This window comes from Pseudomonas sp. 1L-E-NC-VB-C3 (genome assembly GCF_057291535.1).
The window spans coordinates 1-56,126 of the sequence record NZ_JBXAWD010000004.1 but is presented as its reverse complement, the minus strand read 5'-3'; the positions used below and the strand labels follow the sequence as shown (position 1 = coordinate 56,126).

General features: G+C 60.0%; 51 protein-coding genes, 1 tRNA gene, 1 pseudogene and 1 riboswitch (1 of these 54 running past the window's edge). Of the genes and pseudogenes, 35 read left to right on the top strand and 18 right to left on the bottom strand.

The window, feature by feature from the left end; genetic code table 11:
* The 3 genes in view from AC0Z5Z_RS08040 to AC0Z5Z_RS08030 are tightly spaced (at most 18 nt apart) and all read right to left on the bottom strand, a layout consistent with a single transcriptional unit that may run on beyond the window.
* A protein-coding gene (locus AC0Z5Z_RS08040) for an ABC transporter ATP-binding protein (protein ID WP_252877638.1) crosses the window boundary here: on the bottom strand, window positions 1-285 show its start. Its footprint begins 504 nt before the window's first position; only the first 285 of its 789 coding nucleotides appear in the window; it begins with the start codon at window positions 283-285; its stop codon lies off the left edge, out of view.
* Window positions 282-1,097 (bottom strand): ABC transporter permease, encoded by an 816-nt coding sequence (locus AC0Z5Z_RS08035; RefSeq protein ID WP_024011982.1) that lies wholly within the window; start codon window positions 1,095-1,097, stop codon window positions 282-284. Before AC0Z5Z_RS08035 ends, AC0Z5Z_RS08040 begins: the two co-directional genes overlap by 4 nt.
* 18 nt (window positions 1,098-1,115) lie before the next feature.
* Window positions 1,116-2,183, bottom strand: coding sequence for a putative urea ABC transporter substrate-binding protein (locus AC0Z5Z_RS08030; protein WP_095180593.1), 1,068 nt, complete (start codon window positions 2,181-2,183; stop codon window positions 1,116-1,118).
* A gap of 63 nt (window positions 2,184-2,246) precedes the next feature.
* Window positions 2,247-2,347: riboswitch (guanidine-I (ykkC/yxkD leader) on the bottom strand.
* A 349-nt stretch (window positions 2,348-2,696) separates the two neighbouring features.
* On the opposite strand from AC0Z5Z_RS08030, the gene AC0Z5Z_RS08025 reads away from it, so the two are divergent.
* The 4 genes from AC0Z5Z_RS08025 to AC0Z5Z_RS08010 all read left to right on the top strand — a co-directional run bounded on the left by AC0Z5Z_RS08025 (window position 2,697) and on the right by AC0Z5Z_RS08010 (window position 10,932).
* Window positions 2,697-3,101, top strand: coding sequence for a hypothetical protein (locus AC0Z5Z_RS08025; protein ID WP_039760873.1), 405 nt, complete (start codon window positions 2,697-2,699; stop codon window positions 3,099-3,101).
* A gap of 196 nt (window positions 3,102-3,297) precedes the next feature.
* Window positions 3,298-4,542 (top strand): glycosyltransferase family 4 protein, encoded by a 1,245-nt coding sequence (locus AC0Z5Z_RS08020; protein WP_150636496.1) that lies wholly within the window; start codon window positions 3,298-3,300, stop codon window positions 4,540-4,542.
* Between the two features lies 1 nt (window position 4,543).
* Window positions 4,544-5,398: a hypothetical protein gene (locus tag AC0Z5Z_RS08015; protein WP_056783506.1), complete on the top strand. Its 855-nt coding sequence runs from the start codon at window positions 4,544-4,546 to the stop codon at window positions 5,396-5,398.
* 2 nt (window positions 5,399-5,400) lie between these two features.
* Window positions 5,401-10,932 (top strand): calcium-binding protein, encoded by a 5,532-nt coding sequence (locus AC0Z5Z_RS08010; protein ID WP_290127525.1) that lies wholly within the window; start codon window positions 5,401-5,403, stop codon window positions 10,930-10,932.
* Between the two features lie 64 nt (window positions 10,933-10,996).
* Here AC0Z5Z_RS08010 and AC0Z5Z_RS08005 read toward each other — a convergent pair whose 3' ends face one another.
* Window positions 10,997-12,109, bottom strand: coding sequence for an enoyl-CoA hydratase/isomerase family protein (locus AC0Z5Z_RS08005; protein WP_252877640.1), 1,113 nt, complete (start codon window positions 12,107-12,109; stop codon window positions 10,997-10,999).
* Between the two features lie 132 nt (window positions 12,110-12,241).
* Between AC0Z5Z_RS08005 and ung the strand changes: the two genes are divergently transcribed.
* Window positions 12,242-12,934 carry a uracil-DNA glycosylase gene (gene ung, locus AC0Z5Z_RS08000; RefSeq protein WP_252877641.1) on the top strand — a complete coding sequence of 231 codons (693 nt, stop codon included), beginning with the start codon at window positions 12,242-12,244 and terminating at the stop codon, window positions 12,932-12,934.
* 119 nt (window positions 12,935-13,053) lie between these two features.
* On the opposite strand, the gene AC0Z5Z_RS07995 is transcribed toward ung, so the two are convergent.
* Genes AC0Z5Z_RS07995 through AC0Z5Z_RS07980 form a run of 4 tightly spaced genes read right to left on the bottom strand, consistent with a single transcriptional unit; the run spans window position 13,054 to window position 17,088 of the window.
* Window positions 13,054-14,088, bottom strand: coding sequence for an AbrB family transcriptional regulator (locus AC0Z5Z_RS07995; protein WP_056783516.1), 1,035 nt, complete (start codon window positions 14,086-14,088; stop codon window positions 13,054-13,056).
* Window positions 14,081-15,595: a tripartite tricarboxylate transporter permease gene (locus AC0Z5Z_RS07990; RefSeq protein WP_016771277.1), complete on the bottom strand. Its 1,515-nt coding sequence runs from the start codon at window positions 15,593-15,595 to the stop codon at window positions 14,081-14,083. The genes AC0Z5Z_RS07995 and AC0Z5Z_RS07990 overlap by 8 nt, the downstream gene beginning before the upstream one ends.
* Before the next feature lies 1 nt (window position 15,596).
* A complete protein-coding gene (locus AC0Z5Z_RS07985) occupies window positions 15,597-16,055 on the bottom strand; it encodes a tripartite tricarboxylate transporter TctB family protein (protein ID WP_095180598.1) in 459 nt (152 codons plus the stop codon).
* A gap of 55 nt (window positions 16,056-16,110) precedes the next feature.
* Window positions 16,111-17,088 carry a Bug family tripartite tricarboxylate transporter substrate binding protein gene (locus tag AC0Z5Z_RS07980; RefSeq protein WP_024011991.1) on the bottom strand — a complete coding sequence of 326 codons (978 nt, stop codon included), beginning with the start codon at window positions 17,086-17,088 and terminating at the stop codon, window positions 16,111-16,113.
* A 444-nt stretch (window positions 17,089-17,532) separates the two neighbouring features.
* Between AC0Z5Z_RS07980 and AC0Z5Z_RS07975 the strand changes: the two genes are divergently transcribed.
* Together AC0Z5Z_RS07975 and AC0Z5Z_RS07970 are read left to right on the top strand one after the other, a co-directional pair.
* Window positions 17,533-18,204, top strand: a complete 672-nt coding sequence (locus AC0Z5Z_RS07975; protein WP_024011992.1) for a response regulator — start codon at window positions 17,533-17,535, stop codon at window positions 18,202-18,204.
* A complete protein-coding gene (locus tag AC0Z5Z_RS07970; RefSeq protein ID WP_039760888.1) occupies window positions 18,197-19,582 on the top strand; it encodes a sensor histidine kinase in 1,386 nt (461 codons plus the stop codon). Before AC0Z5Z_RS07975 ends, AC0Z5Z_RS07970 begins: the two co-directional genes overlap by 8 nt.
* Before the next feature lie 129 nt (window positions 19,583-19,711).
* Here the strand turns inward: AC0Z5Z_RS07970 and AC0Z5Z_RS07965 are convergent, their stop codons facing one another.
* On the bottom strand, window positions 19,712-20,533 hold the full coding sequence (locus AC0Z5Z_RS07965; protein ID WP_016770675.1) for an HDOD domain-containing protein: 822 nt from the start codon (window positions 20,531-20,533) through the stop codon (window positions 19,712-19,714).
* Window positions 20,534-20,567: 34 nt separating this feature from the next.
* Window positions 20,568-21,509, bottom strand: a complete 942-nt coding sequence (gene ygfZ / locus AC0Z5Z_RS07960) for a CAF17-like 4Fe-4S cluster assembly/insertion protein YgfZ (protein ID WP_485610941.1) — start codon at window positions 21,507-21,509, stop codon at window positions 20,568-20,570.
* Window positions 21,510-21,659: 150 nt separating this feature from the next.
* On the opposite strand from ygfZ, the gene AC0Z5Z_RS07955 reads away from it, so the two are divergent.
* Both AC0Z5Z_RS07955 and AC0Z5Z_RS07950 read left to right on the top strand, forming a co-directional pair.
* Window positions 21,660-21,914 (top strand): FAD assembly factor SdhE, encoded by a 255-nt coding sequence (locus tag AC0Z5Z_RS07955; RefSeq protein ID WP_007911418.1) that lies wholly within the window; start codon window positions 21,660-21,662, stop codon window positions 21,912-21,914.
* Window positions 21,898-22,350 (top strand): protein YgfX, encoded by a 453-nt coding sequence (locus tag AC0Z5Z_RS07950; protein WP_095180600.1) that lies wholly within the window; start codon window positions 21,898-21,900, stop codon window positions 22,348-22,350. Before AC0Z5Z_RS07955 ends, AC0Z5Z_RS07950 begins: the two co-directional genes overlap by 17 nt.
* Here AC0Z5Z_RS07950 and nadB read toward each other — a convergent pair.
* A complete protein-coding gene (nadB, locus tag AC0Z5Z_RS07945; protein WP_150742396.1) occupies window positions 22,319-23,935 on the bottom strand; it encodes an L-aspartate oxidase in 1,617 nt (538 codons plus the stop codon). The genes AC0Z5Z_RS07950 and nadB overlap by 32 nt on opposite strands.
* Before the next feature lie 557 nt (window positions 23,936-24,492).
* On the opposite strand from nadB, the gene rpoE reads away from it, so the two are divergent.
* From rpoE to AC0Z5Z_RS07925, 4 genes are all read left to right on the top strand, one after another.
* Window positions 24,493-25,074, top strand: coding sequence for an RNA polymerase sigma factor RpoE/AlgU (gene rpoE, locus AC0Z5Z_RS07940; RefSeq protein WP_003172477.1), 582 nt, complete (start codon window positions 24,493-24,495; stop codon window positions 25,072-25,074).
* A 30-nt stretch (window positions 25,075-25,104) separates the two neighbouring features.
* Window positions 25,105-25,692: a sigma-E factor negative regulatory protein gene (locus tag AC0Z5Z_RS07935; protein WP_008077804.1), complete on the top strand. Its 588-nt coding sequence runs from the start codon at window positions 25,105-25,107 to the stop codon at window positions 25,690-25,692.
* 8 nt (window positions 25,693-25,700) lie between these two features.
* A complete protein-coding gene (locus AC0Z5Z_RS07930; protein ID WP_122691665.1) occupies window positions 25,701-26,666 on the top strand; it encodes a MucB/RseB C-terminal domain-containing protein in 966 nt (321 codons plus the stop codon).
* Window positions 26,667-26,874: 208 nt separating this feature from the next.
* Entirely contained in the window at window positions 26,875-28,308 is a 1,434-nt protein-coding gene (locus tag AC0Z5Z_RS07925) for a DegQ family serine endoprotease (RefSeq protein WP_150742398.1), read from the top strand.
* Between the two features lie 81 nt (window positions 28,309-28,389).
* Here the strand turns inward: AC0Z5Z_RS07925 and AC0Z5Z_RS07920 are convergent, their stop codons facing one another.
* Entirely contained in the window at window positions 28,390-29,823 is a 1,434-nt protein-coding gene (locus AC0Z5Z_RS07920) for a M48 family metalloprotease (RefSeq protein ID WP_024011999.1), read from the bottom strand.
* A gap of 98 nt (window positions 29,824-29,921) precedes the next feature.
* On the opposite strand from AC0Z5Z_RS07920, the gene AC0Z5Z_RS07915 reads away from it, so the two are divergent.
* Window positions 29,922-30,161, top strand: coding sequence for a sulfurtransferase TusA family protein (locus AC0Z5Z_RS07915; protein ID WP_016771269.1), 240 nt, complete (start codon window positions 29,922-29,924; stop codon window positions 30,159-30,161).
* A 32-nt stretch (window positions 30,162-30,193) separates the two neighbouring features.
* Window positions 30,194-31,264, top strand: a complete 1,071-nt coding sequence (locus AC0Z5Z_RS07910; protein ID WP_016771268.1) for an AI-2E family transporter — start codon at window positions 30,194-30,196, stop codon at window positions 31,262-31,264.
* A gap of 119 nt (window positions 31,265-31,383) precedes the next feature.
* Here the strand turns inward: AC0Z5Z_RS07910 and AC0Z5Z_RS07905 are convergent, their stop codons facing one another.
* Together AC0Z5Z_RS07905 and AC0Z5Z_RS07900 are read right to left on the bottom strand one after the other, a co-directional pair.
* Window positions 31,384-31,857: a peroxiredoxin gene (locus AC0Z5Z_RS07905; RefSeq protein ID WP_041478861.1), complete on the bottom strand. Its 474-nt coding sequence runs from the start codon at window positions 31,855-31,857 to the stop codon at window positions 31,384-31,386.
* 10 nt (window positions 31,858-31,867) lie between these two features.
* Window positions 31,868-32,428: a glycine cleavage system transcriptional repressor gene (locus AC0Z5Z_RS07900; RefSeq protein WP_024012001.1), complete on the bottom strand. Its 561-nt coding sequence runs from the start codon at window positions 32,426-32,428 to the stop codon at window positions 31,868-31,870.
* 328 nt (window positions 32,429-32,756) lie between these two features.
* On the opposite strand from AC0Z5Z_RS07900, the gene dapA reads away from it, so the two are divergent.
* The 7 genes and pseudogenes from dapA to AC0Z5Z_RS07865 all read left to right on the top strand — a co-directional run.
* Window positions 32,757-33,635, top strand: a complete 879-nt coding sequence (dapA, locus tag AC0Z5Z_RS07895) for a 4-hydroxy-tetrahydrodipicolinate synthase (protein WP_016771265.1) — start codon at window positions 32,757-32,759, stop codon at window positions 33,633-33,635.
* Window positions 33,636-33,652: 17 nt separating this feature from the next.
* Window positions 33,653-34,768 (top strand): outer membrane protein assembly factor BamC, encoded by a 1,116-nt coding sequence (bamC, locus tag AC0Z5Z_RS07890; RefSeq protein ID WP_016771264.1) that lies wholly within the window; start codon window positions 33,653-33,655, stop codon window positions 34,766-34,768.
* A 6-nt stretch (window positions 34,769-34,774) separates the two neighbouring features.
* A complete protein-coding gene (locus AC0Z5Z_RS07885) occupies window positions 34,775-35,536 on the top strand; it encodes an MBL fold metallo-hydrolase (protein WP_024012002.1) in 762 nt (253 codons plus the stop codon).
* A 28-nt stretch (window positions 35,537-35,564) separates the two neighbouring features.
* Complete coding sequence (purC, locus tag AC0Z5Z_RS07880) at window positions 35,565-36,278, top strand: phosphoribosylaminoimidazolesuccinocarboxamide synthase (RefSeq protein ID WP_150636519.1); 714 nt, start codon at window positions 35,565-35,567, stop codon at window positions 36,276-36,278.
* 84 nt (window positions 36,279-36,362) lie between these two features.
* A tRNA-Ser gene (locus AC0Z5Z_RS07875) sits at window positions 36,363-36,452 on the top strand.
* Between the two features lie 120 nt (window positions 36,453-36,572).
* Window positions 36,573-37,928 (top strand): chromate efflux transporter, encoded by a 1,356-nt coding sequence (gene chrA / locus AC0Z5Z_RS07870; protein ID WP_485610940.1) that lies wholly within the window; start codon window positions 36,573-36,575, stop codon window positions 37,926-37,928.
* Window positions 37,929-37,968: 40 nt separating this feature from the next.
* Window positions 37,969-38,103 (top strand): annotated as a pseudogene (locus tag AC0Z5Z_RS07865) (manganese catalase family protein); the annotation flags it as partial.
* Window positions 38,104-38,126: 23 nt separating this feature from the next.
* Here AC0Z5Z_RS07865 and AC0Z5Z_RS07860 read toward each other — a convergent pair.
* Complete coding sequence (locus AC0Z5Z_RS07860; RefSeq protein WP_252887452.1) at window positions 38,127-39,125, bottom strand: ribonuclease Z; 999 nt, start codon at window positions 39,123-39,125, stop codon at window positions 38,127-38,129.
* Window positions 39,126-39,321: 196 nt separating this feature from the next.
* On the opposite strand from AC0Z5Z_RS07860, the gene AC0Z5Z_RS07855 reads away from it, so the two are divergent.
* Both AC0Z5Z_RS07855 and AC0Z5Z_RS07850 read left to right on the top strand, forming a co-directional pair.
* The gene (locus AC0Z5Z_RS07855; RefSeq protein ID WP_485610939.1) at window positions 39,322-40,899 is read left to right on the top strand and encodes a histidine kinase famiy protein; all 1,578 of its coding nucleotides are present in this window, start codon (window positions 39,322-39,324) and stop codon (window positions 40,897-40,899) included.
* Window positions 40,900-41,051: 152 nt separating this feature from the next.
* On the top strand, window positions 41,052-42,029 hold the full coding sequence (locus AC0Z5Z_RS07850; RefSeq protein WP_252877646.1) for an SDR family oxidoreductase: 978 nt from the start codon (window positions 41,052-41,054) through the stop codon (window positions 42,027-42,029).
* A gap of 113 nt (window positions 42,030-42,142) precedes the next feature.
* Here the strand turns inward: AC0Z5Z_RS07850 and AC0Z5Z_RS07845 are convergent, their stop codons facing one another.
* Window positions 42,143-42,334, bottom strand: a complete 192-nt coding sequence (locus AC0Z5Z_RS07845) for a YegP family protein (RefSeq protein ID WP_016771242.1) — start codon at window positions 42,332-42,334, stop codon at window positions 42,143-42,145.
* Window positions 42,335-42,609: 275 nt separating this feature from the next.
* Here AC0Z5Z_RS07845 and AC0Z5Z_RS07840 point away from each other — a divergent pair, with 275 nt between their 5' ends.
* From AC0Z5Z_RS07840 to AC0Z5Z_RS07815, 6 genes are all read left to right on the top strand, one after another.
* A complete protein-coding gene (locus AC0Z5Z_RS07840) occupies window positions 42,610-43,575 on the top strand; it encodes a glycosyltransferase family 2 protein (RefSeq protein WP_150636528.1) in 966 nt (321 codons plus the stop codon).
* 3 nt (window positions 43,576-43,578) lie between these two features.
* Entirely contained in the window at window positions 43,579-44,289 is a 711-nt protein-coding gene (locus tag AC0Z5Z_RS07835; RefSeq protein ID WP_150742402.1) for a class I SAM-dependent methyltransferase, read from the top strand.
* Window positions 44,286-44,672: a GtrA family protein gene (locus AC0Z5Z_RS07830; RefSeq protein WP_150742403.1), complete on the top strand. Its 387-nt coding sequence runs from the start codon at window positions 44,286-44,288 to the stop codon at window positions 44,670-44,672. The genes AC0Z5Z_RS07835 and AC0Z5Z_RS07830 overlap by 4 nt, the downstream gene beginning before the upstream one ends.
* On the top strand, window positions 44,669-46,774 hold the full coding sequence (locus AC0Z5Z_RS07825) for a DUF6311 domain-containing protein (RefSeq protein ID WP_485610938.1): 2,106 nt from the start codon (window positions 44,669-44,671) through the stop codon (window positions 46,772-46,774). Before AC0Z5Z_RS07830 ends, AC0Z5Z_RS07825 begins: the two co-directional genes overlap by 4 nt.
* Before the next feature lie 89 nt (window positions 46,775-46,863).
* Entirely contained in the window at window positions 46,864-47,784 is a 921-nt protein-coding gene (locus AC0Z5Z_RS07820; RefSeq protein ID WP_056783563.1) for a LysR substrate-binding domain-containing protein, read from the top strand.
* A gap of 165 nt (window positions 47,785-47,949) precedes the next feature.
* Entirely contained in the window at window positions 47,950-48,315 is a 366-nt protein-coding gene (locus AC0Z5Z_RS07815; protein ID WP_041478855.1) for a 5-carboxymethyl-2-hydroxymuconate Delta-isomerase, read from the top strand.
* Window positions 48,316-48,318: 3 nt separating this feature from the next.
* On the opposite strand, the gene AC0Z5Z_RS07810 is transcribed toward AC0Z5Z_RS07815, so the two are convergent.
* Both AC0Z5Z_RS07810 and AC0Z5Z_RS07805 read right to left on the bottom strand, forming a co-directional pair.
* Window positions 48,319-49,254 carry a LysR family transcriptional regulator gene (locus tag AC0Z5Z_RS07810; protein ID WP_252887457.1) on the bottom strand — a complete coding sequence of 312 codons (936 nt, stop codon included), beginning with the start codon at window positions 49,252-49,254 and terminating at the stop codon, window positions 48,319-48,321.
* A gap of 176 nt (window positions 49,255-49,430) precedes the next feature.
* Window positions 49,431-50,603, bottom strand: coding sequence for a cyanate transporter (locus tag AC0Z5Z_RS07805; protein WP_485610937.1), 1,173 nt, complete (start codon window positions 50,601-50,603; stop codon window positions 49,431-49,433).
* A 403-nt stretch (window positions 50,604-51,006) separates the two neighbouring features.
* Between AC0Z5Z_RS07805 and AC0Z5Z_RS07800 the strand changes: the two genes are divergently transcribed.
* The 5 genes from AC0Z5Z_RS07800 to AC0Z5Z_RS07780 all read left to right on the top strand — a co-directional run bounded on the left by AC0Z5Z_RS07800 (window position 51,007) and on the right by AC0Z5Z_RS07780 (window position 55,983).
* Complete coding sequence (locus tag AC0Z5Z_RS07800; RefSeq protein WP_476248947.1) at window positions 51,007-52,656, top strand: phosphoethanolamine--lipid A transferase; 1,650 nt, start codon at window positions 51,007-51,009, stop codon at window positions 52,654-52,656.
* 163 nt (window positions 52,657-52,819) lie between these two features.
* The gene (gene rnd / locus AC0Z5Z_RS07795) at window positions 52,820-53,953 is read left to right on the top strand and encodes a ribonuclease D (RefSeq protein WP_485610936.1); all 1,134 of its coding nucleotides are present in this window, start codon (window positions 52,820-52,822) and stop codon (window positions 53,951-53,953) included.
* A complete protein-coding gene (locus tag AC0Z5Z_RS07790; protein ID WP_041478850.1) occupies window positions 53,950-54,243 on the top strand; it encodes a YcgL domain-containing protein in 294 nt (97 codons plus the stop codon). Before rnd ends, AC0Z5Z_RS07790 begins: the two co-directional genes overlap by 4 nt.
* A 105-nt stretch (window positions 54,244-54,348) precedes the next feature.
* Window positions 54,349-55,281 (top strand): D-2-hydroxyacid dehydrogenase, encoded by a 933-nt coding sequence (locus AC0Z5Z_RS07785; RefSeq protein ID WP_305382399.1) that lies wholly within the window; start codon window positions 54,349-54,351, stop codon window positions 55,279-55,281.
* Between the two features lie 252 nt (window positions 55,282-55,533).
* A complete protein-coding gene (locus tag AC0Z5Z_RS07780; RefSeq protein ID WP_016771232.1) occupies window positions 55,534-55,983 on the top strand; it encodes a YcgN family cysteine cluster protein in 450 nt (149 codons plus the stop codon).
* Window positions 55,984-56,126 lie beyond the last annotated feature (143 nt).

Genomic DNA, 56,126 nt, shown 5'->3' with positions numbered 1-56,126 from the left:
GGCGACGTTGTCGAGCACGCTCAGGTGCGGGAACACCGAGTAGCGCTGAAAGACCACGCCACGGCTGGCATCCGGCTCGCTGGCCAAGGGCTGGCCGTCGAGCAGAATCTCCCCGCGACTGGCGCTTTCCTGGCCGAGCAGCAGGCGCAGGAAGGTCGATTTGCCGCAACCGGAGGCGCCGACCAAGGTGCAGAACTCGCCCTCGTTGACGCTCAGGTTCAAGCCTTCCAGCACCACTTGATCGGCGTACTGCTGCCAGACGTTTTTTACTGTGATGAAGCTCATTTCGCCGCTCCCTCATACCAAGGGAAAGCGCGCTGGGTCAGCTGTTTCAGGCCCCAGTCCATCAGCCAGGCGAGCAGGGTGATCCACACCACATAGGGCAGGATCACATCCATGGCGAGGTAGCGCCGCACCAGAAAGATCCGGTAGCCGAGGCCGTCGGTGGAGGCGATCGCTTCGGCGGCAATCAGGAACAGCCACGCCGAACCGAGCATCAAGCGCAGCGAGATCAGCAAGCGCGGCAACAGCTGCGGCAAGACCACGCGCAGCATCAGCGTCCAGGTCGAGGCGCCGAGGGTCTGCGCCTTGATCAGCAGTTCGACCGGAATGTCGCGGGCACGCTGTTCCAGATCCCGGGCCAACGCCGGGGTGATGCCGATGACGATCAACATGACTTTCGACAACTCGCCCAGCCCGAAGACGATGAACAGAATCGGCAGGATCGCCAGCGGCGGCACCATCGACAGCACCGTCAGCAGCGGCGACAACGGCGCGCCGAACAGCGGCAGGGTGCCCGCCGCAATACCCAGGCAAAGACCCGCCAGCGCTGCGATGCCGAGGCCGATAGCCAAGCGCCGCAGACTCGACGCGGTGTCTTGCCACAACAGATATTCGCCGGTGCGGCTGTCGGCGTTGAAGGCCAGGCGTTTTACCGCGTCGCTCATCTGCACGGCGCTGGGCAGCAGTTTGTCGTTGGGGTTGTCCGCCAGGCGCTCGGCCGAGCCTGTGAAGTAGGCGAACAGCACGAGCGCGAACGGCAGGATCACCAATAACAGGCGACTCGGGCGATCGGGGTGGCGATTGATCAGGCGCATGGCCAAATCCTCCGTGGCTTACAGCTTGGCGTCGGCGGCCATCTGCACGTAGGTCGGATCGAAGCGCAGCTTGAGATTGGCGGTGTCGCCGCTGGTCACGCCGTTGGCGAAGGACATGCCGACCGCGCTCGGGTCCTTCGCGCCTTCGCCGAGCAGACCATGCTCGAAGGAGAATTCGGCGACCTTGCGCATGGTGTCCGGCAGTTGTTTGCTGGTGGCGAAATTCAGCGCTTCGCTCGGCGTGGCGAACAGTTTTGTGGTGTCCAGTTGCGCCTGGAAGCCGGCGAGATCAGTTCCCGAGGCCTTGGCCATGTGCTCCAGCGCAGCTTTGCTCGCGGCACTTTTCGCGTTCATCAAAGCGACCACTTCGAACCACGCCCCGGTCAGCGCTTTGCCCAGCGCCGGGTTGTCTTTGAGGGTGGCGCTGTTGACCACCATCATGTCCATGATCTCGCCGGGGATCTGGCTGGAATTGAACACTTCGGTGACGCCGGGTTTGGCTTTGATATCCGAGAGCATCGGGTTCCAGGTGGTCACGGCGTTGACGTCGTCGGTGTTGAACGCGGCGGCAATGTCGGCGTCGGAGGTGTTGACCACCTTCAGGTCTTTCTCGGTCAGGTCCACCGAGTCCAGCGCCCGGGCCAGCAGGTAATGGGAGACCGACAGCTCGACCAGATTGACGTCCATGCCCTTGAGGTCGGCGACTTTCTTGCCTTCACCCTTGAGCACGATACCGTCGTTGCCGTTGGAGAAATCGCTGACGATCAGCGCGGTGCTGTCGACACCACCGGCAGCCGGAATGGTCAGCGCATCCATGTTGGTCATGGTGCAGCCGTCGAACTGGCCGGCGGTGTACTGGTTGATCGATTCGACGTAGTCGTTGAGCTGCACGACGTCGATCTTGATCCCGTATTTCTTCGCCCATTTGTCGACGATGCCCTGGCTGCCGGCGTATTCCCATGGCATCCAGCCGGCGTAGATCGTCCAGCACACGCTGAAGTGGTCTTTCTGGGCGGCGGAAGATTGCGTGCTGATGAGCGCGGCGAAGGCGGCGGCGAGCAGGGCGGGGAAACGTAGTCGGATCATTGCGGATTCTCCAGTTGATCGAGGGCGGACAGGAAGGCAATGCGGCACCGCGAACGGTGGCTTGTCTCCCGGGCTTTTGTCCCGCCGTGTAACCTCAACTGGAGGTCGCCAACTCTCGGACCAGCCACTCGCGCTTGCGAGCCGGAACCCTAGTCAGCCATTGCAAATTGTGGTGCCGCGAACCTGTGATGACTCCTGCACGGGTTTGCTAAAGCGAGAGGCGTGCCAAGTCGGGCCGAGGCCTCTGCGGCGGGGATCTGCTGGATTGTCGAAGTGAGCGGGGCGAGCGACAGCGCATCGTGGTGGTGCGTGGTTGCACCGTCATGCAGCGTGTTCAGGGTTCACGGGGCGTTGATTTGCGGATTAACAAGATTTCATGATCACTTGTTTCAACTTGTTGCAGGAACGCACCAGATTCCGAAACCGCTGTCTGATTCTTCGACAGTCATGCAATTGCTGACGGTCGCCTGCCAGCGTCGCTGGTGTGGCCAACCCGCGGTCCAGGAGGCCGCCATGTATCGCCGAATCGTACTGCTTGCCGTGATGCTTTTTTCCCTTGGCGGATGCGTTCCTTATTCCTATGGAGACAGCTACTACAGGTCAGAGGTCTACACATCACCCGCACCGGCCTATTACAGCGGTGGCGGCTCCTATTACCGCAGCGGCGGCACCTATTACACCCAGCCGCGCTACTACCAGCCAGCGCCGCGGTACTACCAGCAACCACGTTATTACCAGGCGCCGCGGCACTACCAACCGGCCCCGCGTTACTACGAAAGCCGTCGCTGGCACGGCAATGATCGCGGACGCTGGGACGGCCACCGTCGCGGCGGTTGGGACAATGACCACCGCGGTCGCGGCAACTATGATCGCCACAGCGGTCGGCGTGACTACAACGGCCGTGGCAACCGCTGGTAAATCTCTGCAATGAACAAGCGGCGCATCAAGCGCCGCTTTTTTTTGCCCGGCGAAAAGTTGTTCCGTTGGCCATCTCCTAGGAGATTCCCGGAAGCGTCCTACAGTTTCATTTCGTGGCGTTTGTTAGCGTTCGTGGATGCCGAACGAGGCGAGCAATCCTCAGCTCGATAGCGGCGAAAAATGGACGTTTAGCGCTATGAAGCTTCTGGTTATTCACCAAAATTTTCCGGGTCAGTTCCGTCATGTGGTGCTGGCGGCGCTGGAGCGCGGTGATGAGGTTGTGGCGATAGGTCGGGACACTGCACCGGGCGTCGCCGGTGTGGAAATCCATCGATATCGAGCGACCAGCCGAGCGCCCGGCAATATTCACCCGTATCTGATCCGCTACGAACAAGCGGTGATCGACGGGCAGAAGGTTTTTGAAATCCTGGGCAGGCTGAAACGTTCGGGCTATCAGCCAGACGTGATTCTTGCTCATCCCGGATGGGGAGAGACGCTGTTTGCCAAGGACGTCTATGCCGATACGCCGCTGATTCACTATTGCGAGTATTACTATCGAGCGCAGGGCGCCGATTGCGGGTTCGACCCTGAATTCCGGCGAGCCGCAAGGGAGTCGTCACGGCTGCGAGTGCTCAACTCGCTGCATCTGTTGAATCTTCAACAATGCGATATCGCAATCGCGCCTACGCAGTGGCAGCGCAGCCTGTTTCCGGCCGCTTACCGGTCGGCGATTCGGGTCATTCACGAAGGTGTGATTCAAAATTCTGACCTGGCGAAAGTCGGGGCAGTCAGATTGCCCAATGGAATCGAGGTCAAAGCCGGACAGCCGATCGTTACCTATGTCGCCAGAAACCTTGAGCCTTATCGCGGCTTTCACAGTTTCATGCGAGCTATCCCGCTTATTCAGGCCGAGTGCCCCGACGCGCAGATCATCGTGGTTGGCGGTGACGGTGTCAGTTATGGGAGTAAGCCGGTCGGGTACCCGGATTGGCGCAGCAGGATGGAGGCGGAGGTCAGTTTCGATCACTCCAGAGTGCATTTCACAGGGAAACTTCCTTACCAGACTTATCGAGCGGTTCTGCGGTGTTCGAAAGTTCATGTCTATTTGACGTATCCGTTTGTCTTGTCCTGGTCGTTACTGGAGGCGATGGCGTCCGGTTGTGTGGTTGTTGCGTCGGATACGGCTCCGGTAAGGGAAGTCATTGTCGAGGGGGCGAATGGCATATTGGTGGATTTCTTCGACCATCAAGAAATTGCCAGAAGTGTATGCAAGGTTTTGAAGTCGGCAGGTGAGTACGATGGTCTTGCCAGCGCCGCGAAGTTGACGGCAGGTCGGTTCAGTGTGGAATCGGGCGTGAGCCAATATTTTGAGGTTTTTGCAAGCGCGATATCCGGGCATAGCGACATACCAACCGTTCCGCAGTTTGAGCGGGAGGTTTGAAATGTCCAGGAAGTCGCGTAAGCAGGCGATCAAGTGGTTTAAAAGGTTGTTGAAGTATGGATTGTTCTTTTATGTCTGTTACTGCGTAGCGGAATTTTATATTCGCAAAGAACAAACTGCCGAGTCGGCGGCTATTCACCAGGCAAACGAGAAAGCTTGCCAGAACAAGCTGGCGAGCATGCAGCAAGTGCCGATATTAGGCGGCGCCTATATAGATAAGACGCTGGTCCCTGAGTTTTACGTAGGCATGCCTGAAATGGTCAACAAGAAAGCGTGTCTGGCGATTGCTCTGAAGGGGCTTTTCTGGTGGACCGGGACGGGGCTGCACCGGTACCAGAATCAGCGCCCAGAGTCGATCCCCAAAAGTTGGCGGCTCTATAAATTGAACGCCGGACTTTTTACCAGGAAAGAAACCACCGAACCCCATGAGCGGGGTTATCGGCACGTCAACTGGCCGGATGAGTTGATTGTGAAACTAAAGAATTATCCGGGGCTGGAGATTTGGCTCGATGCACCTCCGCCGCATTTCAAGAATGAAGATTCGGTTAGAACGTTTGTCATTACTGGCTGGCCGCGGCGAGATGGAACCCCTCGGTTGATCAACTGTGACGGCTTGATTCGCCCGGCTTCGGAGGAAAAGCTGACTGACGAGAAACTGGCAAGGTTCAGCAGAACTGAATTGGAAAATCTTGATTTCGACAAACTGAATTTCTTCTGCGCTATCAATCTGGATAACTTCGACTTCGCTGGTGGGCACGGTGGCGTAAAACTCGGATTAGCGTCATTACGCGAAGCACCTGAGATGCTCAAGTATCTCAGTGGTTATCTTTCACGGGCTGTTATTACAAGGAAGTAACAATGAGTTATGTTTTTAGCGACATGGAAAAATCAGAGATTTTCAACGCGGCTAATATTTGCAAAGGAATGAGGCTGAGCTCAAAACGAATTCAGTACGATGCGCTGAAAATAGCAGGGGCAAGCTGCGCCCCCCTGTACCAAAAGCTGTTCGATATTATTGGTGAAAAAGTTTCTGACGTTGTAACTGCCGATAAAGAGGCCGGAGAAGTGCTGAAAAGCGCCAGACTCTGGCTTGCCGTGGCCATTGATGCCAACGGTGGAAACGGTGCCTACTCTGCCCTGATTCGTGGTTACACCTCCCGCCAGGGTGAACTAAGACTGAATACAATTTTCAGTGAAGACCTGATGCAGCTTTCATCCAACCAGGTTGCCGTCAACTTCATCAATACCCTGATCAACGGATCCCTTGCCGGTCAACTGGCACCCTGGACCGTGCCGTCAATCAGCCAGATCGCAGAAATCGACGCCAGCGCGATTGGCGAGGCTCTGTTCAAGGAGGTTTGCGGGGAGGACGACACCGCCGTTAAGCGTAATGCCGGCTGGTCTGGAACGGTCGGTTTCAGCTTGTTAGGTGGAAAGCCTCCCTATGAAACGTGGAGACTGATCTCTGCGGGCGACCCGGATGCGGAAGATGGCGGCCCACCCATCCAGGCAAAGCCCAACCGGCTCGACGACTATAAAAACATTCTCTTCGCCATCGACGCCTACAGCGTCGGCCTGCGAGCGGCGATCAGCAATTTCGGCATCAATCCACTGCAAAGTCTGCTATCGGTCGTACCCGAGCAAATCAACATCGCGCTGGCCAGTGGCAGTGTGAATCCGCTGATTCAGCATGTAGTCAAAGGCACGCCTGTTGCCGCCGTGGTCGAGCTGATCTTGCGCTACGGCCAGAACGAATTTCTCGACATGTTCAAGCGCACTTACGACGGCGATTCTGCTGCCACACCCACCACCAACGACACCTTCGCCAGCAATGCTTACGCCTTCTTCTCGGCATTCTCCCCAGAGCAGTCGCAAAGCATCGTCACCCGAACAATAGGCGAGTTCGGCAATGCCAATGCATGGGCGAAACTGGCAGGCGAGGCGACGCCGCTCGGTCTGGCGTTGCGCAACTCTTTGCAGCAACTCAGTGAAGTCGTCATAGAGCGAGCCGACGGTTATCCCGACCGCAACCTCGAGCTTTACGATCCGCACACTGGCGAAGGCTTTATCACCGCGCAGTGGCTGGCGGACCGTGCGCAGATGCTCGCCCGTTTGATTGCCCGAACCCAAGGCTCGTTTGGAGAACACTCGCTGCAGCAGTTTTCCTACTCCGATCTCGCCTCCGGCAAACAGGCGCCGATGACCACCGGAGTGCTGAACTCGTTGGCCATGTTCGGTGATGACGGCGGGCGATCTTTCGCCGGTGGCGCCAATGCCGATCATCTGTATGGCGGCGAGGGCAATGACTCAATCGATGGGATGGCCGGTCACGATGTCATTGAAGGTGGTCACGGCAATGACTCGCTAACCGGAGGTGACGGCAATGATGAGTTGTACGGGATGGCCGGTGACGATGTTCTGATCGGAGGAAAGGGTAACGACTCCTTGATCGGGGGCGAAGGCAACGACCGTTATGAATTCGCCAGCGGCGATGGCATCGACGAGATTCTTGATGCCAACGCCGATGGGCAACTGTGGATCAATGGCGCACCGATTCCCGCACTCAAACGCCGCGCGCCTCTGAGCAATATCTGGTCTACCGAGGATCGGTCCATCACCCTGGCGCTTGTTGAAAACACCCTCAACATCAAATACGGCCAGGGCGATCTGGTGGTGATCAAAAACTTCCAGCCCGGGATGCTTGGCATCCGCCTCCCTGAATACGAGGGGCAGCCGCTCACTGCTGCGGATCTGACGCTTCAGGGCGACTGGAAAGCCAAAGACGCCGATCCCACTGTCCCCGGCGATCAGCCCTCCTTTGATGAGCTGGGCAACGTGGTGCTGCTGCCCAAGGTCAAACAGCGCAACAAGGCCGACGTACTTTACGGTTCCGCCGCAGACGATGTCATTCTCGGCCTGGGCGGTTCTGATCGATTGTTTGGCAAGGCTGGAGACGATCGGTTATTCGGCGACAAGCAGACGACAATCGAAAAGGCCATGGCCGACGGTGACGCCAAGGGCAAGGCGAATCGCGGAGACTGGCTCGACGGCGGGCAAGGTGACGATTTGCTTATCGGTACGGCATCCCGAGATGTTCTGCTCGGTGGCAATGACCGGGATACCTTGATCGGCGGTGCTGGCGACGATGTGTTATCCGGAGACGAAACCACCGGTGCGCTGGAACAAGGTTGGTCGGTTAAGCGCGCTGCCGTCACGATTGCTCGCGGTGTGACCAGTCACCGAGCGGTCTATTCAAAGGCCTCGATAAACAGTGCGCCCGAAGGCGGTAGTGACGTGCTGTATGGGCAGGGCGGCAAGGACATTATCAACGGCGGCTGGGGAGAGGACCTGCTTGACGGCGGAGCTGACGACGATTTTCTCAAAGGCGATCAAGGTAACGACACCCTGACCGGTGGCAGCGGCAACGACGTGATGCTTGGTGACAACCTCGATTGGGGCGGTGGCCTGCCCAGCAGACACCATGGCAACGATGTGCTGGACGGCGGCAGTGGTGATGATTCACTCGGCGGTAACGGTGGCAGCGACGCTTTGTATGGCGGCCCTGGCAACGACATTTTGCAGGGTGATGACGGCGTACTGGACGGCGTCGAAGGCGATGCCGCGCATTTTTTTGGCGATGATCTGCTGGACGGTGGCCTCGGCGATGACACGCTCTGGGGCGGCGGTGGCGATGATTTGCTCTTCGGCGGCGAAGGCCATGACGATCTGATCGGCGACAGCCCTGACCATCCGGTTCGTTATCACGGCAACGACTTTCTCGATGGCGGCGCGGGGAATGACACCCTGCGCGGCATGGGTGGCGCGGATACGCTGGTGGGTGGCGCAGGGGCTGATTTCCTCGATGGCGATGTGTCTGACCTGCAACCGGGCGGGAGCAACAACGACGTGCTTCAGGGCGGCGAAGGAAACGATACGTTACAGGGTGGTTTCGGTGCCGACACGCTGTACGGCGGCGCGGGTGACGACATTCTTGCCGGCGATTACGAAAACAGCGCTGAGGCCGAGCAGAATGCCGATTATCTGCACGGTGGCTCAGGCAACGACACGCTGCTCGGAGGCGCTGGCAACGACACCTTGCTGGGCGGGGAAGGGACGGACTACCTTCGCGGCGATTCTGGCGACAACGTGTTTGATGGCGGTCCCGGTGCTGACGTGCTGGATGGCATGGATGGCGCTGACATCTACTATTTCGGCGCTGGCGACGGTCTGGATATCGTCACCGATGCCGGCGGCCGCAACATCATCAGGTTCGGTGCAGGGTTTTGCGCGCAAAGCCTGAAGGCCGACGTTATCGACGCTACCGTCGGCACGGTGTTGCGACTGGCCAATGGCACGGGCGACGCGATACTCATCAAGAATCACGAGCGGTGGAAGGATTCCACATTCAGTTTCAGCGACGGCGTGGTACTTGATTACGCAGATGTCCTGCGCAACACATTGCCACCGATAGAGACGGCCGAGTCACCCGTACCGGAACCTGTCACCGCCCCGGCAACCCCTGAAAGCAAAGTTGCGGATCCGGTTAAGCCAGATGATGTGACCGCTGCGGCGCAAGGCCCAGTGGCATCTGTTCAAACGGTGAACTGGACCGATGAGTTCCTCGCGCAAATCAAGTCAAAACGCTCCGCCCGCAGACACGCCACAGGTTTTACCTTGAATGAGCAAGGCGTCTGGGTTCGCAGCCATATCACTACCACCGACACCGGTTACACCACTCACACCGAGCTGATCGATGGCAGCGTCGGAGCGGGAGCACTGTCTGAAACGCCGCCATGGATGAAGGTTGATGCAGGGCACGCCGTGGTCAGTGAAAGGCAGTCGACAACCACAACCCGTGTCGAACATAAACCGGTGAAAGCCGAGGGAGCAATGCCTTCCTCTGCTCAGGCGCCTCGCTATTATCGATCCGGTTCGGCCAACGGGTTTTCATTCAATACGGGCGACGTATTGGTTGAGGGCCGAAAGGAATCCGGCGCGCTTGAAGGCTGGTACGTCTATCCGGCGGCAAGCTTCAGTTCGGGCGCAACAGTGCCCAAGGCGTTTCGCTGGGATGTCACAACTGAAACGATCAAACGCAAAATCGTCCATGGCGACGATGCCGGCGGGCGAGTCAACGTCGAAGTGGAAAACGTTTTCCACGGCGGCGCGGGTGATGATCTGATCGTCGCTTATGCAGGCTCCCCACTTGACTACGGCACTGTCGGCGACAGAACACCGGGCGCGTTTTTATCCGCAGGTGCAGGTGACGATACCTTGCTGGGCGCCGAGGGCGCCGACTATCTGGTCAGCGGGGCAGGGGATGACTGGCTTTACGGCGAAGACGGCGCCGACACCTACATCGTGCAAGCGTACGCCGCAGCGACCACCACGATTGCGGATGTGCCGAACCCTGTTTTCCACCGCGCAGAAGTTGGCGCAGCGGAGTGGAAAGACGAGTACGGAATGTCCGATCAGGACACGGTCGTCCTTCCAGCAGGCGCGCAGCGCGATGCACTGCAATTGAGCTGGGGTGCTGCGCTGATAGAGACCACTCATGTCGAGCTGGAGCCCAACCCGGATCGCGCGGCTTACCGCAACCCGCCGAAAGCGAAAATGCTTCATCCGACACTCGATATCCAATGGGGCGGGACGCAAAAAGTCCGCATCGTCTTGCCCCACAACGGTGAACTTGAGGGGGCCGGTATTGAACTCGTCAAGTTCGCCGATGGGTCGGTCGCAAGTTTGAAGCAGCTCCTGGAATCAAGTCAGCTCGGCTCTGCGCCCGAGACTTTTCATACGGGTGTCATCGTCAACCATCCCATCCGTTCAACTTCCTTGCGAGACGAACGAGCGCTGCCACTCGTGGGCGGTCGGGGCAACGACACGATAAGCGGCGCGGGGGAGATCCGAGGCATGCACGGGGATGACGTGCTCACGGGCAGCCTCGGTGATGATCTGCTGGTGGGTGGGTCGGGCAATGACACGCTGACCGGCGGTGCTGGAAATGATATCTACCGATACGATGGCCTCGGCAGGGACGTAATCATCAACAACGGAGGCGGCCTGGACGGGATCGATTTTTCCGAACGCAGGCTGACGATCGACAACCTGAAGTTTCACCGTGAGCGTGATGATCTGGTGATCGTGGTCGACTACGGCATGGCACCGAAAATCCGGGTTTCCAGGCACTTTGCCGAAGGTGAAAGCGCTATTGGCTTCATAAGAGTCAGCGAAGGAACAGCGACTCAAGACTACAGCGCGACGCAGATTGCCGAGCGCCTGCACCCGCTTCCGCCATTAAGGGATGTCGAGGATATTTTGATAAAGGGCGACGATGAAGCGCAGCGGGCCATGAGGGAAATCATTGAGTTCTACGAACTGAATGTCTGACAAGACGACCGATTGAGCCGGCCCGCGATGGCAATTCAGTCGCCATAGCGGGCCTCGCGTCACCTCAATACTGGGTCAGATCCGCCAACGGATGCCGTCCCTCCCAGACTTTATGAAAGTGTGCCTCGACCACCGCATCCGGCACGCTACTGATATCCGGCCAGTGCCAGTGCGGCTTCTGATCCTTGTCGATCAACCGCGCACGCACGCCTTCGCTGAATTCCGGATGACGGCAGCAATTGAGGCTCAGGGTGTATTCCATCTGGAATACTTCGGCCAGCGACATGTGCCGCGCGCGGCTGATCTGTTCCCAAACCAGATGCGCGGTCAGCGGCGAGCCCTCGGTCATGGTTTTCGCCGCTCGGGCGATCAATGGATCGCTGCTGTCGAGGTGCAGACTGATGGCTTTCCACGCACAGGTGACGTCGCTGACATCGAGCAGTTCGTCGATCAGCTGGCGACGCGGCAGCCACTGCGCTTCGGGCATTTGCTCAAGTGCCTCCTGCTGCAGAGCCTTGAGCAGGCTGTTGAGCTGCATGGCGGTCTGTTCCTGCCAGTTCAATTGCAGCAAGCCTTCGATCAATTGCGGTTGCTGTTCGTCGAGCAGGAAACGGTCGGCCAGATCCAGATCCAGTGCATCACGGCCGTTGATGTGCGCGCCGGTCAGGCCGAGAAACAAGCCGAGCTTGCCCGGCAATCGGGCGAGAAACCAACTGGCGCCGACGTCCGGATACAGTCCAATAGTGATTTCCGGCATCGCCAGACGGCTGCTCGGCGTGACGATCCGCGTGCTCGCGCCCTGCAGCAGACCCATGCCGCCACCGAGCACATAACCGTGACCCCAGCAGATCAGCGGCTTGGGATAGGTATGCAGGCTGTAATCGAGGCGATATTCCGCGCTGAAAAACTGCGCGGCCAACGGCGGGACTTCGCCGGGGTGAGCGCGGCAGGCTTCGACCAGGCTGCGCACCTCACCGCCGGCGCAGAAGGCTTTGGCGCCGTTGCCGCGCAGCAGCACGCAGACGATTTGCGGGTCATTGGCCCAGGCGTTCAATTTGTCGCTGAGGGCGTTGATCATCGACAGTGACAGCGCGTTCAACGATTTTTCGGCATCCAGGCTGGCGATGCCGATGCGTGCGCCGTCGGTGCCGGTAAGTTCTTCGAAGTGCAGATTCATCGTGACCTCGATCGGAAATTTGAGCGATCAGTATGATCGCTATGGGGGAAAGTGCCGGATCTGCGTCAGATCAATTGACAAGCGTGGTCGGCTTTCCTAGGGTTCGCCCCATTGTTTTTGCCGGAAATGACCATGACTGCTGACGACCGTATCAAACTCGAACCGAGCTGGAAGGAGGCACTGCGTGCTGAGTTCGACCAGCCTTACATGGCAGAGTTGCGCAGCTTTCTGCAGCAGGAGCGGGCAGCCGGCAAGGAGATCTATCCGCCGGGACCGCTGATTTTCAACGCACTGAACTCAACGCCGCTGGACAAGGTGAAAGTGGTGATCCTCGGCCAGGACCCGTACCACGGCCCGGGCCAGGCCCACGGTCTGTGTTTCTCGGTGCAACCGGGCGTGCCGGCGCCGCCGTCGCTGGTCAACATCTATAAAGAGCTGAAACGCGACCTCAATATCGACATTCCCAACCACGGCTACCTGCAGAGCTGGGCCGAACAGGGCGTGCTGCTGCTCAACACCACCATGACGGTTGAGCGCGCCAACGCCAACGCGCACAAGGACAAGGGCTGGCAACACTTCACCGACCGCATCATTGAGGTGGTCAGCGAACGGCAGCCGCATCTGGTGTTCATGCTCTGGGGCGCCCATGCGCAGAGCAAGCAGAAGCTGATCGACGCGACCAAGCACCTGGTGCTGACCTCGGTGCATCCGTCGCCGTTGTCGGCCTATCGCGGGTTTTTGGGCTGTGGGCATTTCAGCCGGACCAACAAGTTTCTCGAACAGAATGGCGAAACGCCGATCGACTGGCGCTTGCCACCGATTTGATGTGTCGACCGGGTTGGCCCCTTCGCGAGCAGGCTCGCTCCCACAGGAATTGTGTGCAAGCCACAAACCCCCTGTGGGAGCGAGCCTGCTCGCGAAAAGAGCGACCCGATCTCGCAGACTTAGGCGGGATGACGATTCCAGTACTTGAACAACGGCTCCGCCAGAAACAGCACAAACAACAGCCGCATCACCTGCATCGCCGTCACCAGCGGCACCGACAGTTGCAGGGTCTCCGCCGTCAGGCTCATCTCGGCGATCCCGCCGGGCATCATGCCCAGGGTCAGCGAACGCAGATCCAGATGGGTCAATGCACTCAAGCCCAGCGCCGCCAGCGACGCGATCAACATGGTCAGCGCCGTGCCGATCAACGTCCGGCCCATGAACGACGGCGCGCGGCGGAAGAACTGCCGATTGAAGTGACAGCCCAGGCCGCTGCCAATCAGCCATTGGCCGATCTGACTGCCGCCATTGGGCAAACCGATGTGCAGATCCCAGGTGATGCTGACCGCTGCACTGACCAGTAACGGCCCGAACAGCCATGGATTGGGTTGGCGCAGACGCTGCCAGAGCCAGGCGAGCAGGGCGCCCGCCGGAAACAGAATTGCCAGCCAGCGCCAATCGACGCTGCCGGCGTGAGAAATCGGCGTGCCGTCACCGAGCAGATACTTGAACGCCGCCGGCACGCACAACACCACCACCAACACCCGCAGACTCTGCCCGGCCGCGACATGGCTGAGCAGTGCACCGTTACGCGCGCCGAGGTTGACCATCTCCCCGGAACCACCGGGCATGCTTGAGAAAAACGCCGTGGCGCGATCCTCGCCGGTGCGGCGCATCAGCCATACGCCGACCACCGCCGACAGGCTGGTGACCAATGCACCGAAGAAAATCAAACCGAAATGACTGAGCACCTGTTCCATCACCAGCGGGGTGAAGTGCAGGCCGATACCGATGCCGACGATCCACTGGCCGCACTTGCGCCCGCCAGGGATTTCCGCCAGTTGCCACGGCGTCAGGCAGCGCACCAGGATGATCGCCAGCAACGAGCCGACCATCCACGGTAGCGGCCAGCCGATCTGACTGGCGATGAAACCGCCAAGCAGACCGACCAGCGGGGTGCCCCACCAGGCTTTCAGGGACAAGCGATCAAACATCGGCAATGACGCGCCGTGCCGCCGAACGTTTACGCCAGATGCGAATCAGCGGCATCAGCAGCATGATCGCGGTGAGGATCCAGCAACCGAAGGTGATCGGACTCGACCAGAGAATCTCCAACGCGCCATTGGAGATCGACAGCGCGCGACGCAGGTTCTGCTCCATCAGGCCACCGAGGATGAAGCCCAGCAGCAGCGGCGACAGCGGGAAATCCAGCTTGCGCAGGATGTAACCGAAGATGCCGATACCGATCATCAGGAACAGATCGAAGGTGGTCGCGTGCACCGCGTAAACGCCGATCCCGGTGATGATCGCGATGATCGGCACCAGCGCCCAGTTCGGCACGGCGAGGATGCGGGTGAATACGCGGATCATCGGGATGTTGAGGATCACCAGCATCACGTTGGCGATGAACAACGACGCGATCAGACCCCAGACGATGTCCGGTTGCTGTTGGAACAGCAGTGGACCCGGGGTGATGTTGTACAGCGACAGCGCGCCGATCATCACCGCAGTTGTGCCCGAACCCGGAACGCCGAGGGTCAGCATCGGAACGAGAGCGCCGCACGCCGCGCCGCCGATTGCGGTCTCTGGCGCGGCCAGACCACGCGGATCACCTTCACCGAATTTGCCGCTGGTGCCAGCGATGCGCTTCTCGGTCATGTAGGCCACGGCACTGGCGAGCGTTGCGCCGGCACCGGGCAGCACGCCCATGATGAAACCGAGCACGCCGCAGCGCACGTTGACGACGAAAACCGACGCCGCTTCCTTGAAGTTGAACATCATCCGGCCGGTGGCTTTCACCGCTTCCTGGCCGTGGTGGGTCTTTTCCAGCAGCAGGAGGATTTCGCTGATCGAGAACAGACCCAGCACCAGCACCACGAACTGGATGCCGTCGGTCAGGTGAATGTTGTCGCCGGTGAAACGGTACACGCCACTGTTGGCGTCGATGCCGACGGTGGAAAGGAACAGGCCGATCAGCGCCGCAATAAAGGTCTTCAACGGTCGATCACCAGCCATGCCGCCGAGACAGACAATCGCGAACACCATCAACACGAAGTATTCCGCCGGTCCGAAGGCAATCGCCCATTTCGCCAGCAGCGGCGCAAACAGCACCATGCCGCAGGTGGCGATGAACGCGCCGATGAACGAACTCCACGCCGACAGTGACAGCGCGACACCGGCCATACCTTTACGAGCCATCGGGTAGCCGTCGAGGGTGGTCATGACGGTGGAAGCTTCACCCGGAATGTTCAGCAGGATCGAGCTGATCCGGCCACCGTATTCGCAGCCCAGATACACCGCCGCGAGCAGGATCAGCGCCGACTCCGGCGGCAGGCCGAGCGCGAACGCGATCGGAATCAGCAACGCCACGCCATTGATCGGACCAAGGCCCGGCAACAGGCCGACGACGGTGCCGATCAGGGTGCCGCACAGGGCGGTCACCAGGTTGTACGGGCTCAGCGCGACGCCGAAGCCCTGACCCAAATAGCCAAGGGTATCCATATCAGTTCTCCAGGACGCTGAGCAGGCCGAGGGGCAGCGGAACATCCATCAAGCGATCGAACAGCAGATAGAGACCAACCGCCATCAGGCTGATGATGACCACGCTCGGCAGCCAGCGGCCGCCATAGAGACGGGCCATCGGTACGCCGGTAATGATGCTGGCCACGATGAAGCCAAGGGGTTCGAAGGTGCCGGCAAACACCAGCAGCAACACCACGCACAGACCGATCTTGGTCAGGGTTTCGCGATCCAGCGGCGGCTCATCCGGGTTGTGTTTGATGGGGGCCGGGCGAACCACCATGTACAGCAGCGCCAGCCCCATCAGGCCGAGCATCAGCAGCGGAAAGGCGCGTGGGCCGACGGGTTCATAGGAAAAAGCCGCTTGGTACGGCCACGCCATCAGTGCCAGGCCGGCACACACCAGCAGCAACACCGAGGCGAAAATGCGTTGAATAAGCATGGGAGCTCCTGTGCTGCGTCCCCGCGTAGGAGACGCAGCCACTAGACAGAGACGATCACTGGATCAGGCCGAACTCTTTGGCCAGCACTTTGTAGTCGGCGACCTGCTTCTTCACGTAGGTGTCCAGTTCCGGGCCGGTCATGGCGAACGGGAACAGCTCACGCTGATCGCGCAGCTTGGCGAACTCGTCGGAAGCCAGCAGTTTGTCGAACGAGTCTTTCCACCAGGCGTAGTCTTCGTCGCTGACTTTTGGCCCGAGGTAGAAGCCGCGCACCACCGGCCAGACGATGTCGTAGCCTTGCTCGCGAGCGGTCGGGATGTCCTTCATTTCCGGTTCGTCGAGACGCTTGTCCGAGAACACCGCGAGCAGACGCATGTCACCGCTCTGGATGTGCGGCATGGAGTCGGAGATGTCGGTACTGCCGACCTGGATGTGACCGCCGAGCAGAGCCGTGGCGATTTCACCGCCGCCTTCGAGTGCCACATAACGCAGCTCGCGCGGGTTGATGCCGGCGGCCTTGGCGATCAGTGCGGTCTGCATCCAGTCCTGGCTGCCGACGGTGCCGCCGGAGCCGATAACCACCGAGCCTGGATCTTTCTTCAACGCCTGAACGAGATCATCGAGGGTCTTGTAGGGCGAATCGCTTTTCACTGCGATGGCACCGTAGCTGGTGCCGACGGCCGCGAGCCAGCGCACGTTGGTTTCATCGAAGCGACCGAACTTGCCCTGGGCCAGGTTCAGCAGCGAACCGCTCGACCACGCCACCAGCGTGCCGGCATCCGCCGGACGTTGCGCGACCACCGCGTTGTACGCCACCGCGCCGACACCGCCGGGCATGTAGGTGACGCGCATCGGCTTGCTCAGCAACTTCTGGTTGACCAGTGCGCTCTGCACCAGTTTGCAGGTCAGGTCGAAACCACCGCCGGGGGAGGCGGGGGCGATGCATTCCGGACGTTTCGGCTCGGCCATGAGTTGGCCGGCAAACAGCATCGCGCCAGCGGCGAGAGCAACTTTACGCAGTGATACGTTCATTTGAGTCTCCAGAGGAGTTGTTGTTATGGATGGACCGAATGACCAAAGGGCAACGCGAAAACCTAGCGGCAGGCGCAGTTTTCTCGCGGCGCGCGCGCAACGACTGAAACAACGGAGGGGAAACAGGACTGCGGCGAGAAGCCGACGGTGCAACGGTGGAATCGAGCTAGGCGAGCAGGCATTACAGCCTCGGTGCGCATGGAGGGCATGCTGGGGTACTCCGTTATTGTTCTTATGAGTCGAAAACGCTTCATGGCGTTTTGCGTTGCGCTGTGTGGCGGCAGCGGCGACAGTCGAAACTGTCCGTGGGCCGACTCTAACCGGCTAACCTTTCAACAACCTTTCAGTTGTCTTTCACGGTTTTCGGGCTTCACAGCGGCGGTTGCGGCTGTAAACTCCGCGACAAAGCGTGGCGTCGGCCAACCCTGAACGAGGTAAAAATCCATGCGTGTCCTGCTCGTCGAAGACCATTTGCAACTGGCCGAAAGCGTGGCTCAGGCGCTCAAGAGCACCGGTCTGACGGTGGATGTGTTGCACGATGGCGTAGCTGCCGACCTGGCGTTGGGCAGCGAGGAATACGCCGTGGCGATCCTCGATGTCGGTCTGCCGCGCATGGACGGTTTCGAGGTGCTGGCGCGGCTGCGTGCTCGCGGCAAAAACCTGCCGGTGTTGATGCTGACCGCGCGCAGCGACGTCAAGGATCGCGTGCATGGCCTCAATCTCGGTGCTGACGACTACCTGGCCAAGCCGTTCGAACTGACGGAACTGGAAGCGCGGGTCAAAGCCTTGCTGCGCCGCAGTGTCCTCGGCGGCGAGCGTCAGCAGCGCTGTGGTGTGCTGGCTTACGACCTCGATACGCGGCGCTTCACCCTCGGCGACGAACTGCTGACCCTCACCTCGCGCGAGCAAGCCGTTCTCGAAGCGTTGATCGCGCGGCCGGGGCGAGTGATGAGCAAGGAACAACTGGCCGCGCAGGTGTTCGGCCTCGACGAAGAAGCCAGCCCCGACGCCATCGAAATCTACGTGCACCGCTTGCGCAAGAAACTCGATGGCCAGCCCGTGGCCATCGTCACCTTCCGTGGCCTCGGCTATCTGCTGGAAAGCCGCGATGCATAAGCCCAGCAGCCTGCGCTGGCGGTTGCTGTGGAACCTTGGATGGTTGCTGGTGGTGCTGATGCTCGCCAGCGGCTTGAGTGCTTACTGGAACGGTCGCGAAGCCGCCGACACCGCGTATGACCGCACGCTGCTGGCCTCGGCACGCACCATCGCTGCCGGGTTGTCGCAGCGCGATGGCAGCCTCAGCGCCGATGTGCCTTACGTGGCGCTGGACACCTTCGCCTACGACAGCGCCGGGCGCATCTATTACCAGGTCAACGACATTCACCAGAAGCTGATTTCCGGCTACGAAAATCTTCCCGGGCCACCGCCCGGCACGCCGCGCACCGACAGCTATCCGGCGCTGGCGCGCTTTTACAACGCGAAGTACAACGGCCAGAACGTGCGCGTGGTCAGCCTGCTCAAGGCCGTAAGCGAGCCGAACATGAACGGCATGGCGGAGATCCGCGTGGCTGAAACCGACGAAGCGCGGGTCAGCATGGCGCGCAGTCTGGCGGCCGATACGTTGCTGCGCCTGGGCATGCTGGCCGTGGGCGCATTGTTGCTGGTGTGGTTCGCGGTGAGTGCGGCGTTGCGCCCGCTGGAGCGGTTAAGAACCGCCGTTGAGGAACGCCAGCCCGACGACTTGCGGCCACTGCCGTTGGTGGAAGTGCAGCATGAACTGGGACCCTTGGTCCGCGCGCTCAATCATTTCACCGAAAGGCTACGCGGCCAGTTCGAGCGGCAGGCGCAGTTCATCGCCGATGCCGCTCACGAGTTGCGCACGCCGCTGGCGGCACTCAAGGCACGCCTGGAATTGGGCCTGCGCTCAAACGAACCGGAAACCTGGCGCACCACCCTTGAGTCATCCGCACAAAGCACCGATCGCCTGACCCATCTGGCCAATCAGCTGCTGTCGCTGGCCCGGGTCGAAAACGGTGCGCGGGCGATTGCCGAGGGCGGCGCGCAGTTGCTCGATCTGAGTCAATTGGCCCGAGAGCTGGGCATGGCCATGGCGCCTTTGGCGCACAAACGGGGTGTGGCGTTGGCGCTGGAGGCGGATGAACCGGTGTGGCTGCGTGGTGAACCGACCTTGCTCAACGAACTGTTGAGCAATCTGGTCGACAACGCGCTGGCGCATACGCCACCAGGCGGCAATGTGATTTTGCGGGTGACGGCGCCGGCGGTGCTTGAGGTTGAGGACGACGGGCCCGGGATCCCGCTGCATGAGCGCGATCGGGTGTTCGAGCGGTTTTACCGGCGTAATCAGCAGGTCGCCGGCTCAGGTCTGGGCTTGGCGATTGTCGGCGAGATCTGTCGCGCGCATCTGGCGCAGATCACCTTGCATGATGGCGAGCAGGCAGGGTTGAAGGTGCGGGTCAGCTTTATTGCCGGGTAATACTTTTGTGACCAGGGGTTTTTGTGGCGAGGGGATTTATCCCCGCTCGGCTGCGCAGCAGTCGCGGTTCGGATCGCAGAGTCTAGGGTCGCTTCGCAACCCAACGGGGATAAATCCCCTCACCGCAGGTCAGTAGAACATCGACCGCGATTCTTCCAGATCCGCGCAGAACTGCTTGTTCTCCGGATCAATCCCCAGCTTCCTGAACGCCGGCACGCTAAACGGGTCAATCCGCGCAAACGGATGATCGGTGTCCTTGCGGCAATACAAATTGGCCACTTGCACGACATCGACGTAATCGATGCGCGTCGAGTCGCGGCTGAAGTCTTGATACAGCAACGGCAAATGCACCAGGCGCTCGGGAAACTCCCAGACCCGCAGCAATTTCTCGCCCAGCAATGGGTGAATCTGCTCGATCACATGGGTCAGGCTGACCGCATCCGAGAGCAGTTCATTGTGGTCTTCGGCGTAAGTCAGAATCGGCAGCACGCCAATCTGATGCACCAACCCGCCGAGTGCCGCCTGATCGGGTTTGAGCTGGGTGTGGCGACGACACAGCGCATAGCTGACGCCAGCGATTTCCAGACTGCTGCGCCAGACTTCGCGCATCTTCTGTTCGACCACTTCGGAGCGGGCATTGAAGATCTGCTCCATCACTAGACCGATCGCCAGGTTGCTGCTGTAGTTGATGCCCAAACGGGTAATGGCGGTGTGCAGGTCGGTGACTTCCTGCGCAGCGCGCAGCAGCGGACTGTTGACCACTTTGATCAGGCGCGCCGACAGCGCGGTGTCGCGGCCGATGACTTTGCTCAGATCGCTGACGCTGATTTCCGGATCCTCGGCGGCCTTGCGAATCTGCAGGGCCACTTCCGGCAACGTTGGCAGAACCAGGTCATCGTTATCGATGGCCGCAACCAAATCCTGTTGGACCTTTTCCGCCAGTTCGCTCATTTGGACTCTCTAGGGTGTTGCAACAATGCTGCGATCAACGCTGGATTTCGCGGTCGCGATCCAGTTCGTAAGGCAGGTCGAGCACGTGCAACGCGGGGCCTTCGAGGGCGCCCAGACGCAAATCACCGGCTTCGGCAGCTTCGGCCTGCAACACGGCCAGGAGTTCAATGTTTCCCTCGGCATTGGCCGCCAGCACCACTTCGCCGATCGAGCTGTTGTGGCTGGGCGCGAACAACTGAGTGCCGGGCTCCGGCAACTCGGCCGCGTCGAGGCGCAGGCGGTACAGGCGCCGCTTGAGCTTGCCCAGATACTGCATGCGCGCGACGATTTCCTGGCCGGTGTAGCAACCTTTCTTGAAGCTCACGCCGCCGACCGCCTGCAAATTGAGCATCTGCGGGATAAACAGCTCGCGGGTGGAAGGCATGACCTGGCCGATACCGGCGCGGATCTGGCCCAGCAGCCATTGATTCAGTTCGCCCTCAGCCAGCGTGGCGGACAGTCGGCTTTGAATGTTTGGCGCCTGAGCGGCAGACACCCAGAGTTCGGCGCGCTCGGGCGAAACGCGAATTGCGATCAGGCCTTCGTTGCGCACAACGCTGTCGGTTTCGGCGGGCAGTGCCAGACCGAGGCTGGTCAGGGCTGCGTCGCCATGCGCCAGACCGAAGCGCACCCAGGCGGCGCTTTCGTCGGTCAGTTTCGATTTGGAGAACACCGCGTACTTTTTCAGGTCGGCCAGTTGCGGTTCGAGCAGCTCGCTGGCCATCGCCATCACCACGCCGTCACCTTCAAGCAGGATGCGGAAGCTCGACTGCATCCGGCCTTTCTGTGTGCAGCGGGCGCCAAGGCTGGCGCGGGTGTCGCTCAGGTAATTGATGTTGCAGGTCAACTGGCCTTGCAGGAATTTTCCGGCGTCCGCACCGCGAACCGCGAGTACGCCTTCATGAGACAGGGTGCAGAAAAAAGCAGAATCGGCCATGGGTCATCGCAGGGTAAATAGACTGGGGCACATCATAAGGGGGCAGGGTTGAAATGGGTAGTTGATAAAGGATTACGGGTGCCCGACCAAAGCCGACTGTGCGGCCCGCGCCGGGGCTGTATACTGCCCGGCAAATTCGAGGAGGGCTCCATGGTCGAACAAGTTGAACTGAATCGCCTCTTTTGGCACAGCCGTCGCGGCATGCTTGAGCTTGACGTGCTGCTGGTGCCGTTCGTGCAGGAGGTTTACGCGACGTTGAATCAAGTGGATCGCGATCTGTACGTGCGTTTGCTGACCTGTGAGGATCAGGACATGTTCGGCTGGTTCATGGAGCGCAGCGAGTCGGAAGATCCCGAGCTGCAACGCATGGTCCGGATGATTCTGGATCGTGTCCAGCCCAAGTAATACGTTCGAATGCCGCTGGCATGCCTCACGGCAGTTGCTGGCGGCGTATCTGTTGGCCCAGGCGTTCGCCATGGGCTCGTTGTTTCTTCTGTCGATTCCACTCTGGGCCAGTCTGCTCGGCGCTTGCGTCTGTGCGCTGCATGGTTTTTGGGTGCTGCCACGGCAGATTCTGCTGAACCACCCGAAAGCATTCTGCGGCTTGCGCCGCGATGGCGATGGCTGGCAGGTCTGGAATCAGGCTGATGGCTGGCAAGCGGTGCAACTGCGCCCGGACAGTCTGGCGCTGCCATTGATTGTGGTGTTGCGCTTTCGTTTGCGCGGAGAGTGGCGGGTCAGGTCGATCTGCGTACCACGTGACTCGCAGGCGGCGGATCTGCACCGACGCCTGCGAGTGCGGCTCAAGTTCAGCCGGCGTAGGTGGGCGGCACCAGAATAGTGTCGAGCGCTTCGGGCAGCATATCCGGATAGTCGAGGGTGTAGTGCAGCCCGCGACTTTCCTTGCGTTCCATGGCTGAGCTGATCATCAATTCGGCAACCTGTGCCAGATTGCGCAGCTCGATCAGGTCGCGGCTGACTTTATAGTTGCTGTAAAACTCATCGATCTCATCCAGCAGCAGACGCACCCGGTGCTGCGCCCGTTGCAAGCGCTTGTTGGTGCGCACGATGCCGACGTAGTCCCACATGAATCGGCGCAACTCGTCCCAGTTGTGCGCGATGATCACGTCTTCATCCGAGTCGGTGACCTGGCTGGCGTCCCAAGCGGGCAGGGCGTTTGGCGCCGCGACCTCATCAAGTTGCGCGAGAATGTCCGCCGCTGCCGAACGGGCATAAACGAAGCATTCCAGGAGTGAGTTGCTGGCCATGCGATTGGCGCCGTGCAGGCCGGTGAAGCTGGTTTCGCCGATGGCGTAGAGGCCAGGCACGTCGGTGCGACCGTGCTGATCGACCATCACTCCGCCACAGGTGTAGTGCGCGGCGGGAACCACCGGGATCGGTTGTTTGGTGATGTCGATGCCGAAGCCCAGGCAGCGTTCATAAACAGTCGGGAAGTGAGTTTTTACGAACGATTCAGGCTTGTGGCTGATGTCGAGATATACGCAGTCGACACCCAGGCGCTTCATCTCATGGTCGATGGCCCGCGCGACGATGTCACGAGGCGCCAGCTCGGCGCGTTTGTCGAAGCGATACATGAAGCGCTCGCCGTTGGGCAGCTTCAAATGCGCGCCCTCGCCACGCAGGGCCTCGGTGATGAGGAAGCTTTTGGCCTGCGGGTGATACAGACAGGTCGGATGGAACTGGTTGAATTCCAGGTTCGCCACCCGGCAACCGGAGCGCCAGGCCATGGCGATGCCGTCACCGCAGGCGCCGTCGGGGTTGCTGGTATAAAGGTAGACCTTGGCCGCGCCGCCCGAAGCCAGAATCACGAAACGTGCGCCGTAGGTGTCGACTTCGCCCGTGGCGCGGTTCAGCACGTAAGCGCCCAGGCAACGATCGCCTTCCATGCCCAAGCGGCGTTCGGTGATCAGATCGACGGCGACGCGCTGTTCCAGCAATTCGATGTTTTCACGCTCTTTGGCCTGGGCCAGCAAGGTTTTGAAGATCGCGGCACCGGTGGCGTCTGCAGCATGGATGATGCGCCGATGACTGTGGCCGCCTTCGCGTGTCAGGTGAAATTCGAAACCACCATCTTCAGTGCCGGACTGTTCGTCGCGGGTGAACGGCACACCCTGGTCAATCAGCCATTGGATGGCTTCGCGGCTGTGCTCGACGGTGAAACGCACAGCGTCTTCGTGACACAAGCCGCCGCCAGCGTTGAGGGTGTCGTCGACGTGGGATTCGACAGTATCGGTATCGTCGAGCACGGCGGCAACGCCACCCTGGGCCCAGAATGTCGAACCGTTGGCGAGGTCGCCCTTGCTCAATACGGCAATGCGCAGATGACCGGGCAAGGTCAAAGCGAGAGTCAAACCGGCAGCACCGCTGCCAATCACCAGAACATCGTGTTGGAACTGTTGGCTCATTTCAGGATTCCGCTCAAAGCGACCCGGGTCGGGGTTGGCGCAAGACAGCTGGATCGGCGAGTCAAGACAGCCACACAGCCCACTAGTATATAGAGGGGTTGGGCGGCACAATAGCCAGGCCCAGATGGCATTGTGAGACTACTGCGCAGTAAAAAGCGCTGTGCTTCGTCGGAAGTTTTTTTCATCGGTTTTGAAAAATGACACCTGTATCGGCGCTGAAACAGTCTTTTCCGAGCAGGGTTGCGCAATGTCAGGTGGGTACGGCTATAAATAATTGGAACTTTTGCCAAAGGCCCAAGATCAATAGACGGTGCCAGAAACCAGGGACAGTGTCGGCTTCAGTGCGGAATCTGCGTTTGGATTCCTGCCGGCGAAACCGATAACAAGATTATTCGCGCAGCCGGTTTATCCCGCGCTGCGTTTTTCGTGCGTGCCAAATCAGAGCCCGCAGGAAACTTGCTTGGAGGGGGAGAACTTTTGCGAAAAGCCCGAGTCTATGTTTGCAAGTCTGGTCGTTTAGTAATGCAAGTCTCCTCCGGGCTTATCGAGGAGTGTTCATGCTAACCCAGGAAGAGGATCAGCAGCTGGTCGAACGCGTACAGCGTGGCGACAAGCGAGCTTTCGATCTGCTGGTGCTGAAATATCAGCACAAAATTCTCGGGTTGATCGTGCGTTTTGTGCACGACACCCATGAAGCCCAGGACGTTGCTCAGGAAGCCTTTATCAAGGCGTATCGGGCACTTGGAAATTTCCGCGGTGACAGTGCGTTTTATACGTGGCTGTACCGTATTGCCATTAACACGGCAAAGAACTACCTGGTTTCCCGCGGCCGTCGGCCGCCGGATAGCGATGTAAGTTCGGAGGATGCAGAGTTCTACGATGGCGATCACGGCCTCAAGGATCTCGAATCACCAGAGCGTGCATTGCTGCGGGATGAGATCGAAGGCACCGTCCATCGGACCATCCAGCAACTGCCAGAGGATTTGCGTACGGCTTTAACTTTACGTGAATTCGATGGTCTGAGTTACGAGGACATTGCGAGCGTCATGCAGTGTCCGGTGGGTACCGTGCGCTCCCGGATTTTCCGCGCTCGGGAGGCCATCGACAAAGCCCTGCAACCGTTGTTGCAGGAAAACTGAGACAGCGGCGACAGCCAAGAGAGGAACGCCATGAGTCGTGAAGCCCTGCAGGAATCGCTGTCCGCAGTGATGGATAACGAAGCGGACGAACTGGAATTGCGTCGAGTGCTTAGCGCACTGGATGATGTTGATACCCGTGAGACCTGGGCTCGTTACCAGATCGCTCGGGCAGCCATGCACAAGGATCTGCTGCTTCCGCGTCTGGATATCGCTGCGGCAGTGTCCGCTGCGCTGGAAGACGAAACGGCTCCGGCCAAAGTATCCCGCAGCCCATGGCGCAACCTGGGTCGCCTCGCTGTTGCCGCTTCGGTAACCGTGGCCGTTCTGGCCGGTGTTCGCCTGTACAACCAGGACGAAATCGCTGGTGTTGAACTGGCCCAGCAGTCGAATCAGCCTACTCTGGCCACTCCACAGGTCAAAGGTCCGGCAGTTCTGGCTGGTTACAGCGAAAGCTCGGAAGCGACTGGTCCTATGGCTAACGGCGTTCTGCAAGGACAGCCAGGCTGGCATGATCAGCGTCTGCCAGGCTATCTGCGTCAGCACGCTCAGCAGGCTGCACTCAAAGGAACTGAAAGCGCGCTGCCATACGCACGTGCCGCAAGCCTGGAAAACCGTTAAGGAGGATCATGCGCGCCATCCCTCTACTTTCGCTTCTGCTCAGTGGCTGGTTCATCGTTCCAGCCCACGCTGACGAGGCCCAGGACTGGTTGACCCGTCTGGGCCAGGCCGAGCAGCAGCAAAGCTTTCACGGTACTTTCGTTTACGAGCGCAACGGCAGTTTTTCCACGCACAACATCTGGCACCGTGTCCAGAATGGCCAGGTCCGCGAGCGGTTATTGCAGCTCGACGGTTCGGCTCAGGAAGTCGTGCGCATTGATGGACGAACTCAATGCGTCAGCGGCACCCTGATTGCGGGATTGGGTGACTCGCCCAACGCTGCCGCCCGTGCGCTGGACCCCAAAAAGCTGAAGAATTGGTATGACCTTGCTGTCATTGGCAAGTCGCGCGTGGCCGGTCGTGATGCAGTGATCGTGTCGCTGACCCCTCGTGATCAGCACCGATACGGTTTCGAGCTGCATCTGGACAAGAAAACCGGCCTGCCGCTCAAGTCGTTGCTGTTGAACGATAAAGGGCAATTGCTCGAGCGCTTTCAGTTCACCAGCCTCGACACCGATGAAATCCCGTCGGACAAGGATTTGCTGGCAGACGCCGATTGCAAGCCGATCAACATCGCAAGCGACAAGGCTTCTGCGGCGAAGACCGTGCAAAACTGGCGCTCGGACTGGCTGCCGCCAGGCTTCGAGCTGACCAGCAGCAGTTCGCACAAGGATGCGCAGACCAAGACCCAGGTCAGCAGCCTGATGTATGACGATGGCCTGGCGCGTTTCTCCGTGTTCCTTGAGCCGTTGAACGGTGCAACCGTCACCGATACTCGTACCCAGTTGGGCCCTACCGTCGCGGTATCCCGTCGTTTGACTACACCGCAAGGTGAAATGATGGTCACGGTGGTTGGCGAAATCCCGATTGGCACCGCCGAACGAATTGCTCTATCGATGCGTAACAACGATGGCGCTGCGACCAGCAAGCAGTGAGCTGATTTCAGTCATTTCCACCTCGTCGTCGAGACGTCGAAATGTTTGCTGAGCATTTTCATTTGCAAAACCCCTGAAAATTTTTTATAGGTCAGAGCCTCACGGCTCTGGCCTTGTTTGTTGTTCCCGGAACAAAAATACCGGTCTGTGGTTTCCGGTGTTCCTTTGCTCCATATCGCTTAACCCTGCTCGTCGTAACGGGAGCTGTATGTCGATACCTAGTTTGAAATCTTATCTTTCCATCTTCGCCACCGTGCTGTTGCTCGGTCAGGCGGTCCCTGCTGCGCAAGCGGCCGATCTGCCTGATTTCACCCAGTTGGTCGAACAAGCGTCGCCAGCGGTAGTGAATATCAGTACCACGCAGAAACTGCCGGACCGTCGCGTGAATCAGCAGATGCCGGATCTGGAAGGTCTGCCACCGATGCTGCGCGAATTCTTTGAGCGCGGCATGCCGCCTCAGCAGCGCTCGCCGCGTGGCGACGGGCGTCAGCGTGAAGCGCAATCGCTGGGTTCGGGGTTCATCATTTCGCCGGACGGCTACATCCTCACCAACAACCACGTGATCGCCGATGCTGACGAAATCCTCGTCCGTCTGGCTGACCGCAGTGAGATGAAAGCCAAGCTGGTCGGCACCGATCCACGTTCCGACGTGGCGTTGCTGAAAATCGAAGGCAAGGATCTGCCGGTGCTCAAGCTCGGCAAATCCCAGGATCTGAAGGCTGGCCAGTGGGTCGTCGCGATCGGTTCGCCATTCGGCTTTGACCACACCGTGACCCAAGGCATCGTCAGCGCCGTCGGTCGTAGCCTGCCAAACGAAAACTATGTGCCGTTCATTCAGACCGACGTGCCGATCAACCCGGGCAACTCCGGTGGCCCGCTGTTCAACCTGAACGGTGAAGTGGTCGGCATCAACTCGCAGATCTACACCCGCTCCGGTGGCTTCATGGGCGTTTCGTTTGCCATCCCGATCGACGTGGCTATGGACGTTTCCAATCAGCTCAAAAGCGGTGGCAAAGTCAGCCGCGGCTGGCTGGGCGTGGTCATTCAGGAAGTGAACAAGGACCTCGCCGAGTCATTTGGTCTGGACAAGCCAGCTGGCGCGCTGGTAGCGCAGATCCAGGATGACGGCCCTGCGGCCAAGGGCGGCCTGCAGGTTGGCGACGTGATCCTGAGCATGAACGGTCAGCCGATCGTCATGTCTGCCGATCTGCCGCATCTGGTCGGCGCGCTGAAGGCTGGCGCCAAAGCTAATCTGGAAGTGATTCGAGAAGGCAAGCGCAAGAACGTCGAGCTGACTGTCGGCGCAATCCCGGACGAGGATAAAGAGCTGGACGCACTGCCGAAATCCGGCGCGGAAAGCAGCAGCAACCGCTTGGGTGTTGCGGTCGGCGAATTGACCGCCGAGCAGAAGAAAGCCTACGACCTCAAAGGTGGTGTGGTGATCAAGGAAGTGCAGGACGGTCCTGCGGCCCTGATCGGTCTGCAGCCGGGTGATGTGATTACTCATCTGAACAACCAGGCCATCGGCTCGGCCAAGGAGTTCACCGACATTGCCAAGGCATTGCCGAAGAACCGTTCGGTGTCGATGCGCGTGCTGCGTCAGGGCCGTGCCAGCTTCATCACCTTTAAACTGGCTGAATAAGCCAGCAACAAGGTAAAAAAGAAACCGCCTCGAAAGAGGCGGTTTTTTTGTGTCTGAAGTTTTTGTCTTGCTTGGAAAGACTCAGCCCATCATGTCCTTGACCATACGCTCCTGTTCCATCAGCTCACGCTGGCGGGCATCGATGCGTGAGGACAGCGGGAAGTTGTTGCCAGCCTTGCGCTTGGCGAAGTCCAACTGCTGAATGGCCTGGCGGTAATCGCCGACCAGCGCAAAATACTCGGCTCGCGCCTGATGCAGGCCGATGATGTTGCCCGACAAGCCACGGGTTTCAGCAACCTGATACCAGACGTCCGGATCATCCGGGCGGGACTTGAGCAGGCTGTCCAGCGCCTTCTCGGCATCGGCGGCGCGATTCTGTTTCAACAGCAGATCGACACGCACCTGATTCAGCGGATAGTTGCCCGGGAACTGCGTGAGCATGCGGTCGACCCGTGACTGCGCATCGGGCAGGCGATTGTTGGTGATGTCCAGATCGACCTGCGCGAGGTTGTAGATGATCTCGTTCGGCGACTTGGCCAACAATTGCTTGAGGTTCTCGCGGGCTTCGTTGAGCTGGCCGCCCTTGATCTGGGCGATGGCGAGGCCGTAACGCGCGACATCGTTTTTCGGGTTCTCATCGAGCAGGGCGCGGAAACGCTTGGCGCCCAGCCCCGGGGTTTCCTCGTAGATCAACTGCACCCGCGCGCGAATCAACTGGTAGCGCATGCTGTCTTCGATGCCGCCCGGTTTCGCCTGCTCGGCGCGGTTGCGGGTGTCGGCGATACGCGATTCGGTAACCGGGTGGGTCAGGAGGAATTCTGGCGGTTTGGCGTCAAAGCGGTACTGGCGCATCAGGCGTTCGAACATGGTCGGCATCGACCGCGGATCGTAACCGGCCTTTTCCAGGTTGAGGATGCCGATGCGATCCGCCTCCTGTTCGTTTTGTCGCGAGAAGCGCCGTTGCTCCTGCAACGCCGCAGCCTGGGTGCCAGCGATGGTGGCGATGCCGGCATCACCGCCGCCGGCCGCCGCAATGACAATGCCGGCCAGCAACGCGGCCATCATCGGCACCTGCATTCTTTGTGAGGCTTCCACCCCGCGAGCAAAGTGACGTTGCGACAAGTGCGCCAATTCGTGGGCGAGCACCGAGGCGTATTCACCTTCGGTTTGCGCATTGAGGAACAGGCCGCCGTTGACCCCGACTACGCCGCCCGGTGCAGCGAAGGCGTTGAGCTGCGGGCTGTTGATCAGGATGAATTCCAGACGTCGGTCGGAGACCTGGCTGGTCTCCACCAGTTTATAGACGCTGGATTCGACGTAATCCTTGAGTTGCGGATCGTTGAGCTGGGAAACCTGACTGCGCAGCATGGCCAGCCAGGCACGGCCGAGCTGGTATTCCTGTTGCGGCGAGACAATGGCAGAGCTGGCGTCGCCGAGTGACGGCAGATCGTCGGCAAAGCCTGGTGAGGCGAGCAGGCAAGCGAGCGTCAGCAGGGTAGGGCGCAGAAAAGTCATGCACAAAGCCTTGGAGGACAAAGACCTTACTGTAGCCGGACACCGAAGCCGCGACCAGATATTCTAGGCAGCTCGACAACCCGAACCGGAGTGACGCAATGACTGACGCTGTAGCCCACGACGTGGAACTGGACGCCAGTGGCCTGAACTGTCCGTTGCCGTTGCTAAAGGCAAAAATGGAGCTCAATAAACTGCAAAGCGGCGCTGTACTCAAGGTCATCGCTACCGATGCCGGCTCGCAACGCGACTTCCGCACCTTTGCCAAATTGGCCGGTCATGCGCTGTTGCGCGAAGAAGACGAGGCTGGCGTCTACCGTTACTGGTTGAAAAAAGCCTGACGCGAGCGCGTTAACAATCGAAGGGATTATTGATGTTCAAAGTGTTACGCGACTGGATTCAGCGCTACTTCTCCGATGAAGAAGCCGTGGTGCTGGCAGTGCTGCTGTTTCTCGCCTTCACCGCCGTGCTCACCCTCGGCGGCATGCTTGCGCCGGTCTTGGCGGGCATGGTGCTGGCGTATCTGATGCAGGGCCTGGTGGTGACGCTCGAGCGGCTGCGCGTGCCGGGCGGCGTGGCGGTGGGGCTGGTGTTTGCGCTGTTCATGGGCGCGCTGATGCTGTTCATCGTCGTGGTCCTGCCGCTGCTATGGCATCAATTGATCACGCTGTTCAACGAGTTGCCGGGCATGCTCGCCAAGTGGCAATCGCTGCTGCTTCTATTGCCCGAGCGCTATCCGCATCTGGTGTCCGACGAGCAAGTCTTGCAAGCCATCGAGGCGGCGCGGGGCGAGATTGGCAAGTTCGGTCAGTGGGCACTGACTTTCTCGTTGTCGAGTTTGCCGCTGCTGGTGAACATCATGATCTACCTTGTGCTGGTGCCGATTCTGGTGTTCTTTTTCCTCAAGGATCGGGCGATGATCGGTGAGTGGGTGCGCGGCTATCTGCCTCGCGAGCGCGCCCTGATCACCCGTGTCGCCCAGGAAATGAACCGGCAGATCGCCAATTACATTCGGGGCAAAGGTATCGAGATCGTGATCTGCGGCGGCGTGACCTACATCGCCTTCATCGCGCTGGGCCTGAACTACGCGGCGTTGTTGGCGTTGCTGGTAGGTTTGTCGGTGGTGGTGCCGTATGTCGGTGCGGTAGTGGTGACCGTGCCGGTGCTGCTGATTGCGCTGTTCCAGTGGGGCTGGAGCGATCAGTTCATCTACCTGATGGCGGTCTACGGAATCATTCAGACGCTGGACGGCAACGTGCTGGTGCCGTTGCTGTTTTCGGAAGCAGTGAACCTGCATCCGGTGGCGATCATCTGCGCGGTGTTGTTGTTTGGCGGATTGTGGGGATTCTGGGGTGTGTTCTTTGCGATCCCGCTGGCGACGCTGTTCAAGGCTGTGCTCGATGCGTGGCCGCGCAAGGAGCCGGTGGTGGCGCCGTTGCTTTAAATCGGGGTGAGGCTTTTGGCCTCATCGCTGGCAAGCCAGCTCCCACAGGTTTTGTATGTGCTGAACCCTGTGGGAGCTGGCTTGCCAGCGATGGCGTCGGTGACGACGCAGCAAAAACATCAGGCTTTATTCAGAGCCTCAGCCGCCGCCAGCACGGCATCAACATGCCCCGGCACTTTCACGCCACGCCATTCCTGACGCAGCACACCGTCCTTATCAATCAGGAAAGTGCTGCGATCAACGCCCAGGTATTCCTTGCCATACAGCTTTTTCAGCTTGATCACGTCGAACAGCTGGCAAACCGCCTCGTCCTTATCGCTGATCAGCTCGAATGGAAATTCCTGTTTGCCTTTGAAGTTTTCGTGCGACTTCAAGCTGTCGCGGGAAATGCCGAAGACTTCGGTGTTGGCAGCCTTGAATGCCGCATATTGATCGCGAAAGCCCTGGCCTTGAGTGGTGCAGCCCGGGGTGCTGTCCTTTGGGTAGAAGTAGATCACCACTTGCTTGCCCTTGAGTTCGGACAGGCTGACGGTCTGCCCGCTGGTCGCAGGCGCGGTGAAATCCGCAACCGGTTGGTCGATGACAACGGCCATGAAAGCTTCCTTACATTGGGTTTTGTGGGCGCCAAGGCTCGATCAGGGCATCCAGGTTCATCGCGTCGGCGAAATCGAGGAACTGATCGCGCAGCCAGCTGATCTGGGTGTTGGCCGGCAGGGTCACGGTGAACGTGGCGTTGAGCATGGTGCCGCCGGTCTGCGGAGCCTGGTAAGTGTCGCAGGTGAGGTTTTCCAGTTCGACGTTATGGTCCATGAAGAACTGGCACAGCTCATTGATGATGTCCGGGCGATACGCCGAGCTGACGTAAGCCACGTAAGGCAGCGCTTGCGGACGATTTTCCAGAGCGGCGCTGCGCACCACGTTGACGGTGAAAGCGTGACGCTTGGCCAGCAATGGCAGGCTGCCTTCGAGGCGCGCGAGGGCGTCCCAGCTACCGGAAACTTCCAGCACCAGAGCGCTGCACTCGCCGTGGCGGGTCAGGCGAGAGGTGACGACAGCGCAGCGGTTTTCATGGCTGGCGCGGCACAGGACGTTGGTCAGCTCCATGGGGTTGGCGCCGAGGGCACTGATGACAAGGAATTGTTCGCGAACTGTGGGGGTGGACATGCAGCATTCCTAAAGCGATGAGCGGTCGGTAGGTTGACGGGCATTGGTGGCCGGGCGTGCCTGTTCTGGCGGTCCGTATAAAGAGCCCCGGCCAGCGTTCGCGGCTCGCTCCACTGTGCGGGAGCGCGTCGATGCGACGCAGGAACGGGGCCTGGGAGGCCGAAAGGGGAGGCTGAAACCCGGCGTACAAGCTGATCTGTACCGATCAAAGTCTGAAGGGTAGCGAAAAGCGGCGCCAAGGGGAATGGCAGCGGCGCAGTACTTCGCTTGTGCAAGCATCTTGGCGCCAGTACCATTACCGCTCTCTTTTTCCGGCAGGAGCGGTTTCATGATTGCGGGCAGTATGGTGGCACTGGTCACTCCCATGGATGCACAAGGGCGTCTTGACTGGGACAGCCTCAGCAAACTCGTGGACTTCCACCTCAAGAACGGCACCCATGCCATCGTCGCCGTCGGTACTACCGGCGAGTCGGCCACCCTTGATGTAGAAGAGCACATCGCCGTCATCAAAGCCGTGGTCAAACAGGTTGCCGGGCGCATTCCGGTCATCGCCGGCACCGGCGCAAATTCGACCCGCGAAGCCGTCGAGCTGACCCGCAACGCCAAGGCTGCCGGCGCCGATGCCTGCCTGCTGGTGGTTCCTTATTACAACAAGCCGACCCAGGAAGGCCTGTACCAGCACTTCAAGCACATCGCTGAAGCGGTCGACATTCCGCAGATTCTCTACAACGTTCCCGGCCGCACCTCCTGCGACATGCAGGCCGAGACGGTGATTCGCCTGTCCACCGTGCCGAACATCATCGGCATCAAGGAAGCCACCGGCGACCTCAAACGCGCCAAAGCGATCATCGATGGCGTGAGCAAGGATTTCATCGTGCTGTCCGGCGATGATCCGACCGCTGTTGAGCTGATCCTGCTGGGCGGCAAAGGCAACATCTCGGTCACCGCCAACGTCGCCCCGCGCGAAATGGCTGACCTGTGCGAGGCCGCGCTGAAGGGCGACGCCGATACCGCACGCGCAATCAACGAAAAACTGATGCCGCTGCACAAGGACCTGTTCATCGAAGCCAACCCGATTCCGGTGAAGTGGGCTTTGGTCGAAATGGGCCTGATGCACGAAGGCATCCGCCTGCCACTGACCTGGCTGAGCACCCCTTGTCATGAAACGCTGCGCTCGGCCCTGCGCCAGTGCAACGTCCTGGTTTAATTGAGGAAGTACAACGCATGAAGCGAATGGCCGGACTTTCCGCACTTGCCTTGATTATCTCCAGCACCAGTGGCTGCGGATGGGTCTGGGGGCCGGAAGGTTATTTCCGCGACCGTGGAAGCGATTACCTGCAAGCGCAACAGACTGCACCGATGCAATTGCCACCGGATGTGAGCACTGCCAAGCGCCTCGATCCGCTGTTGCCGATCCCGCGCAACGTGGCCGATGACACCGCGACGGGCGAATACGTCGTGCCGCGTCCTCAGCCGCTGTCGGCGGTTGCCGATGCCACTGATTACTCGCTGCAGAAGAGCGGTGATTCGCGTTGGGTCGTAGCCCAGCATCCACCGGCCGAAGTCTGGCCAGTGGCGCTGCAGTTCTTCCAGGACAACGGTTTCCGTCTGGATGAACAGCGTCCGCAGACCGGCGAGTTCACCACTACCTGGCAGCACTCCGACGAGCTGTCCGCTTCGATGGCCAAGCGCCTGAGTGCGGCCGGTATCGCCAGCGACAGCGAAACCCGTGTGCGCGTACGTATCGAGCCGGGCGTGCAGCGCAACACCAGTGAAATCTACGTAGTCAGCGCCGAGCGTCCTGCCGGCAGCACGGCCGACGTGGCCTTCACCAACCGTTCGGTCAACACTGGCCTGGACGCTGCGCTGGTCGACGACATGCTCGCGAGCATGAGTCGCACCTCCGAGAAGGGCGGCTCGGTGTCGATGCTGGCCTCGCGTGATTTCGACGCGCCGAGCCGTGTCAGCCTGAACGAAGACGGCAGCGGCAACCCGGTGTTGAACGTCGGTACCGATCTGGACCGCGCCTGGTCGAGCGTCGGCCGTGCGCTGGAACAGGGCGAATGGCGCGTTGAAGACATCAACCGCAGCCTGGGCCTTTACTACATCAACCTGGCCGAAAAAGCCGAGAAGAAAGACGACAAGCCTGGCTTCTTCAGCAGCCTGTTCGGCAGTGCGCCGAGCAAGGAAGAAGTCGAAGCCCGCGCCGAGCGTTATCAGGTTCGCCTGAGCAAGGTGGGCGAGAACATCCAGGTCACCGTCGAAAAGAACATCAACACCGTCGCGCCGGCCGATGTCGCGCGTAAAGTGTTGAGCGTGATTCAGGACAACCTGGGCTGATCCGATATGCGTTTTGCCGTTCTCGGCAGCGGTAGCCAAGGGAACGGCACGCTGATCGCCAGTGCTGATACGTACGTGCTGGTGGATTGTGGTTTTTCCCTGCGGGAAACCGAAAGACGTCTGTTGCGCCTGGGTGTGCACCCGGCGCAACTGAGCGCGATACTCGTGACCCACGAACATGCCGACCACGTGCATGGCGTGGGTTTGCTGTCTCGGCGCTACAATCTGCCGGTCTACCTCAGTCGCGGCACACTGCGCGGGATGCGCAAACCGCTGGAACCGGCAGGCTTTCTCGCCGGCGGCGAGCAACTGCAGATCGGCGCACTGAACGTCGGGGTCATTGCCGTGGCCCATGACGCGCAGGAGCCGACCCAGTACGTCTTCAGCGATCAGGAACAGCGGCGCTTCGGCCTGCTGACCGACCTGGGATCGTTCTGCGAGCGGGTGCTGGATGGCTATCGGGACCTCGATGCATTGATGATCGAGTCCAACCATTGCCGCGACATGCTGGCTCGTGGTCACTACCCGTACTTTCTCAAGCAGCGGGTGGGCGGCGAACGCGGACATCTGAACAACCATCAGGCGGCATTCCTGGTGGCCGAGTTGGGCTGGCAGGGCTTGCAACACCTGGTCCTGGCCCATCTGAGCAGCAAGAACAACCTGCCGCAGCTGGCCCGGCAATGTTTTGTCGACACCCTCGGGTGCGACCCGGACTGGCTGCAACTGGCCGATCAAGATTCAGGGCTCGACTGGCGCCACATCGCCTAGCCCACCTACTTAGCAAGCGGAGCCCATCATGGAAAAACGTGAAGAACTCTACCGCGGCAAAGCCAAATCGGTTTACAAGACCGACGACGCTGACCGCTTGATCCTGCTGTTTCGCAACGACACTTCGGCGTTCGACGGCAAGCGCATCGAACAGCTCGATCGCAAAGGTATGGTGAACAACAAGTTCAACGCCTTCATCATGCAGAAACTCGAAGCGGCCGGCGTGCCGACCCAATTCGACAAACTGCTGGGCGACAACGAGTGCCTGGTGAAGAAGCTCGACATGATCCCGGTGGAATGCGTCGTGCGTAACTACGCCGCCGGCAGCCTGGTCAAGCGTCTGGGTGTCGAGGAGGGCATGAAGCTCAACCCGTACACCTTCGAACTGTTCTTGAAGGACGACGCCAAGGGCGACCCGTTCATCAACGAATCCCACGTTGTTGCATTCGGCTGGGGCACCGCCGAGCAACTGGTGCGCATGAAGGAACTGTCGCTCAAGGTCAACGAAGTCCTGAGCAAACTGTTCGACGACGCCGGCCTGCTGCTGGTCGACTTCAAGCTTGAATTCGGCGTGTTCAGCGACGGCTCCATAGTCCTCGGCGACGAGTTCAGCCCGGACGGCTGCCGTCTGTGGGACAAGGACACCAAGAAGAAGATGGACAAGGACCGCTTCCGCCAGGGCCTCGGTGACGTCATCGAAGCCTACGAAGAAGTCGCCGCTCGTCTGGGCGTACCGCTTTAATCGACGCAAGCATCTGATAGCACGGAAAAAATTTCGTTTGGGGGGTTCGCAACCGACGAAAGTGTTGTTATGATGCGCGCCGTTGGAGAGATGCCAGAGTGGCCGAATGGGACGGATTCGAAATCCGTTGTACCTTCACCGGTACCTAGGGTTCGAATCCCTATCTCTCCGCCATTATTGAACAAGACGAAGCCCCCGTAATCATTGCTGATTACGGGGGCTTTTTCGTTTCTGGCGTTTTGTTCGCAATGCTTTTCGGGTACAACCTGCCGACTGCATAAAAGGAACAGCTCGATGAGTGAAGTTCAGCCGTTGGCGGGTGATGACGAGGTGAAGCCGCAGAGCGTGAGTCTGCGTGAGGCGTTCTGGTTCTGGTTGAAGCTGGGCTTTATCAGTTTCGGCGGGCCGGCCGGGCAGATTTCGATCATGCACCAGGAGTTGGTCGAGCGCCGGCGCTGGATTTCCGAGCGGCGTTTTCTGCATGCCTTGAACTATTGCATGTTGCTGCCCGGGCCGGAGGCGCAGCAATTGGCGACCTACATTGGCTGGCTGATGCATCGAAGCTGGGGCGGGATTGTGGCCGGGGCGTTGTTCGTGTTGCCTTCGCTGTTCATCCTGATTTTCCTGTCGTGGCTCTATATCGCCTTCGGTGAGGTGCCGGTAGTGGCCGGGCTGTTTTACGGGATCAAGCCTGCGGTGACGGCCATCGTCGTGCAGGCGGCCCATCGGATCGGTTCGCGGGCGCTGAAGAACAATTGGCTGTGGGCGATTGCGGCGGCGTCGTTTACGGCGATCTTTGCGTTCAATGTGCCGTTTCCGCTGATCGTTTTGGGTGCGGCGGTAATCGGCTATTGCGGCGGACGCTTGGCGCCTGAGAGGTTCAGAGCCGGCGGGCATAGTGCGGCGAAGAAGTCTTTCGGTCCGGCGTTGATCGACGACGACACGCCAACACCGGCCCATGCCCGTTTCAGCTGGACGAGACTGGCCATGCTCGCCGTGATTGGCGCCGCGCTGTGGGCATTGCCGATGGGCGTGTTGACCGCGCTGTTTGGCTGGCAGGGCACGCTGACGCAGATGAGCTGGTTCTTCACCAAGGCAGCGCTGCTCACCTTCGGTGGAGCTTACGCAGTGTTGCCCTACGTCTATCAAGGTGCGGTCGGTCACTACGGCTGGCTGACCCCGACGCAGATGATCGACGGCCTGGCGCTAGGCGAAACCACACCGGGGCCGCTGATCATGGTGGTGGCGTTTGTCGGTTTTGTCGGGGCTTATGTGTCGCAGGTGTTCGGCGCCGATCAGGTGTTCCTCGCCGGAGCGGTCGCCGCCGCGCTGGTGACGTGGTTTACCTTTCTACCCTCATTCCTGTTCATCCTCGCCGGCGGCCCGCTGGTGGAGTCGACGCACGACGAACTCAAATTCACCGCCCCGCTTACCGCGATCACCGCTGCGGTGGTCGGCGTGATTCTCAATCTGGCGTGTTTCTTCGGCTATCACGTGCTCTGGCCGCAGGGTTTCAGCGGCAGCCTGGATTGGCCCTCGGCATTGATCGCCATTGCGGCAGCCGTTGCGCTGTTTCGCTTCAAACGCGGAGTGATTCAGGTGTTGCTGGGCTGTGCTTTGGTTGGGTTGGTGGTGCATTTGCTGCGTTAGTGGTCGCGGCGCCGGAAATCGAATCGCGCGCTGGAGGCCTGAAGAACTCAGTCACCTGGAGATCATTGGCTCGATCATCGTCATGCTCAACAAGGGCGCCGACATGCGCTCCAACATCGCAGCTGAAGCACGGGCGAAGATCGTCTATGAGCGCTTGATGGGGCGCGCGCCTGACATCAGGCGGCGCGCCCCGGTTGATCACTGGGAAATGTTCGTGACTTGCAAAGATTTGCGCTCGATCGCTACGGGCTGCAAATGCCCCAAACGGTCGAGGTGATAGCGCTGCAGATCCCGCGCCAGAATCAGTTGGCCGTGATACAGCGCTGCCGCTTCGTTGCGCACATCCTCGATCGACGGGCTCACCGCCGGATTGGCCTGATAGCGCGCGCTGAAATGCGTCAACACCAGATTGCGCACCCCGGCTGATTCGGCGAAACCGGCGACAGCGGCGGCGCTGCTGTGGCCGTAACTGGCACGAGCGCGGTCGATTGCTGCCTGCACGAATGTCGCTTCATGCACCAGCACATCCGCCGATTGCGCCACTTCGGCCAGCAGTGCCGGACGATCGTTATCGCCGCAGACAATGATGCGTCGATCAGGTCGTGAACTCAGCAGATAGTCGCGAGCGTGCAGCATCCGTCCGTCAACCTCCACGTCCTGACCGTGGGCCAACTGACCCCAGAGCGGGCCGCGTTCGATACCCTCGGCATCCAGGCGCTGCACGTCCAGACGCGGTTCCGGGTCGGACTCGGTGAACACATAACCATGACACGGCACGCGGTGCGACAACTCAACGGTCTGCACCTGAACGTTGACGCTGCGCCACTCTGTAAGCGTTTCCACAGCATGCAGGTTGATCTCGAACGGCAGATACGATTGCGTCACCTCCAGACTCATTTTCAGCCAGGGATGCAGCGCTGTCGGCAGGATAATGTCCAGTGGTCGCGTGCGTCCGGACATGCCGGTGCTCGCCAGCAGACCCGGCAAGCCCAGGCAGTGATCGGCATGCACATGAGTGATGAAAATCGCCCGCAACTCGCTCAGCGACAGCGGCGTGCGCAGCACCTGATGCTGGGTGCCTTCACCGCAATCGATCAGGTACCAGCCCTTGCCGGCAGACGCGATCAGTGCCGTCGCACTGACGTTGCGCTGGCGGGTCGGCACGCCGGCAGACGTGCCCAGAAACAACAAATCCACGGTGGTTCTCCCTGGCGGATCGGATTTCAGATATTGCGTGCAGTTCTCGGTGAGCTTTCGACAATCAGCGAGGCGATTCGGATCCATCGATGGACTGCGACAATTCATCGGACACCCGCGCTGTCGGCGGCTGGCCTCGGCACTTCGCTCGCTGATGATGGTCACAGCGAAACGGAGTCACTTAGCGGAGGTCAACTTGCCCAGAAAATCCAGGCCGATCGTCGACCGCGCCGATGCGGCGACCCTTTCGCAAGAACGCAAAGATGTGTTTTTCGCGGCGGTGCAGGTCAGCCGCATGGCCATGATTGTCACCGATCCAGCGCAGCCCGACGATCCCATCATTTTTGCCAACAATGCGTTTCTTGAACTCAGCGGCTACGAGCTGGAAGAAGTGCTCGGGCGTAACTGCAGGTTTCTGCAAGGCGAGCAGACTGATCGCGCGGTGTTGCAACGGGTCAAGCAAGCGCTGAAACATCAACACGAAACCTGCGTGGAGGTGCTCAACTATCGCAAGGACGGCTCGTCGTTCTGGAACGAGCTGTTCATCGCGCCGCTATTCAACGAGCGCGGACAACTGGTGTATTTCTTCGCTTCGCAAATGGACGTCAGCCGCCGCCGTGACGCCGAGGACGGTTTGCGTTACAGCGAAAACATGGAAGCACTCGGGCAGTTGACCGGAGGCATTGCCCACGATTTCAACAATCTGTTGCAAGTGATGATCGGCTACATCGAGCTGATCCAGCACACCGCCAAGCGGCCGAGCATCGATCCGCAACGCATCGTGGTCGGCGCCGGCCACGCTCGCGCGGCGGCGGAAAAAGCACGTTTGCTGACCCAGCATCTGCTGGCATTCTCCCGCCGACAACGGCTCGAAGGCCGGGTGATCAATCTCAATGCCTTGCTTGAGCGCTCTACGCTGCCGACGCATGAATCCGCCGATCTGGAACCGCAATTCGAACTGGCCGAGGACTTGTGGAACTGCCGGCTCGACCCGGCGCAGGCGGAGATGGCGCTGAACCATTTGCTCTCCAACGCCTGCGATGCGCTGGTTGACCGGCAACAGCCAGCGATTACCGTGCTGACCCGCAACGTCGTGGTCCCGGACGCGACCGATCCGCACCAGGGCGGACTGGCGGCGGGGCGTTACGTCTGCATCGCGGTTGCCGATAACGGCGTGGGCATTGCCGCTGACGATCTCGACAAAGTGATGGAGCCGTTTTTCACCACCAAAGAGGAAGGCAACGGTGCCGGCCTCGGTTTGTCGATGGTTTACGGCTTCGTCAAGCAATCCGGCGGTGTGGTCAAAATCGAATCGACGCCGGGACTCGGCACCACGGTGCGCCTGTTCTTTCCGGCGGATGACAGTCAGCTATCGGCATCTGGCTCCGCTGAAACCGCAGAAAATCTCAAGGGCACGGAGCGCATCCTGATCGTCGAGGATCGCGCCGAAGTCGCTGAACTGGCGCGCTTTGTATTGTCCGAACAGGGTTACCACACCGACCTCGCTGCAGATGCGAGCGAGGCACTGGCCGTGCTGCAGAGTAGCGAATACGACCTGGTATTCACCGATCTGGTCATGCCGGGCGACATGAACGGGCTGGCACTGGCGCGGGAAATCAGCCAACGCTATCCGGCCATGAAGATCCTGCTGACGACCGGGTACTGCGCGGACGAGTCGACGCCCAATGAGCTGGCTGACAATGAGTTCGAATTGATCGCCAAGCCCTACGCGCCGGTGGACCTTTTGCGCAAGCTGCGCTTGATGCTCGGCTGAAAAAACGAACTGACGGCGCACGTTCGGCGTCCATCCTAAAGACTGCATTGAACAACCAGTGAGGGACCCGATCCCCGAGGAGATATTGGCAGTGAGCGATGACTTGATGATCAATAACGGGCCGATCGACTGAGCGTCAACGAGGACGGTTCATGCAGGAGCAATCTTTGGTGGTGATTAGCGGCGCCAGTGCTGGCGTCGGGCGCGCGGTGGCTCATCGGTTTGCCGCTGGCGGCTACCACATCGGACTGTTGGCGCGTGATCCGGCGGGACTGGCCGCCACGCAAGAGGAGCTGCAAGCGTATGGCGTTCAGGTTGAAACCGTCAGCGTCGACGTCGCCGATGCGCTCGCCGTGCAAGAGGCCGCGCAGCAACTGGAAACCGCGCTCGGGCCGCTGGCGGTCTGGGTTAACGCGGCGATGGTCACGGTGCTTTCGCCGATAGAACAATTGTCTGCCGCCGAGATCGAGCGCGTCACTCAGGTGACCTATCTCGGCACGGTTCATGGCACCTTGGCGGCGCTGTCGTTGATGCGTCCGCGTAACAAAGGATTGATCATTCAGGTCGGCTCGGCGCTGGCCTATCGGGCCATTCCGTTGCAGGCCGCTTACTGCGGGGCAAAATTTGCCGTGCGCGGTTTTACCGATTCGTTGCGCTGTGAGTTGCTGCATGAGCGCAGCCATATTCGCGTGTGCATGGTGCAATTGCCCGCGATCAATACCCCGCAGTTCGACTGGGCGCGCAACAAATTGCCCAAGCGTCCCCAACCGGTGCCACCGATTCACGACCCCGACGTAGCGGCACGGGCGATTTTCAGTGTGGTAAAGCATCCTCCGCGAGAGTTGTGGCTAGGGTGGTCGACGATCAAAGCGATTATTGGGCAGTCGGTCATGCCCGGTCTGCTCGACCGTTTGATGGCGCGAAGTGCATGGTCCGGTCAGCAGACCAACGAGCCTGAAGACAACGAGCACCCGGACAACCTGTTCGAAGTGCAGCCGGATCGGCATCAGATTCGCGGCCGCTTCGTCGGCCGCTCCAGGGACGCGGCGCTGGCGTTGACGTCTACTCAAGTGATGGCGATATCGGCAGTGATTGCCATATTGGTCGGCGTAGTTCTGTTACAGCTCTGATGCTTTCCCGGTTCGCTCCACTGTCGACGCATCTCTGCGCCCGCTGCTAGAGGCGCCGGGGTGCATGGAAGCAACAAATGCAGCACATGCACCTTTGATGACTGTGGTTTCGTTCAGATCTCTTTGATCGGCGTCTCGCCCTGTACGGCTTTGATCAGGTTGATCACGTGCAGGCAATCAGCCTTGTTCACATACGATTCGCCACTGGCCACCGTCTCGTGGTTGCGCGCACGCAGGCGCCAGCGCCATTGGCCTTTGCCAGTGCTGGGGGTGCCTCGGGTTTGTCGGTAGATTTCGAAATACATACGGTTCGCTCCCTGCGATCGATAGGCGCGCCCACCTGTGTGGCGCATCGACGCAAGCCTAGCGCAGCGGTTTTTTTTGGCTATCGGGGATTTGTTTCCAATCGTTCGCGGATGTTTCTGAAAGACGCTGGCCAGAGCGCCGCGACTGCCCGGCGAATTGGCCGATATGACGCCGTGTCCTGCTTGCACGTGCGTGCCGGCTGCTGCTTAATACGGCACGGCTCATGGCCTCGAAAGACTTTCGATGACCGACAAACTATAAAAAGAGCACTCCTTTGACTGAGCACGGAACGCAACAGGCCGGGCAGGTGACGTTGTCGCTGGTGATCCCCGTTTTCAACGAGGCCGACAGCCTCGACAGCTTTCTTTCGCGCATCGACGACGTCTTTCAGACGCAGGCACTGATCGATCTTGAACTGGTCTTCATCAACGATGGCAGCACCGACACCACCCTTGAGCGCTTGCTTGAGCGGCAGCGGCAAGACTCGCGTCTGCGCATCGTCGATCTAAGCCGCAACTTCGGCAAGGAAGCGGCGTTGTCGGCCGGTCTGCAAATGGCCACCGGGCAGATCGTGGTACCGATCGACGCCGATCTGCAGGACCCGCCGGAAGTCATTTTGCAGATGATCGAGCGCTGGCGCGAAGGTTACGAAGTGGTGCTGGGGCATCGTGTCAGCCGCCGCAGCGACACGTGGGCCAAATCGACCTCGGCCCACTGGTTCTATCGCCTGCACAACCGCATCGCCGAACAGCCGTTGCCGGAGAACGTTGGCGACTTCCGCTTGATGGACCGCTGCGTGGTCGATGCCTTGCTGACCCTGCCTGAGTCGCGACGCTTCATGAAAGGTCTGTTCGCCTGGGTCGGTTTCCGCACCACTCATGTCGACTACGAGCGCCCCGAGCGCGTGGCCGGGCAAAGCAAATTCAATGGCTGGCGGCTGTGGAACTTCGCCCTCGAAGGCATCACCAGTTTCAGCACCGAGCCGCTGCGGGTCTGGACTTACCTGGGGGCAACGGTTTCGCTGGTGTCGTTTGCGTTCGCCATGTTCATTGTCCTGCGCACACTGATCCACGGTGTCGACTTGCCTGGTTATGCCTCGCTGATGGTCGCAGTCACGTTCCTTGGCGGTCTGCAATTGATCGGCATTGGCGTACTCGGCGAATACCTTGGCCGCACCTATATCGAATCCAAACGCCGGCCGGTTTTTCTGGTGCGTCGCGTTTACGACCCCAAGGACTGACAGATGGATCTCAAGGAAACCGACATCCTCGGCGACAGCATCGATGAGCATTGGTATTACTGCTGCAAAGCGGCGGCGACCCGGCGATTGCTGGGTAACATGCCGATCCGACGAATACTCGATGTCGGTGCCGGCTCGGGGTTTTTCTCGCATCATCTGCTGACCCACACCGACGCGCATGAGGCGTGGTGCGTCGACATCAGTTACCCCGCCGATTCAAGCGCCACCACCGCTGGCAAACCGGTGCATTACCGCCGCGGCATCGACAGCATCGATGCCGATCTGGTGTTACTGATGGACGTGCTCGAGCATGTCGACGACGACCTCGGCCTGCTCAAAAACTATGTCGATAAAGTGCCTTCGGGCAGTCGTTTTCTGATGACGGTGCCGGCGTTTCAGTTTCTCTGGAGCGGTCATGATGATTTTCTTGAGCACAAGCGCCGCTACACCCTCGCGCAATTCGAAACCCTGGCGGGCGATGCCGGTTTGACCGTGCAGCGCGGCGCCTACTATTTCGGTGCGGTGTTTCCTATCGCCGCAGCGTTGCGCCTGATACCTCAAGGTTCGCAAACCGCACGGCCGCAGTCGCAACTCAAGCGTCATCACCCGTGGGTCAACAGCGTGCTCAAGACTCTTTGCCGACTGGAGTTGCCGTTGATGGGCAGCAACCGGCTGGCCGGTTTGAGCGTCTTCGTGCTGGCGCAGAAACCGTGATCGACAGTGATCGTTCAGCGTTGGTTCGCCGTGGTCTGCGCTTTGCCCTGACCGGGCTGTTCGTCACTGCGCTGCATGCGCTGGTGGCCGTGATGTTCATCCGCTTCATCGCGCCCGAACCGCCGCTGGCCAATGGTTTCGCCTTTGCCGTGGCGACCGTCGTGTCTTATGTGATCAATACCACCTGGAGCTTTTCAGCTCGCCTGCACGGGCGCACGTTACTGCGCTTTGTGTCGGTCTCGGCGGGCGGTTTTCTATTGGCGATGCTGGTTGCCTGGGCGGCGCAAGTGGCTGGGTTGCATTATCTGCTCGGGATCGGCGCCGTGGCCCTGACGGTGCCGGCGTTCACATTCGTTTTGCATAATTTCTGGACGTATCGATGAAGCTTTGCTCAACCTCTCGGGCGGCTGCGCTGTTGCCTGTGCTGCTAGGCATTCTGGCCTTTTTTATCGTGGTCGGCCCACGGGCGTTGAATCCGATGAACATTGTCTGGCTGGGCGACGGCGACCCGGCCACCCATTACCAGGGTTGGGTGTTTTTCCGGCACTCGCCATGGAGCTTTCCGCTGGGGCTCAATCCGTCTTATGGACTTGAATTGAGCAATGGCTTGATCTTTTCCGATTCCAATCCGCTGTTTGCCTTTCTGTTCAAGCCGTTTTCGGCGCTGTTGCCGGAGCCGTTTCAGTATTTCGGACTGTGGTTGCTGACCTGCTTCATTCTGCAGAGCTGGTTTGCCTGGAAACTGCTCGGCCTGGTGAGCCGCGACGCGGTTCTGCGATTGCTCGGCACCGGGCTGTTTTTATTCGTTCCGGCCATGCTGATCCGCATGAGCGTGCACCTGTCCCTGGGCGGGCATTTCATGTTGCTGGCCGCGCTGTACCTGGCGCTGCGGCCCTTCACGCCCAAGCGCTCTCTGGCCTGGGGAACGTTGCTGGCGGCGGCCGCGCTGATTCACGCCTATTTGCTGGCGATGATTGCGCTGATCTGGCTCGCCGATCTCGCAGCGCACACCCTGCGGCGACATCTGGCGCCGCGCAAAGCTGTGGCCGAACTGATCGGTCTGTTTTTGCTGGTGAGTCTGTGTTGCTGGCAGGCGGGCTACTTCAGCGTCGGCGATGACGGTCTGGCACTGATGGGCTACGGTCTGTTCCGCGCCAATGTGCTGAGCTTTTTCGACCCGGGAACCTGGTCGTTTGCCCTGCGCGACATGCCCGGTGTGTTGGGCGATGGTGACGGTTTTGCTTTCCTTGGTTTGGGTGTGGTGTTCCTGTTCATCTGCGCCTTCGCGGCATGGCTGCAACGCGGCACGGATGTTCACCTCAAGCCACGTCGCTACCCGTTGCTGTTGCTCGCGCTCGCCGGCCTGGCGCTGTTTGCGTTTTCCAACAACATCGGGGTCGGCCCATTCGAGTTGCACGTCCCGCTGCCGGATGCGGTGGTGGCGGTGGCGACAATTTTTCGCGGTTCGGGGCGGATGATCTGGCCGGTCATGTACATGGCGATTTTCGCCATTCTGTACGTGGTGATTCGCGGCCATACTTCGCGCACGGCACGGATTCTGCTGAGCATTGCCCTGTTGCTGCAAGTGGCGGATACGCGTTCCGGTTGGGGAGAGTCGCGCAACCTGTTCATGGCCACGCCGGCGCCACAATGGCCGACGCCACTGGTTGATCCGTTCTGGGATCAGGCAGCCCGCCATTATCAGGCGGTGCGCTGGCTGCGCCCGGAGAATTATCCGGAGCAGTGGCGAACGCTGGCCGAGTATGCGGGACGCCATCATCTGCCGACCAATGCGGTCTACCTCGGCCGCATGAGTACCAAGGCCACCGAGGCGGCCCAGGCTGTGGCCGACCAGATGGTCAGCTCTGGTCAATACGCCGCCGATACGTTGTATGTACTTGATAGCCGCACTGTGCTGCCGGCCGCGCTGACTCTCAATCGCGAGACTGACGTACTCGCCAGAATCGACGGTTTGAACGTGCTGGCGCCCGGCTGGAAGCGTTGCGCCGATTGCCCGCCCATCGTGGCCGCCGATCCCCTTACGCTGATTTCGCCAATGAAGTCGAACGAGCGCGTGACCTTCAACGTTACCAGCCTGGCGACGTTTTTCCTCGGCAGCGGATGGTCGAAAAGCGAACCGTGGGGCACGTGGTCCGAGGGCAGTGAATCGCAAATCATTCTGCGGCCCGAGGCGCCGGTGAGATCATTTGTGCTGGAAGCCAACGCTTTGATTGCGCCGTCGCATACCGAACAGGGGCTGGAGATTAGCGTCAACGATGTGCCGGTGCTCTCCACCCGCTTGCTCAAGGCCGAAGCGAACGTTGTCAGCGTTGACCTGCCAGCTGAAGTCCAGCAGCGCACTGAGCGTGAAGGCGTGCTGGTGATTCGTTTCCAGCACGCCGATGCCGTCAGCCCGAGAGCGCTGGGCATGGGACTCGATCCGCGCAAACTGGCCATTGGCATTCTGGCGTTGACGCTTCATTGACCCTTCAGTGACTGTTCGGCGCAGCGGCCCATAGACGCGGTTCCTGGGCCTTTCTACACTGCCGCTATTCCGGGGAGCAGGGGCAAAGGATGAACCGCAATGAACTACGCAAGGCCGACATCAACCTGATGGTGGTGTTCGAGACCCTGATGCTGGAACGCAACGTGACCCGCGCGGCGGAGAAGCTGTTCCTCGGCCAGCCGACCATCAGTTCGGCACTCAACCGTTTGCGCACGATGCTCAATGATCCGCTGTTCATCCGCGTCGGCCATCGCATGGAACCGACGGCCCGCGCCGAAGACATTTACCGCCATCTCAAACCGGCACTGGATTCACTCTCGGCGGCGCTGAGCCTGACCCGCGATTTCGATCCCGCGACGAGCACCATGACCTTTCGCATCGGCCTGTCCGACGACGTCGAATTCGGCCTGCTGCCGCCGCTGTTGCGCGCGTTGCGCCAAGAGGCGCCGAGCGTGGTGTTCGTGGTGCAGCATGTCGATTACTGGCGCATTCCCGACCTGCTCGCTGCCGGCGATATCACCGTCGGCATCAGCCAGACCCGTGGCCTGCCGGCCAACGCCAAACGCAAACTGCTGCGGCATATCCAGCCAAGCATCCTGCGCGCCGATGCCTCTGATACGCCGCTGACCCTCGACGAATATTGCGCCCGCCCGCATGTGCTGGTGTCACACACGGCCAATGTTAGCGGTTACGCCGATGAGTGGCTGGCGGAACTGGGCCGCACGCGGCAGGTGGTGTTGTCGGTGCCGCAATACAGCGCACTGCCGGCTTTGCTGGCCGGCACCGACCTGATCGCCAGCCTGCCGGATTACACCGCAGCGGCGATGGCGGCGTCCGGGGCGCTGTTCCAGGAACCGTTCCCGTTCAAGACGCCAACACTGGACCTGTCGATGGTCTGGCTCAGCCACGTCGACAGCGACCCTGCCGAACGCTGGCTGCGCTCGCGGCTGGAAGCATTCATGAGTGAACGGCCGCTTATTCAGATCTAACAGATGCCACGTATCCCTGTGGGAGCGAGCCTGCTCGCGAAGCGGTTCAGCAGGCGCGGGTGTGCAACCTGAAAGGACGCTTTCGCGAGCAGGCTCGCTCCCACAAATGACGCTGTGTGATTGTGGTATATGTACGCCCCCGCATCCGCCGACTGGAGATCCGCAATGCCACACCTGCACATGGAATACACCGCCAACCTGACGCAGTTGAACGCTGACATCGCCCTGATCCGGCTCAACAACACGCTGGTCGGTTCCGGTCAGTTCGGCGCGGAGTTCGATATCAAGAGCCGCGCGATCAAGATCGACAACTTCAAGGTCGGCACGGCGCAGGGCGAGCGTGCCTTCGTCCATGTGAAACTGGCCTTGCTCAGCGGGCGCTCGGCGGAGATCAAGAAGCAGCTCTCGCAAAGTCTGCTGGCAGTGTTGCAGGAACTCTGCGAATGGCCGGCCGGGCTCGAAGTGCAACTGTGCGTGGAACTGCTCGACATCGATCGCGAGTCCTACAGCAAAGCCGCCATCGGCATCTGACGTTCAGGCGTTTTCCAGCTCGCTGCACACCTGAATCACCTGCTCGCGCAGCCAGACGTTGGCGCTGTCCTGATCGGCGCTCTGGCTCCACTGCATGTCGAGGGTGAAACCCGGCAGGCCGTTGGGCGCTTCGCAGTGGTTGAACACTGCGTCGTTGGTCAGCAGACGCTGGATACGCCGGGGCAGGGTGAGGATGAAATCGGTGCCGGTGATCATCTTCAACGCGGCGCTGTAGCTGTTCGATCGGGCCACTATCTGGCGCTTTTGCGCTTGCCGCGCCAGCCAGCCGTCGACCATGTTGGTGCTTGAAGTCCACGGCGTTGGAAACACATGCCGACGTTCGGTGAATGCTTGCAGGCTCAGGCGCGGTTCCAGTGGCGTGGCGCGTTTGTCGAAGACGCAGACCAGGTCATCTTCCAGCAACATCCGTGATTTCAGATCCGCATGCTGGCGGTGAAAGTGCGGGCCGAAACTGATCACCAGATCGAGGCTGCCGTCGCGCAACTCTTCGGCCGGAACGTCGGTTTCAAACTTGTGCATGTTGACCATCACTGGCAAGTCGTCGAAATCGAAGCGCTTCAACAGTCGCGGCAGAATCAATTGCTCGAAGTATTCCGGGGCGCAGATGTTGAAAGTCACCGCCTGCCGGCTCGGGTCGAAAGCCGGGGCACCGGCGTGGCAGAGGTTGATGCTTTCGAGGATTTTCTGCACATGGCCGTACATGCTGCAGGCCTTGTAGGTCGGGCGCATGCCGGTGCGGGTGTTGATGAACAGTTCGTCTTCGAAACTGGTGCGCAGTTTCTTCAGGCAATAACTGACGGTGGACTGGCTGACGAACAGGGTTTCCGAGACATCGGTGACACTGCTCTGCTCGTACACGGCGACGAATACCATCAAGTCCTGCATATCGAGCTTGCGAAGCAAATTACTGTTCAGCATGAGTTCCGTCTCGCTGTGCCCCTCGCGCAGAATTCGCGCAAACGTGTGCGTACGATCCTAACGGAACGATGGTGCCAGGAGAAACCCTCGTAGGACATTTCACGGACACATGTGGGACAGAAACTTTTAGCAACACGACGTTGCCAATCTCGTGCGCAAAAGATGGCCAGAGGCCTTTAGCCCGGGCAGGGCAAGTGACGTGTGTAGTCGCGAGGGTTGAAGCGCACAACCATCAGCAGCATGAGCACCATTACCGCAGTCAGCGCCCACCACGCACCTTCGAAACTGCCCAGCCGATCGCGAATCATCCCTGCCAACAGCGGCGACAGTCCTGCGATCAGATAACCGATCCCCTGTACAAACGCGGTCAGGCCACCGGCGCGCTGCGGCTCGTCGCAGTGATCCAGCGCGACGATCAGGCTCATCGGAAACAGACCGCCAATCCCCAACCCCAACAGACAAGGCCATAACAGGGCCAGAGTTAGCGGGGCGAGAATCAGCCCGCAGAAACCGCCGATGATCAGCAACAGCAGAACCGCCAATATCCCACGCCTATCACGACTGCGATTGGCGATCGCCGGCACTACCAGCCCGGAAATGACCTCCATCGCTGTAAGAAAACCCAACATCAACCCGGCGTTTTGTTCACTCCAGCCTTTTTCCACGTAGTACGGGGCCAGCCAGGCGAGGACGCAGGTGTAGGACGCCGTACCGAGGCCAAAGAAAATCGCCAGCAACCAGGCGCGACGGCGCGTGATGAAAGACTCCCGCTGGGTCACCCTTGATAGGGCTTGCGCTGGCTGCAAGCACCAGACCAGCAACGCGACCAATGCCAACGCCGCCCAGATGGCCAGCCCGACGCGCCAACTGCCGGTCTGCACCATCACCAGCGGCGCGAACGATGCGGCAATCGCGGCGCCGCCCATGATCGAAGTCACGTAGATGCCCATGCACAACGCCACGTTGTCAGCAAAGCGCGTCTTGATCAGCGCCGGCATCAATGCCTGAATCAGCGCTATGCCAATGCCGGCCAGTATCGCGCTGACGATCAGTTCGACTGCGGAATCGATAAACAGCCGTAACAGGCTCGCCAGCCCGATGACAAGCAGCGACAGCAGCACCGTGCGTTGTTCGCCCAGACGCTGGCTGATGCGCAGGCCGAAGAACATCGCCAGCCCCATGGCCATGACCGGCAGCATCGTCAGCAAAGAGGCAAGCGTGAAGCTCAACGGGATATCGCTACGGATCGCCGACAGCAGCGGCCCGATGGCTGCCATTGAGGGGCGCAGATTGAGTGCGACAAGGATGATCGCGAGTATCAGCCAAGCGGCGGGGCGGGATTGATTCATCAGCGGGCCTTGGAGTGCAGAGGCTGATGATTAGGCGTGGCGTCGCCGGCGTCGGCAAATCAGAAAACCCCGGGCCAGACCTAAAAACTCGATAACACCCCTGTCCCGATGTGGGAGCGAGCCTGCTCGCGAATGCGTTCCTCCAGACAAACAATTATTTGCTGACACTGCGCTTTCGCGAGCAGGCTCGCTCCCACAGAGGACATTGCGAAGTGCCTGAAACTGAATAAACCCTGAACCATTCTCAAATACTCGCAAACTTTCACGTTCGTACTCCGAGGCAACTAATCATTAGCATCTTTTTCACGAAAAATTGATCCATACCTGCCTAAAGTTTGGCATGCCTCGGTGAATGAATTTTTCACAATCGACGAGGCTCTTCTTTCAGGAACAGTCACTCATCATGTTGAAGTTAAAAGCCGTGCGCCCGGAATGGGTGACGTTGTTTGCCAGCGCCTTTTTGTTGCTCGGTTTCAATCTGGTGCTTTGGCAACACCTGTTCGAGATCACCGCCGCCGATGGCAAGGGCATCGCCATGCGCGTGGCGTTCGGCGTGATGATCCTTGCCGCGTTCAATATCGTGCTGACGATATTCGCGTTCCGGCCACTGCTTAAACCACTTTTGACTCTTTTGTTTTTAGTCAGCGCCGGCGTGGCTTATTTCATGAGCCAATATGGTGTCATGATTGATGCGGGCATGTTGCGCAACTTTGCCGAGACCAACGCGACGGAAGTGCGTGATCTGCTTTCGTTGAAGTTGTTCGCTTATATTCTCTTGCTGGGTGTTTTGCCGTGTTTGTTGTTGTGGAAAGTACCGGTCAATTATCGGCGCTGGCATCGCGAGTTGTTCAGCAAAGTTATTGTCAGTGTTGCCTCGGCGGCGGTGATCGGCGTTGTGGCATTGGCCAACTATCAAGGTTTGTCGTCGCTGTTTCGCAATCACCACGAAATTCGCCTGATGCTGGTGCCGAGCAATTACATCGGCGCATCCATTGGTTATCTGCAAGAGCAAGTTGTCTCGGCGCAGCAGCCGTTCATCAAGATCGGCGAAGATGCCCAGCGCAACCCCGACTTGCGGCTACAGCCACGCAAATCCCTCACCGTGCTGGTGGTAGGGGAAAGTGCGCGGGCGCAGAACTTCGGCATTCTCGGTTACGACCGAGACACCACCCCGCAACTGGACAAAGAGGCTGGCCTGATCGCTTTCACTGATGTGCATTCCTGCGGCACGGAAACGGCTGTCTCGGTACCGTGCATGTTCTCCAACATGGGCCGCAAGGATTACAACGCCAGCAAGGCCAGGAATGAGGAGGGCTTGCTCGACGTACTCAAGCGCGCCGGCATTGATGTGATCTGGCGCGATAACCAGTCCGGCTGCAAAGGCACTTGCGACCGCGTCACGGTGCAGGATGTCAGCAAGTTGCAAGACCCGGCGTTGTGCGCCAACAGCGAATGTCGCGATGAAATCCTCCTGCAAGGGCTGCAAAGTTTTATCGATCACTTGGACAAGGACACCGTCCTGGTTCTGCACCAGATGGGCAGTCACGGCCCGGACTACTTCAAGCGGTATCCCAAGGAGTACGAACACTTCACTCCGGTCTGTGAAAGTAACGCGCTGAACAATTGCAGCCGCGAAAGTATCGTAAACGGTTACGACAACACCTTGGTCTACACCGACCATGTGCTGGCGAGCCTGATCGATGTGCTGCGCAGCAATCAGGACAAAGTCGACACCGCCATGCTCTATCTGTCGGACCACGGCGAATCGCTGGGCGAGTACAACCTGTTTCTGCACGGCACGCCTTATATGCTGGCGCCCGAGCAACAGAAGCATGTAGCGATGCTGGCGTGGTTCTCTGACAGCTATCAGAAGGCCTATTCGGTCGACACCCATTGCCTGCAACTGAGCCGGGACAAGCCGCTGAGCCAGGACAATCTGTTCCACTCGATGCTCGGCCTGCTGGAAGTGCGCAGCAGCGTCTATCAACCTGCCTTGGACATGTTTGCCGGCTGTCGTGGCGCGGTGATCGACGGCGTGTTGGCCAAGCAGTGAAGCGTTTCCTGCCCGTCGCGCCAATGCGACGGGCCTTTCTGTTTCTGCTGTCAGACTATTCTTGCTGACAGGCAAGACATTTCCTTACAGCTCTTGCCCTTCAAAGGCGCGTAAATCGTCGGTGGCGATATATACTGCGCGCCATTCTTCAAGGGAGAGCCGTGTGGCTATCGATATTCACTGGATTCGCGACAACGAAAGCCTCGCGCAGTTTTGCGCCGAGTGGCAGCAGCTGCCGTTCGTTGCCCTCGACACCGAATTCATGCGGGTCGACACCTTCTACCCGATTGCCGGCCTGTTGCAGATCGGCGACGGCAAACGCGCCTACCTGATCGATCCGCTGACCATCAACGCCTGGCAACCGCTGTCTGCGTTGCTGGAAAACCCGGCGGTGCTGAAAGTCCTGCACGCCTGCAGCGAAGACCTCGAAGTACTGTTGCGCCTGACCGGCAGCCTGCCGGCGCCGTTGTTCGACACGCAACTGGCCGCCGCTTACCTGAACCTCGGCTTTTCGATGGGCTACTCGCGTCTGGTGCAGGAGGTGCTCGGCATCGACCTGCCAAAGGGCGAAACCCGCTCAGACTGGTTGCAGCGCCCGCTGTCCGAAACCCAGATCAGCTATGCCGCCGAAGATGCCGTGCATCTGGCCGAGGTGTTCGTCGAGTTGCGGCCCAAGCTGTCCGACGACAAGTTCGCCTGGGTGCTGGAGGATGGCGCCGAACTGGTCGCCAACCTGCGCCGCGAAACCGATCCTTACGAGGTGTATCGCGAGGCGAAACTGGCATGGAAGTTGTCCCGTGCACAACTCGCCGTGCTGCGTGAGCTGTGCGCCTGGCGCGAAAAAGAAGCCCGCGCCCGCGACCTGCCGCGCAACCGCATCGTCCGTGAACACTCGCTGTGGCCCTTGGCCCGCACCCAGCCGGATAACCTCGCGGCGCTGGGCAAGATTGAAGACATGCACCCGCGTACCGTACGTCAGGACGGTCAGTTTCTGCTTGATCTGATCAAGCGCTCTGGCAGTGTGGGGCCAGATCAATGGCCGCCGGCAGTGCCGGAGCCGTTGCCGATCGAAGCCGCTGCGCTGATCAAGCAACTGCGCGCGCTGGGTCAGGCCGAGGCCGAACGCCTGGGTATTGCCCCGGAACTGATGCTGCGCAAGAAAACCCTCGAAGCCCTGGTCAAAAGCGGCTTCCCCGAGGGGCCTTACCAATTGCCCGATTCGCTGCGTGGCTGGCGCCGCGAATTGCTCGGCCAGAAGCTGCTCGACAGCCTGGCCACCGCCGGAGAACAGCCTTGAAACGTATTTGCTCCATCTACCAAAGCTCCAAGCGCAGCGGCATGTATCTCTACGTGCTCAAGAGCGATGCACTCGAGCGCGTGCCGGAAGCGCTGATGACGGCTTTCGGCAAAGCGAAGCACTCCTTCGATCTGGTGCTGTCGCCCGAGCGCAAGCTGGCCAGCGAAGACATCACCGTGGTTCTGGAAAACCTCGACAAGCAGGGCTATCACCTGCAAATGCCACCGGCCGAGGACGAGTACATCGAGCACTTGCCCGAAGAGTTGCTGCGACGCAACGACCCGGTCTGACCCGCGAGGCCCTGTTCTGGGCCTCGGTTAACCCTGGAACTGTTTTTACCGCGATGGCCGGCCCGAACCCGGCGGCTGTCTGCACGGTTTGCGAAAGGTTTGAAGATGCGCGTTCTGATTGCCGAACACGACTACGCGATATACGCCCGCCTGCTGCGTCAGGCGCTGCCCGAGCTTGAAATCCTGACCAGCGGCGACTCCGCCGAGCTGGCGCGTCAGGCCGCCGATTGCCCGGTGTGGCTGGGCCAGCCGGATCTGCTGGCGACCTTGCTGCGCCAGGGCCATCAACCGCAATGGCTGCAATCGACCTGGGCCGGCATCACGCCGCTGCTCGCCGACGGCTTGCGCCGCGACTATCGTCTGACCCGCGCCGTGGGGATTTTCGGTCAGGTCATGGCTGAATACGTGCTGACCTACATCCTCGGCCACGAACGCGAAGTGCTGGCGCGGCTGGTCAGCCAGGTCGAGCGCAAGTGGGACAACCGCAGCGGCCAGAGTCTGGTAGGGCGCAAGGTGCTGATCGTCGGCACCGGTGACATCGGCCAGAGCGTTGCGCAGTTTCTGCGGCCGTTCGGCGTCGAGCTGTACGGCATCGCCAGCAGTGCCCGCGAACAGGCGCCGTTTGTCGAAGTCGGCGCGCTGGCCGATCTTCCGCGTCTGGTGGGCGAAGTGGATTACGTGGTCAATCTGCTGCCGAACACCGAACACACCCACGATATCTACGACGCGGCGCTGTTCAAACAATTCAAGCCGACCGGATTGTTCATCAACGCTGGACGCGGTGTGGCAGTGGTCGATGCCGATCTGGTTGAAGCTTTGAAGGAAGGGCATCTGGCCGGCGCGGTGATCGACGTCTGCCGTCAGGAACCATTGCCGCAACGCCATCCATTCTGGACCGCGTGGGGCTTGCTCCTGACCGGGCACAGCTCGGCACCGACCTCGCCGGCGCTGATGGTGGATTTGTTTGTGCAGAACCTCAAGGCGTACGAGGCGGGTGAGGCGTTGAGTGGGGAAGTGGATTTCACCCGCGGTTATTGATCCAGCGCCGATCATCGTGGGAGCGAGCCCGCTCGCGAAGAGGGCGTGTCAGTCGACAACAGCGTGCCTGACACAGCGCTTTCGCGAGCAGGCTCGCTCCCACATTGGTTTCAAAGGGTAGTCACCAGGTTGCTCAGTGGGCGGCGCTGGTGCGGACAAGCGGATTTACCGGCAGTCGCCAGCGCTTGGCCCTTGCGCTCGCTGGCACTAGACTGGCGGCCTTTTCACCACCTTGATGTTGATGCTTGAGCCATGGCCGCCATAGTCGAACCGTTCTGGAAACGCAAAACCCTCGATCAGCTCGATCACGAGGAGTGGGAATCGCTGTGCGACGGCTGCGGCCTGTGCTGCCTGCAAAAGCTCGAGGACGAAGAAGACAACAGCGTCTATTACACGCGCATCGCCTGCAAACTGCTGGATCTGAAAACCTGCCAGTGCAGCGATTATCCGAACCGGATCAAGTTTGTCCCTGACTGCATTCAGCTCACGCCGGGTCAGGCGGAGGAATTCAAGTGGCTGCCGCCGACCTGTGGTTATCGTCTGGTCAGCGAGGGCAAGGATCTGCCGTTATGGCATCACCTGGTGTGTGGCGACCGCGACGCGGTGCACCATGAGCGGATTTCCCAGTCCGGGCGCATGCTCGCCGAAGGCAGCGTGCCGGAGGATGACTGGGAAGATCATCTGATTTTTCGCGCGGGCTGATGAGGTGGTGAGTTGTTGAACCCGTAAAGATCAAAAGATCGCAGCCTTCGGCAGCTCCTTGTATGTTCCCCACACACCAGCATGAATGAGATCTAAGCTCGCTGGTGCGACATACGAAGATGTGTTTCTGGGGGAGACCGATC

What these genes read in the sequence shown, in the direction of transcription:
- AC0Z5Z_RS08035 (WP_024011982.1), bottom strand. Translation starts at nt 1,097, where the DNA reads ATGCGCCTGATCAATCGCCACCCCGATCGCCCGAGTCGCCTGTTATTG.
- AC0Z5Z_RS08030 (WP_095180593.1), bottom strand. Translation starts at nt 2,183, where the DNA reads ATGATCCGACTACGTTTCCCCGCCCTGCTCGCCGCCGCCTTCGCCGCG.
- AC0Z5Z_RS08025 (WP_039760873.1), top strand. Translation starts at nt 2,697, where the DNA reads ATGTATCGCCGAATCGTACTGCTTGCCGTGATGCTTTTTTCCCTTGGC.
- AC0Z5Z_RS08020 (WP_150636496.1), top strand. Translation starts at nt 3,298, where the DNA reads ATGAAGCTTCTGGTTATTCACCAAAATTTTCCGGGTCAGTTCCGTCAT.
- AC0Z5Z_RS08015 (WP_056783506.1), top strand. Translation starts at nt 4,544, where the DNA reads ATGTCCAGGAAGTCGCGTAAGCAGGCGATCAAGTGGTTTAAAAGGTTG.
- AC0Z5Z_RS08010 (WP_290127525.1), top strand. Translation starts at nt 5,401, where the DNA reads ATGAGTTATGTTTTTAGCGACATGGAAAAATCAGAGATTTTCAACGCG.
- AC0Z5Z_RS08005 (WP_252877640.1), bottom strand. Translation starts at nt 12,109, where the DNA reads ATGAATCTGCACTTCGAAGAACTTACCGGCACCGACGGCGCACGCATC.
- ung (WP_252877641.1), top strand. Translation starts at nt 12,242, where the DNA reads ATGACTGCTGACGACCGTATCAAACTCGAACCGAGCTGGAAGGAGGCA.
- AC0Z5Z_RS07995 (WP_056783516.1), bottom strand. Translation starts at nt 14,088, where the DNA reads ATGTTTGATCGCTTGTCCCTGAAAGCCTGGTGGGGCACCCCGCTGGTC.
- AC0Z5Z_RS07990 (WP_016771277.1), bottom strand. Translation starts at nt 15,595, where the DNA reads ATGGATACCCTTGGCTATTTGGGTCAGGGCTTCGGCGTCGCGCTGAGC.
- AC0Z5Z_RS07985 (WP_095180598.1), bottom strand. Translation starts at nt 16,055, where the DNA reads ATGCTTATTCAACGCATTTTCGCCTCGGTGTTGCTGCTGGTGTGTGCC.
- AC0Z5Z_RS07980 (WP_024011991.1), bottom strand. Translation starts at nt 17,088, where the DNA reads ATGAACGTATCACTGCGTAAAGTTGCTCTCGCCGCTGGCGCGATGCTG.
- AC0Z5Z_RS07975 (WP_024011992.1), top strand. Translation starts at nt 17,533, where the DNA reads ATGCGTGTCCTGCTCGTCGAAGACCATTTGCAACTGGCCGAAAGCGTG.
- AC0Z5Z_RS07970 (WP_039760888.1), top strand. Translation starts at nt 18,197, where the DNA reads ATGCATAAGCCCAGCAGCCTGCGCTGGCGGTTGCTGTGGAACCTTGGA.
- AC0Z5Z_RS07965 (WP_016770675.1), bottom strand. Translation starts at nt 20,533, where the DNA reads ATGAGCGAACTGGCGGAAAAGGTCCAACAGGATTTGGTTGCGGCCATC.
- ygfZ (WP_485610941.1), bottom strand. Translation starts at nt 21,509, where the DNA reads ATGGCCGATTCTGCTTTTTTCTGCACCCTGTCTCATGAAGGCGTACTC.
- AC0Z5Z_RS07955 (WP_007911418.1), top strand. Translation starts at nt 21,660, where the DNA reads ATGGTCGAACAAGTTGAACTGAATCGCCTCTTTTGGCACAGCCGTCGC.
- nadB (WP_150742396.1), bottom strand. Translation starts at nt 23,935, where the DNA reads ATGAGCCAACAGTTCCAACACGATGTTCTGGTGATTGGCAGCGGTGCT.
- rpoE (WP_003172477.1), top strand. Translation starts at nt 24,493, where the DNA reads ATGCTAACCCAGGAAGAGGATCAGCAGCTGGTCGAACGCGTACAGCGT.
- AC0Z5Z_RS07935 (WP_008077804.1), top strand. Translation starts at nt 25,105, where the DNA reads ATGAGTCGTGAAGCCCTGCAGGAATCGCTGTCCGCAGTGATGGATAAC.
- AC0Z5Z_RS07930 (WP_122691665.1), top strand. Translation starts at nt 25,701, where the DNA reads ATGCGCGCCATCCCTCTACTTTCGCTTCTGCTCAGTGGCTGGTTCATC.
- AC0Z5Z_RS07925 (WP_150742398.1), top strand. Translation starts at nt 26,875, where the DNA reads ATGTCGATACCTAGTTTGAAATCTTATCTTTCCATCTTCGCCACCGTG.
- AC0Z5Z_RS07920 (WP_024011999.1), bottom strand. Translation starts at nt 29,823, where the DNA reads ATGACTTTTCTGCGCCCTACCCTGCTGACGCTCGCTTGCCTGCTCGCC.
- AC0Z5Z_RS07915 (WP_016771269.1), top strand. Translation starts at nt 29,922, where the DNA reads ATGACTGACGCTGTAGCCCACGACGTGGAACTGGACGCCAGTGGCCTG.
- AC0Z5Z_RS07910 (WP_016771268.1), top strand. Translation starts at nt 30,194, where the DNA reads ATGTTCAAAGTGTTACGCGACTGGATTCAGCGCTACTTCTCCGATGAA.
- AC0Z5Z_RS07905 (WP_041478861.1), bottom strand. Translation starts at nt 31,857, where the DNA reads ATGGCCGTTGTCATCGACCAACCGGTTGCGGATTTCACCGCGCCTGCG.
- AC0Z5Z_RS07900 (WP_024012001.1), bottom strand. Translation starts at nt 32,428, where the DNA reads ATGTCCACCCCCACAGTTCGCGAACAATTCCTTGTCATCAGTGCCCTC.
- dapA (WP_016771265.1), top strand. Translation starts at nt 32,757, where the DNA reads ATGATTGCGGGCAGTATGGTGGCACTGGTCACTCCCATGGATGCACAA.
- bamC (WP_016771264.1), top strand. Translation starts at nt 33,653, where the DNA reads ATGAAGCGAATGGCCGGACTTTCCGCACTTGCCTTGATTATCTCCAGC.
- AC0Z5Z_RS07885 (WP_024012002.1), top strand. Translation starts at nt 34,775, where the DNA reads ATGCGTTTTGCCGTTCTCGGCAGCGGTAGCCAAGGGAACGGCACGCTG.
- purC (WP_150636519.1), top strand. Translation starts at nt 35,565, where the DNA reads ATGGAAAAACGTGAAGAACTCTACCGCGGCAAAGCCAAATCGGTTTAC.
- chrA (WP_485610940.1), top strand. Translation starts at nt 36,573, where the DNA reads ATGAGTGAAGTTCAGCCGTTGGCGGGTGATGACGAGGTGAAGCCGCAG.
- AC0Z5Z_RS07850 (WP_252877646.1), top strand. Translation starts at nt 41,052, where the DNA reads ATGCAGGAGCAATCTTTGGTGGTGATTAGCGGCGCCAGTGCTGGCGTC.
- AC0Z5Z_RS07845 (WP_016771242.1), bottom strand. Translation starts at nt 42,334, where the DNA reads ATGTATTTCGAAATCTACCGACAAACCCGAGGCACCCCCAGCACTGGC.
- AC0Z5Z_RS07835 (WP_150742402.1), top strand. Translation starts at nt 43,579, where the DNA reads ATGGATCTCAAGGAAACCGACATCCTCGGCGACAGCATCGATGAGCAT.
- AC0Z5Z_RS07825 (WP_485610938.1), top strand. Translation starts at nt 44,669, where the DNA reads ATGAAGCTTTGCTCAACCTCTCGGGCGGCTGCGCTGTTGCCTGTGCTG.
- AC0Z5Z_RS07820 (WP_056783563.1), top strand. Translation starts at nt 46,864, where the DNA reads ATGAACCGCAATGAACTACGCAAGGCCGACATCAACCTGATGGTGGTG.
- AC0Z5Z_RS07815 (WP_041478855.1), top strand. Translation starts at nt 47,950, where the DNA reads ATGCCACACCTGCACATGGAATACACCGCCAACCTGACGCAGTTGAAC.
- AC0Z5Z_RS07810 (WP_252887457.1), bottom strand. Translation starts at nt 49,254, where the DNA reads ATGCTGAACAGTAATTTGCTTCGCAAGCTCGATATGCAGGACTTGATG.
- AC0Z5Z_RS07805 (WP_485610937.1), bottom strand. Translation starts at nt 50,603, where the DNA reads ATGAATCAATCCCGCCCCGCCGCTTGGCTGATACTCGCGATCATCCTT.
- AC0Z5Z_RS07800 (WP_476248947.1), top strand. Translation starts at nt 51,007, where the DNA reads ATGTTGAAGTTAAAAGCCGTGCGCCCGGAATGGGTGACGTTGTTTGCC.
- AC0Z5Z_RS07785 (WP_305382399.1), top strand. Translation starts at nt 54,349, where the DNA reads ATGCGCGTTCTGATTGCCGAACACGACTACGCGATATACGCCCGCCTG.
- AC0Z5Z_RS07780 (WP_016771232.1), top strand. Translation starts at nt 55,534, where the DNA reads ATGGCCGCCATAGTCGAACCGTTCTGGAAACGCAAAACCCTCGATCAG.